Annotated in this window: 50 protein-coding genes (2 of these 50 running past the window's edge); 28 read left to right on the top strand and 22 right to left on the bottom strand. The window is 61.1% G+C overall.

What is annotated here, in order from left to right; translation table 11 throughout:
• The 5 genes in view from YH62_RS29405 to YH62_RS06570 are tightly spaced (at most 7 nt apart) and all read left to right on the top strand, a layout consistent with a single transcriptional unit that may run on beyond the window.
• Positions 1-457 carry the 3' portion of a ferredoxin-type protein NapF gene (locus YH62_RS29405; protein WP_082118265.1) on the top strand. Its footprint begins 44 nt before the window's first position, so 457 of the gene's 501 nt are visible here — the last part of the coding sequence; its start codon lies beyond the left edge, outside the window; its stop codon occupies positions 455-457.
• The gene (locus tag YH62_RS06585; protein WP_046793373.1) at positions 450-734 is read left to right on the top strand and encodes a chaperone NapD; all 285 of its coding nucleotides are present in this window, start codon (positions 450-452) and stop codon (positions 732-734) included. The genes YH62_RS29405 and YH62_RS06585 overlap by 8 nt, the downstream gene beginning before the upstream one ends.
• Positions 709-3,213 carry a periplasmic nitrate reductase subunit alpha gene (gene napA / locus YH62_RS06580; RefSeq protein ID WP_046793372.1) on the top strand — a complete coding sequence of 835 codons (2,505 nt, stop codon included), beginning with the start codon at positions 709-711 and terminating at the stop codon, positions 3,211-3,213. Before YH62_RS06585 ends, napA begins: the two co-directional genes overlap by 26 nt.
• Positions 3,183-3,686 (top strand): nitrate reductase cytochrome c-type subunit, encoded by a 504-nt coding sequence (locus YH62_RS06575; RefSeq protein WP_046793371.1) that lies wholly within the window; start codon positions 3,183-3,185, stop codon positions 3,684-3,686. The genes napA and YH62_RS06575 overlap by 31 nt, the downstream gene beginning before the upstream one ends.
• A 7-nt stretch (positions 3,687-3,693) precedes the next feature.
• Positions 3,694-4,386 carry a NapC/NirT family cytochrome c gene (locus YH62_RS06570; protein WP_046793706.1) on the top strand — a complete coding sequence of 231 codons (693 nt, stop codon included), beginning with the start codon at positions 3,694-3,696 and terminating at the stop codon, positions 4,384-4,386.
• On the opposite strand, the gene YH62_RS06565 is transcribed toward YH62_RS06570, so the two are convergent.
• Genes YH62_RS06565 through YH62_RS06555 form a run of 3 tightly spaced genes read right to left on the bottom strand, consistent with a single transcriptional unit; the run spans position 4,358 to position 8,928 of the window.
• Complete coding sequence (locus tag YH62_RS06565) at positions 4,358-5,296, bottom strand: DMT family transporter (RefSeq protein ID WP_046793370.1); 939 nt, start codon at positions 5,294-5,296, stop codon at positions 4,358-4,360. The genes YH62_RS06570 and YH62_RS06565 overlap by 29 nt on opposite strands.
• On the bottom strand, positions 5,293-7,683 hold the full coding sequence (locus tag YH62_RS06560; RefSeq protein WP_046793369.1) for a PIG-L family deacetylase: 2,391 nt from the start codon (positions 7,681-7,683) through the stop codon (positions 5,293-5,295). Before YH62_RS06560 ends, YH62_RS06565 begins: the two co-directional genes overlap by 4 nt.
• Positions 7,684-7,701: 18 nt before the next feature.
• The gene (locus YH62_RS06555) at positions 7,702-8,928 is read right to left on the bottom strand and encodes an ROK family protein (RefSeq protein WP_046793368.1); all 1,227 of its coding nucleotides are present in this window, start codon (positions 8,926-8,928) and stop codon (positions 7,702-7,704) included.
• A 249-nt stretch (positions 8,929-9,177) separates the two neighbouring features.
• On the opposite strand from YH62_RS06555, the gene YH62_RS06550 reads away from it, so the two are divergent.
• Genes YH62_RS06550 through YH62_RS06525 form a run of 6 tightly spaced genes read left to right on the top strand, consistent with a single transcriptional unit; the run spans position 9,178 to position 15,702 of the window.
• Positions 9,178-10,443, top strand: coding sequence for an extracellular solute-binding protein (locus YH62_RS06550; RefSeq protein ID WP_082118264.1), 1,266 nt, complete (start codon positions 9,178-9,180; stop codon positions 10,441-10,443).
• An 11-nt stretch (positions 10,444-10,454) separates the two neighbouring features.
• Complete coding sequence (locus YH62_RS06545) at positions 10,455-11,399, top strand: sugar ABC transporter permease (RefSeq protein ID WP_170986270.1); 945 nt, start codon at positions 10,455-10,457, stop codon at positions 11,397-11,399.
• A complete protein-coding gene (locus tag YH62_RS06540; RefSeq protein WP_046793366.1) occupies positions 11,396-12,238 on the top strand; it encodes a carbohydrate ABC transporter permease in 843 nt (280 codons plus the stop codon). Before YH62_RS06545 ends, YH62_RS06540 begins: the two co-directional genes overlap by 4 nt.
• A 4-nt stretch (positions 12,239-12,242) precedes the next feature.
• Positions 12,243-13,748, top strand: a complete 1,506-nt coding sequence (gene argH / locus YH62_RS06535; protein WP_046793365.1) for an argininosuccinate lyase — start codon at positions 12,243-12,245, stop codon at positions 13,746-13,748.
• Complete coding sequence (ugpC, locus tag YH62_RS06530; RefSeq protein ID WP_046793364.1) at positions 13,748-14,788, top strand: sn-glycerol-3-phosphate ABC transporter ATP-binding protein UgpC; 1,041 nt, start codon at positions 13,748-13,750, stop codon at positions 14,786-14,788. Before argH ends, ugpC (YH62_RS06530) begins: the two co-directional genes overlap by 1 nt.
• Positions 14,785-15,702, top strand: coding sequence for a PfkB family carbohydrate kinase (locus YH62_RS06525; protein WP_046793363.1), 918 nt, complete (start codon positions 14,785-14,787; stop codon positions 15,700-15,702). Before ugpC (YH62_RS06530) ends, YH62_RS06525 begins: the two co-directional genes overlap by 4 nt.
• Here YH62_RS06525 and YH62_RS06520 read toward each other — a convergent pair.
• From YH62_RS06520 to YH62_RS06495, 6 genes are read right to left on the bottom strand one after another with little or no spacing between them, the layout of a single operon-like run.
• A complete protein-coding gene (locus YH62_RS06520; protein WP_046793362.1) occupies positions 15,689-16,849 on the bottom strand; it encodes a glycoside hydrolase family 88 protein in 1,161 nt (386 codons plus the stop codon). The two genes, YH62_RS06525 and YH62_RS06520, sit on opposite strands and share 14 nt — an antisense overlap.
• An 11-nt stretch (positions 16,850-16,860) precedes the next feature.
• Positions 16,861-18,414, bottom strand: a complete 1,554-nt coding sequence (locus tag YH62_RS06515) for a glycoside hydrolase family 28 protein (RefSeq protein WP_046793361.1) — start codon at positions 18,412-18,414, stop codon at positions 16,861-16,863.
• Between the two features lie 59 nt (positions 18,415-18,473).
• A complete protein-coding gene (locus YH62_RS06510) occupies positions 18,474-19,736 on the bottom strand; it encodes an ABC transporter substrate-binding protein (RefSeq protein ID WP_046793360.1) in 1,263 nt (420 codons plus the stop codon).
• Positions 19,737-19,755: 19 nt separating this feature from the next.
• Positions 19,756-20,868 carry an ABC transporter ATP-binding protein gene (locus tag YH62_RS06505; protein WP_046793359.1) on the bottom strand — a complete coding sequence of 371 codons (1,113 nt, stop codon included), beginning with the start codon at positions 20,866-20,868 and terminating at the stop codon, positions 19,756-19,758.
• 1 nt (position 20,869) lies between these two features.
• Positions 20,870-21,772: a carbohydrate ABC transporter permease gene (locus YH62_RS06500; RefSeq protein WP_046793358.1), complete on the bottom strand. Its 903-nt coding sequence runs from the start codon at positions 21,770-21,772 to the stop codon at positions 20,870-20,872.
• Between the two features lie 3 nt (positions 21,773-21,775).
• On the bottom strand, positions 21,776-22,657 hold the full coding sequence (locus YH62_RS06495) for a sugar ABC transporter permease (protein ID WP_046793357.1): 882 nt from the start codon (positions 22,655-22,657) through the stop codon (positions 21,776-21,778).
• A gap of 210 nt (positions 22,658-22,867) precedes the next feature.
• Between YH62_RS06495 and YH62_RS06490 the strand changes: the two genes are divergently transcribed.
• Entirely contained in the window at positions 22,868-23,803 is a 936-nt protein-coding gene (locus YH62_RS06490; protein ID WP_046793356.1) for an AraC family transcriptional regulator, read from the top strand.
• A gap of 62 nt (positions 23,804-23,865) precedes the next feature.
• Here the strand turns inward: YH62_RS06490 and YH62_RS06485 are convergent, their stop codons facing one another.
• The 5 genes from YH62_RS06485 to YH62_RS06465 all read right to left on the bottom strand — a co-directional run bounded on the left by YH62_RS06485 (position 23,866) and on the right by YH62_RS06465 (position 29,162).
• Complete coding sequence (locus YH62_RS06485; protein ID WP_137326517.1) at positions 23,866-25,116, bottom strand: hypothetical protein; 1,251 nt, start codon at positions 25,114-25,116, stop codon at positions 23,866-23,868.
• Positions 25,117-25,283: 167 nt separating this feature from the next.
• On the bottom strand, positions 25,284-26,195 hold the full coding sequence (locus YH62_RS06480; RefSeq protein WP_046793354.1) for a dihydrodipicolinate synthase family protein: 912 nt from the start codon (positions 26,193-26,195) through the stop codon (positions 25,284-25,286).
• A 62-nt stretch (positions 26,196-26,257) separates the two neighbouring features.
• Positions 26,258-27,247 carry a TRAP transporter substrate-binding protein gene (locus YH62_RS06475; RefSeq protein WP_046793353.1) on the bottom strand — a complete coding sequence of 330 codons (990 nt, stop codon included), beginning with the start codon at positions 27,245-27,247 and terminating at the stop codon, positions 26,258-26,260.
• Between the two features lie 26 nt (positions 27,248-27,273).
• Positions 27,274-28,545, bottom strand: a complete 1,272-nt coding sequence (locus tag YH62_RS06470; RefSeq protein ID WP_046793352.1) for a TRAP transporter large permease — start codon at positions 28,543-28,545, stop codon at positions 27,274-27,276.
• Positions 28,545-29,162, bottom strand: a complete 618-nt coding sequence (locus tag YH62_RS06465) for a TRAP transporter small permease (RefSeq protein ID WP_046793351.1) — start codon at positions 29,160-29,162, stop codon at positions 28,545-28,547. Before YH62_RS06465 ends, YH62_RS06470 begins: the two co-directional genes overlap by 1 nt.
• Before the next feature lie 90 nt (positions 29,163-29,252).
• On the opposite strand from YH62_RS06465, the gene YH62_RS06460 reads away from it, so the two are divergent.
• On the top strand, positions 29,253-29,915 hold the full coding sequence (locus tag YH62_RS06460) for a GntR family transcriptional regulator (protein ID WP_046793350.1): 663 nt from the start codon (positions 29,253-29,255) through the stop codon (positions 29,913-29,915).
• A gap of 143 nt (positions 29,916-30,058) precedes the next feature.
• Positions 30,059-31,120: a LacI family DNA-binding transcriptional regulator gene (locus YH62_RS06455; protein WP_046793349.1), complete on the top strand. Its 1,062-nt coding sequence runs from the start codon at positions 30,059-30,061 to the stop codon at positions 31,118-31,120.
• A gap of 2 nt (positions 31,121-31,122) precedes the next feature.
• Here YH62_RS06455 and YH62_RS06450 read toward each other — a convergent pair whose 3' ends face one another.
• The 6 genes from YH62_RS06450 to YH62_RS06425 are packed head-to-tail and all read right to left on the bottom strand — an operon-like array spanning position 31,123 to position 39,265.
• The gene (locus YH62_RS06450; protein ID WP_046793348.1) at positions 31,123-32,181 is read right to left on the bottom strand and encodes a carbohydrate ABC transporter permease; all 1,059 of its coding nucleotides are present in this window, start codon (positions 32,179-32,181) and stop codon (positions 31,123-31,125) included.
• 4 nt (positions 32,182-32,185) lie between these two features.
• Positions 32,186-33,181, bottom strand: a complete 996-nt coding sequence (locus tag YH62_RS06445) for a sugar ABC transporter permease (RefSeq protein WP_046793347.1) — start codon at positions 33,179-33,181, stop codon at positions 32,186-32,188.
• Entirely contained in the window at positions 33,168-34,289 is a 1,122-nt protein-coding gene (gene ugpC / locus YH62_RS06440; protein WP_046793346.1) for a sn-glycerol-3-phosphate ABC transporter ATP-binding protein UgpC, read from the bottom strand. The genes YH62_RS06445 and ugpC (YH62_RS06440) overlap by 14 nt, the downstream gene beginning before the upstream one ends.
• Before the next feature lie 18 nt (positions 34,290-34,307).
• Entirely contained in the window at positions 34,308-35,639 is a 1,332-nt protein-coding gene (locus tag YH62_RS06435; RefSeq protein ID WP_046793345.1) for a glycoside hydrolase family 28 protein, read from the bottom strand.
• Positions 35,636-36,730 carry a glycoside hydrolase family 88 protein gene (locus YH62_RS06430; protein WP_046793344.1) on the bottom strand — a complete coding sequence of 365 codons (1,095 nt, stop codon included), beginning with the start codon at positions 36,728-36,730 and terminating at the stop codon, positions 35,636-35,638. The genes YH62_RS06435 and YH62_RS06430 overlap by 4 nt, the downstream gene beginning before the upstream one ends.
• Positions 36,731-36,745: 15 nt before the next feature.
• Entirely contained in the window at positions 36,746-39,265 is a 2,520-nt protein-coding gene (locus YH62_RS06425; RefSeq protein WP_046793343.1) for a hypothetical protein, read from the bottom strand.
• A 196-nt stretch (positions 39,266-39,461) separates the two neighbouring features.
• Here YH62_RS06425 and YH62_RS06420 point away from each other — a divergent pair, with 196 nt between their 5' ends.
• Both YH62_RS06420 and YH62_RS06415 read left to right on the top strand, forming a co-directional pair.
• Positions 39,462-40,739 (top strand): ABC transporter substrate-binding protein, encoded by a 1,278-nt coding sequence (locus YH62_RS06420; RefSeq protein WP_046793704.1) that lies wholly within the window; start codon positions 39,462-39,464, stop codon positions 40,737-40,739.
• 215 nt (positions 40,740-40,954) lie between these two features.
• Positions 40,955-42,076, top strand: a complete 1,122-nt coding sequence (locus YH62_RS06415) for a Fic family protein (protein ID WP_046793342.1) — start codon at positions 40,955-40,957, stop codon at positions 42,074-42,076.
• Between the two features lie 63 nt (positions 42,077-42,139).
• Here YH62_RS06415 and YH62_RS06410 read toward each other — a convergent pair whose 3' ends face one another.
• Entirely contained in the window at positions 42,140-43,141 is a 1,002-nt protein-coding gene (locus tag YH62_RS06410) for a substrate-binding domain-containing protein (protein ID WP_046793341.1), read from the bottom strand.
• A gap of 193 nt (positions 43,142-43,334) precedes the next feature.
• Here YH62_RS06410 and YH62_RS06405 point away from each other — a divergent pair, with 193 nt between their 5' ends.
• From YH62_RS06405 to YH62_RS06370, 8 genes are all read left to right on the top strand, one after another.
• Positions 43,335-44,363: an ABC transporter substrate-binding protein gene (locus YH62_RS06405; RefSeq protein WP_046793340.1), complete on the top strand. Its 1,029-nt coding sequence runs from the start codon at positions 43,335-43,337 to the stop codon at positions 44,361-44,363.
• Between the two features lie 84 nt (positions 44,364-44,447).
• Entirely contained in the window at positions 44,448-46,679 is a 2,232-nt protein-coding gene (locus tag YH62_RS06400) for an iron ABC transporter permease (RefSeq protein ID WP_046793703.1), read from the top strand.
• A complete protein-coding gene (locus YH62_RS06395) occupies positions 46,676-47,734 on the top strand; it encodes an ABC transporter ATP-binding protein (RefSeq protein WP_046793339.1) in 1,059 nt (352 codons plus the stop codon). Before YH62_RS06400 ends, YH62_RS06395 begins: the two co-directional genes overlap by 4 nt.
• A 4-nt stretch (positions 47,735-47,738) precedes the next feature.
• Positions 47,739-48,560: an inositol monophosphatase family protein gene (locus YH62_RS06390; protein ID WP_082118263.1), complete on the top strand. Its 822-nt coding sequence runs from the start codon at positions 47,739-47,741 to the stop codon at positions 48,558-48,560.
• A gap of 76 nt (positions 48,561-48,636) precedes the next feature.
• Complete coding sequence (gene ugpB / locus YH62_RS06385) at positions 48,637-49,947, top strand: sn-glycerol-3-phosphate ABC transporter substrate-binding protein UgpB (protein ID WP_046793338.1); 1,311 nt, start codon at positions 48,637-48,639, stop codon at positions 49,945-49,947.
• Positions 49,948-50,010: 63 nt separating this feature from the next.
• The gene (ugpA, locus tag YH62_RS06380) at positions 50,011-50,892 is read left to right on the top strand and encodes a sn-glycerol-3-phosphate ABC transporter permease UgpA (RefSeq protein ID WP_046793337.1); all 882 of its coding nucleotides are present in this window, start codon (positions 50,011-50,013) and stop codon (positions 50,890-50,892) included.
• A 6-nt stretch (positions 50,893-50,898) separates the two neighbouring features.
• On the top strand, positions 50,899-51,747 hold the full coding sequence (gene ugpE, locus YH62_RS06375; protein ID WP_046793336.1) for a sn-glycerol-3-phosphate ABC transporter permease UgpE: 849 nt from the start codon (positions 50,899-50,901) through the stop codon (positions 51,745-51,747).
• On the top strand, positions 51,747-52,793 hold the full coding sequence (locus tag YH62_RS06370) for a sn-glycerol-3-phosphate import ATP-binding protein UgpC (RefSeq protein ID WP_046793335.1): 1,047 nt from the start codon (positions 51,747-51,749) through the stop codon (positions 52,791-52,793). Before ugpE ends, YH62_RS06370 begins: the two co-directional genes overlap by 1 nt.
• A 6-nt stretch (positions 52,794-52,799) precedes the next feature.
• On the opposite strand, the gene YH62_RS06365 is transcribed toward YH62_RS06370, so the two are convergent.
• Positions 52,800-53,711 carry a LysR substrate-binding domain-containing protein gene (locus tag YH62_RS06365; protein WP_046793334.1) on the bottom strand — a complete coding sequence of 304 codons (912 nt, stop codon included), beginning with the start codon at positions 53,709-53,711 and terminating at the stop codon, positions 52,800-52,802.
• A gap of 302 nt (positions 53,712-54,013) precedes the next feature.
• Between YH62_RS06365 and YH62_RS06360 the strand changes: the two genes are divergently transcribed.
• The 4 genes from YH62_RS06360 to YH62_RS06345 form a co-directional block, all read left to right on the top strand.
• Complete coding sequence (locus tag YH62_RS06360; RefSeq protein WP_046793333.1) at positions 54,014-55,618, top strand: ABC transporter substrate-binding protein; 1,605 nt, start codon at positions 54,014-54,016, stop codon at positions 55,616-55,618.
• A 74-nt stretch (positions 55,619-55,692) separates the two neighbouring features.
• Entirely contained in the window at positions 55,693-56,799 is a 1,107-nt protein-coding gene (locus YH62_RS06355; RefSeq protein ID WP_046793332.1) for an FAD-binding oxidoreductase, read from the top strand.
• Positions 56,800-56,860: 61 nt separating this feature from the next.
• Positions 56,861-57,211 (top strand): RidA family protein, encoded by a 351-nt coding sequence (locus YH62_RS06350; protein ID WP_046793331.1) that lies wholly within the window; start codon positions 56,861-56,863, stop codon positions 57,209-57,211.
• A gap of 62 nt (positions 57,212-57,273) precedes the next feature.
• On the top strand, positions 57,274-57,671 hold the 5' end (the start) of the coding sequence (locus tag YH62_RS06345) for an alpha-hydroxy acid oxidase (RefSeq protein ID WP_046793330.1). The gene runs 718 nt beyond the window's last position; 398 of the gene's 1,116 nt are visible here — the first part of the coding sequence; it begins with the start codon at positions 57,274-57,276; the stop codon falls past the right edge of the window.

Raw genomic sequence — 57,671 nt, 5'->3', positions numbered from 1 at the left:
TTCCTCGGTCCATCCGCCTCGCCTCTGCCCACCCGGAGCCTCCCTTGAGAGCCTACGCAACTGCACCGGATGCGGCCTCTGCGCGGAGCGATGTCCCACCGGCATAATCCGCCTCGTGGGCGGACTTCCGAGCGTCGACTTTTCGGCTGGCGAATGTACCTTCTGTGCCGCCTGCCAGGAAAGCTGTCCTGAAGCCGTATTCGACGAGAAGCCCGCTTCGCGCTTTCCCCATACCGCCCTCATCGGTGACGGATGCCTTCCGATGAGCAACATCGCCTGCCAGTCCTGCGGTGAGAGCTGTCCCGTTCAAGCCATCCGTTTTCGACCGCGGATGGGCGGTCCTTTCCTGCCCGACCTGGACGACATGCTCTGCACCGGTTGCGGCGCGTGTCTGCAGGTTTGCCCGGTCAACGCGATAAGCATGCGGCCCCTTGCCCAGGAGGCAGCCCATGGCTGATCAAACGGCCTGGCACATCTCCAGCGCAGTGGTCGCGACGAAGCCCGGATCGACCGAAAGCGTTTTGACTCACATCAAAGACATGGCCGGCGTTGAGGTCCATGCAAATAACGGCGCGAAAATCGTCATCGTACTCGAAGGAGCAAGCACCGGCGCCCTTGGCGAGATGCTGAGCCGGATATCGGTGCTCGACGGGGTCGTCGCGGCCAACATGGTGTTTGAACATGTGGAAACACGAGGAGAGCCGAACCATGACGGGAGAACTGACACGGCGTGACATGCTGAAGGCGCATGCGGCCGGGGTCGCGGCAGCTGCCGCCGGGGTGGCTCTGCCGGCGGAAGCGCAGCCTATACCGGGCGGGGTGGAGGCTCTGCAGATCAAGTGGTCCAAGGCGCCGTGCCGTTTTTGCGGTACAGGATGCGGGGTGATGGTCGGCGTCAAGGATGGCCAGGTCGTCGCCACCCACGGCGACATGCAGGCGGAGGTCAATCGCGGTCTCAACTGCATCAAGGGTTATTTCCTCTCCAAGATCATGTACGGCGAAGACCGGCTGCAGACCCCGCTCCTGCGCAAGCGTGGCGGCGTCTATGACAAGGATGGCGAGTTCGAGCCGGTGAGCTGGAACGAAGCCTTCGACGTCATGGCCACGCAGTGCAAAAAGGTCCTGAAGGAAAAAGGCCCCACCGCCGTCGGCATGTTCGGTTCCGGCCAGTGGACGATCTTCGAGGGCTATGCCGCAACCAAGCTGATGCGCGCCGGCTTCCGTTCGAACAACCTCGATCCGAATGCCCGTCATTGCATGGCCTCGGCGGCCTACGCCTTCATGCGGACCTTCGGCATGGACGAGCCGATGGGCTGCTACGACGATTTCGAGAATGCCGACGCCTTCGTGCTCTGGGGCTCGAACATGGCGGAGATGCATCCCATTCTCTGGACGCGCATCGCCGATCGCCGGCTCGGATATCCGCATGTGCGCGTGGCGGTGCTTTCGACCTTCACCCACCGCAGCATGGACCTCGCCGATATTCCGATGGTCTTCAAGCCAGGAACGGACCTGGCGATCCTGAACTATATCGCCAACCACATCATTCAAACCGGACGGGTGAACCAGGATTTTGTCCAGAGTCACACCAAGTTCGCCCGCGGCGTGACCGACATTGGCTACGGCCTGCGGCCCGACAATCCGGTGGAAGTCAACGCAGCCAATTCTGCCGATCCGGCCAAGACCGAGCCCATGGACTTCGAGGCGTTCAAGGAATTCGTCTCCGAATACACGCTGAAGAAGACGGCGGAGCTGACGGGCGTCGATGCGGGCTTCCTCGAGCAGCTTGCCGAACTCTACGCCGATCCGAAGACTAAGGTCATGTCGCTCTGGACCATGGGCTTCAACCAGCATGTGCGCGGCGTGTGGGCCAATCAGATGGTCTACAACCTACACCTCCTGACCGGAAAGATTTCGGAGCCCGGCAACAGCCCGTTTTCGCTGACCGGCCAGCCATCGGCCTGCGGCACCGCCCGCGAGGTCGGCACCTTCGCCCATCGCCTGCCGGCGGACATGACGGTGACCAATCCCGAGCACCGCAAACATGCCGAAGAGATCTGGCGCATTCCCCACGGCGTCATCCCGGAAAAGCCCGGATATCATGCGGTGGAACAGGACCGCATGCTGAAGGATGGAAAGCTCAATTTCTATTGGGTGCAGGTCAACAACAACGTCCAGGCCGGCCCCAACACGAGCAATGAAACCTGGCAGGGCTACCGCAACCCCGACAATTTCATCGTCGTGTCGGACGCCTATCCGACCATTACGGCCATGAGCGCCGACCTGATCCTGCCCGCCGCTATGTGGGTGGAAAAGGAGGGAGCATACGGCAATGCTGAGCGCCGCACCCATGTCTGGCATCAGCTCGTCCAGGCAAAAGGCGATGCCCGTTCGGATCTCTGGCAGATGGTCGAGTTTTCCAAACGCTTCACCACCGACGAAGTCTGGCCTGCCGATATCCTCGATGCCGATCCCGACTACCGCGGCAAGACGCTCTATGACGTGCTCTTCCGCAACGGCGAGGTCGACCGCTTCCCGCTCAGCGAGGTCAATGAAGAATACGCCAACAACGAGGCCAAGGATTTTGGCTTCTACATCCAGAAGGGTTTGTTCGAAGAATATGCCGCTTTCGGCCGCGGACATGGTCACGACCTTGCGCCCTACGACAGCTATCATGAAGTGCGCGGACTTCGCTGGCCTGTGGTCAACGGGCAGGAGACCCGCTGGCGTTACCGCGAAGGCTACGACCCGTATGTGAAACCGGGCGAAGGCGTGAAGTTCTACGGCCAGCCGGACGGCAAGGCGGTCATCCTCGCTGTTCCCTACGAGCCGCCAGCCGAATCGCCGGATGAGGAATTCGATTTCTGGCTGGTGACCGGCCGTGTGCTGGAGCACTGGCACTCCGGCTCGATGACGATGCGGGTTCCCGAACTCTACAAGGCCTTTCCTGGTGCCCGCGTCTTCATGAACGGCGACGATGCCCGCAAGCGCGGTATCAACCAGGGCGCCGAGGTCCGCATCGTCTCCCGACGGGGCGAAATCCGCTCTCGCGTCGAAACCCGCGGCCGCAATCGTATGCCGCCTGGGGTGATCTTTGTTCCCTGGTTCGATGCCAGCCAGTTGATCAACAAGGTCACCCTCGACGCAACCGATCCCATCTCCAAACAGACGGATTTCAAAAAATGCGCGGTCAAGATACTTCCCGTCGCCTGATCCGGCGATCCGAATGGATGATGGTCGCCGCAGGGTTCGTGCTGTTCCTCGCGACCGCGTCCCTCGCCCAGGTGGTGCAGCAGATGGTGCCGCAACTCGAAGGCCCGACACCCTCGATGGCCACGGGCGCTGCCGCGCCATTGCCGAAATGGGTGGTTGACGACAAGCAGGTCATGCGTGCCTATCCCGATCAACCGCCGATCATCCCGCACTCGATCGAAGGCTATCAGCTTTCGGTGAACGCAAACCGGTGTCTGTCCTGCCACAAGCGCGAGTTCATGCAGGCTTCGGGCGCGCCGATGATTAGCGTCACGCACTACATGACCCGCGATGGGCAGATGCTCGCCGATGTTTCGCCAAGGCGATACTTCTGCACCGCCTGCCATGTACCCCAGGCCGACACGCGGCCGCTGGTGCCCAACGCTTTCAAGGACATGAGCGAGATGGGTTTCAAGCAAGCGGGAAGCGAGTGAACTTATGATCGCCTGGATCAAGAAAATCATCCTCTGGGCCTGGAATATCCTCGCCACGCCCGCCGGAACACTCGGCCTCGGCTTCCTCACTCTTGGTGGTTTCATCGGGGGAGTGATGTTTTGGGGGGCGTTCAACACCGCCCTCGAAATAACCAATACCGAGAAATTCTGCACCTCGTGTCACGAGATGCGCGACAACGTCTACGAGGAGCTGACCCGCACCATCCATTTCTCCAACCGCTCTGGTGTCCGCGCCTCCTGCCCCGATTGCCACGTTCCGCACAACTGGACCGACAAGATCGCCCGCAAGATGCAGGCGTCCAAGGAAGTCTGGGGCAAGATCTTCGGCACGATCAATACCCGGCCGAAATTCCTGGAAAAACGGCTGGAACTGGCGCAGCACGAATGGGCGCGATTGAAGGCCAACGATAGCCTGGAATGCCGCAACTGCCATTCGTCGATGGCGATGGACCTTCAAAAGCAGACGCAGCGCGCCGCCGAGATACACACCCGCTATCTGCTGTCGGGCCAGGCAACCTGTATCGATTGCCACAAGGGTATTGCGCATGAACTTCCTAACATGGAAGGCATCGATCCCGGCTGGAAGGTGCCGCGGGAACTGGAAGGCAAGAAGATGGCCGGCTCGACCCCGATCGACGACCTGAGGGCGGTCATCGAGGACGCTCATGCCGGGCTTTAGCTCGCGATGGGATGGCGCGTCGTTTCATCCTTCTCTCCAGCCAGGCTGAAGCTTGGAGCGAAGCGAGAATGACCACGACGCCGAGGATCACGCGAGCCTCCGGCACTTCGCCGAAAAAGACATAGCCGACCGCCGCAGTGAAGACGATGGAAAGATAGCCCACCGGCGCCAGAACACTGGCGTCGGCGATACGATAAGCCCGCAGAAAGCAATATTGGCCGATCTGGGCGAGAAAACCGATGCCGAGCAGAGGCAGCCAATCGGAGGGCCGGACCGGCTGCCAGGTCATGATGGCGGGAATGGCGGTGATCACCGCCAGGCCAAGGGTGTAGAACACCATCATCACAGTCGTGTTCTCGTCCCTCAAGGCTCGCGTCTGGATGATTGCCAGGGAACCGAAAACCACCGAAACCAGCACGACCAGCACCTTCGCATCGAAACCGGCGGTCCCCGGCGCGATCACGATCAGGACGCCTCCGAATGCACCGAGGGCGCCGAGCCATCGGAGCCAGCTCACGGTCTCGCCGAGCATGGCCACCGCCATGGCCATGGTGACCAGCGGCCGTGAGAAGCCCACGGCATTCACGGTCGCCAATGGGAGAATGGTGATCGCCAGAAAGTTGCTCGACAGTGCGGCGGCATTGCAGGAGATGCGAACGATGTTGCGCCACGGGTGCTTGATGCGGGTCATTTCCAGCCGATGACGCCAGATCAGCGGCAGGATGAAGAAAAGCCCCACCATCGCGCGGATGAACACCAGCTGGAAGGCGGGATAGGTGGCCCCCTGAGCCTTGACCAGCGCCGTCATGCCGCCCGCAACGAGCGTCATGTCCAACAATAGCCAGCCCACCCCGATGCGAGCATTGGATGCCCGCTCTCCTTCCATTTCTTGTGCCGCCTGCCCGCTCACGCCGGTTGCACGAGATTGGCCATCAGCCGGAAAGCGCCGGGCACCAGCTTGTCGAGCTGATGATGCAGAACCAGGCTGGTATGGGTATGGCGGCCTTTGCCGATGGAGCCGGAGATCAGCGCCCCTTCGAGCGGCTGCTCGTTGACGTCGTGCATGGCGAGCAGAGGTTCATAGGCCTCGTCCCAGCGGGACGCGAAATAGAGGCCGCGTTCCTTGTCCCAGTCCCGCCAGTCTTCGGCCCCGATGACGTTGGGGGCCTGCATCAGAACATGATCCGGCGACAGCACGATAACCTCCGCCTGAGGGTCCGTGACCCGCCAGCGCAACGACGGCGAGCCGATCTCGATCCGACGCACCGGTGTCCTTTCAGGGCTCCAGCCATCGCTTGGGCGGTGGTACAGCGTCACCAAATGGCCGCCCTCCTCGACGAAGCGATGCAATCGTTCCGTCGCCAAAGCGAGATCCCTGCGGATGCCGAAAGCGAATATCCCGACCACGATCGTGGTGAATCGAGAGAGATCGCCAGAAAGAGCATCCGCATCGAGTTCCGTCACGTCGAGGCCCATGCGCCCAAGCCAGCTACCGACGTGGTCGGCGCCTCCGCCGACATAGCCGATCCGCGCACCTTCCGGCAGCTTCAGATCGAGCGGCAAAATCCTGAGCACGGCCGGTGCCTGGAAGCTCGCTCGGCCGATATGCGGATAGGCAATCGGCGTCGTCTGGTAGGCGGGGCGGCTACCGATCTCAGCCGGGATCTCGACGAGGCCGGGTTTCACGGCCTCTGCTGAAGATAGCAGCCAATCCTCCTCGTTCTTCTTCATCGTCCAGCCGACGGGAACGTTGAAGGATACCGCCGCTTCGGCGCCTGAAATCTTGGCTTGAACCGGCCATTCCCTTGGCGATGTGTCGAGCGGGATGATCAACGCATCCGGAACAAGTGTGAGCGACTGGGCTGGCACGACTGCGAAAAGTTCCTCCAGATCGAACGCCCCCTTCACGGTGCGGCCGCCGATTTCGGCCGAGAGGGCGACGCAGGCATGGCCGTTGCCCTCAAGAGAGGTCCAGCTCGGCAGATAGAGGCCCGACAATGGAACATCGGCATCCGCCGTCAGCGAAAAGACCTGGTCCTTGTCCGTTGAGAGCCGCGAGAACGAGACGCCTTCCGGCAGGTGCGGCACCACTTTGACCATGCGCTCCGCTCCCTCGCCCACTTCCACCGTTAGCCTCGCCACGCCGCCTGGAGAAATGGCGGGGGGTTCGACATAGGCCCGTTCGAAGACGGCAGCGGCTTCAAGGATCGCTGCGTCCACCTCCGCCCGTTTGCGGGCGACACGGTGGCCGTGCCAAGCGAGGAATTCTTCAGATGCCGACAGGACGGCACGCTCCAGATGGCCCGCTGCCTCGACAAGTGCGGTTATGATCCTCTCACGATCCGGAAAAGCCGAAATCGCGGCCGCAATCGCATGATCTGCCGCACGCAGCGCCTCGCCGCCGGCGCCCGGAATACGGGCAAGCTCGGCAAGCGATGACGGCAGGTTTTCGAGGATGGAGCGCTCTTCCCTTACCTCGGTCGCGGACAGTTTCAGATGCAGTGGCCAGGCCCGATCCGGTTCTTTCGGCCAGTGACCCATTCCCTGGGAGGCATGATAGTAGCGCGACCACTCGCCGATCCGGTCGTATTCCGCACCGCTTACCGGCTCCCGGCCATCGACCGTTACGGTCAGCGTCGCATCGGGCGGTGGTACCTCGTCATCATAGGTGCCGCCGCCCCCGGACCAGGCCGGAAGATAGTATTTTGAAACCGTCCAGGGCTTCAGCCCCTCGGCCAGTTGCTCGGGATAGGCTTGTCGGTCGGCTGCCAGCGCGATCGCGGCCTCGGCAGCACGTGTCATTGCCCGATGATGCCCATGCTGGCCCGGCACATCCAAGAAGGTTGGAATGACGATGTCCGGACGCTCCTGACGGTAGGCGCGCACCAGCCGTTCGACGATGCGCGCCTCGCCCCATCGGCCGAACGTCGCATCCCCATCCTTGGAAAAACCGAAATCGTGAACCGGATCCTGCGGACCGTGGCCCAGCCAGCAGACATCGGCATCCAAAACGCGTGCAGCTTCTTCAAGCTCGCGCGAGCGGATCACCCCAAGCGCGCCGAGGCGCTCCGGACCGAGCGCATTCTGGCCGCCCTCGCCGCGTGTCGAGCAGGCGATGATGACCCGAACGCCGAGCCCAAGCCGGAACCAGGCGAGCATGCCGTTCTGCTCGTCGTCGGGATGCGCTCCGGTGTTCATCACCGTGACTGTGGATTTCAACCGCGACAGCTTGCGGTGAAGCCGCACGAGGGCGGGATCGGCCATCTGCCGTTCGATGCGTTCGCGGGCGGTCAGCATGAAAACTCCTCCAGTATATCACGCAGGAATATCGGCGATCGCCGTAAGCGAGGTCTCCAGCTTCGGCGTCACGACATGGAACAGCGGCAGCGATGCGGCTCCGAGCGCCGCGGTCAATTGCCCCGTCTGGCCGCGCAGCACGCGCGGCAAGGCGCGCTGACGCCGGCTTGCCACGGACGTGGGCAGGTTGCCCATGCGGCGAATGATGTCATCGATGACGGCGTCCGGCAGAGCACCGCCGAGGATCACCGTCTGCGGGTCGAGGATGTTTTCAAGCATCGCGACCATGGGGCCGAGATAGGCGGCGGCCTCCTCGACCCATCCCTCCACCACCGGATGGGCGGCAGCATGCAGCCTTTCGAGATCGGCAACCTCGCAATTCTCTATTCCCACGCCGGCGAGCTTCTCCTTCAGCACATAGGCCGAGGCATAGCCCTCGAGACAGCCTCGCTGCCCACAGGAGGGGCACGGTCGTCCCTTCGGCGCGACGGTGACATGGCCGATTTCCCCGGCATTGCCGAAAGCCCCCCGATAGGGCGAACCATCCTGGATGATGCCGAGGCCGATACCCACGCCGAAATAGATCATGCAGAAATTGGAGATCGCCAGACCGGCACCGAACAGCCGCTCGCCGACGGCCGCGGCCGTCGCGTCGTTTTCGACGACGACCGCATGTCCGCAAGCCTTGCTGAGCGCCGCAGCCGCATCGACCCCTGCCCAACCGGCAAGTGTTGTCGGTCCGACCGAAGTCATTCCTTCGATCTCGAAAGGACCCGGCATCACGACGCCAACGCCGAGAAGCTTCGAAGCGACGGATCGGTTGAGGGCGGAAAGCTCTTCTGCGAACGTTGAAAGGATGTGGTCCGGCGTCGTGTCCTTGAGCGGCGTAATGCGCTTGTCTCGAAGCCGACCCGAAAGATCGAGCGCGACCGCCACCATGTGGTCTGCGGCGATCTCCACGCCGATCGTCGCGCCGCCTTCCGGATTGACCGCGAACTGGATTGGCGGCTGGCCGCGTCCAGAGCGCAGGCGCCCCATTTCCATCAGCAGCCGCTCTCCCACAAGTTCGTCGACGATGTTGGCGACCGCCTGGGGGGTGAGTTGGGTCAGTTTCGCGATATGCGCGCGTCCGAGCGAGCCGTGCCGGCGCACCACATCCAGCACCACACGCCGGTTGTGCTCGCGGCTTCGTTCAGGATTTTTCCCCAGAGCCACCGGATGCGCGCCGATCGTTTGTATTGTCATGTCGCCGACTTTCAGTTGCCGGTATGTGCCATCGCAGGAACCTGCCTCGGGGAATAAAATAATTCAAGTAAATTATCTTATTGACAAACGGACCGATGCGGGGAACCGTAAGGGGGCAGCTGCGGGGGTTGAGCGCAGCGGCGGAGGAGCGAACGTGAACCCTCCGCATATCCATAAGCAGGTCGGTCGATAGGCAGCCGGCCGCAGGGAACAAACGTGACCTCAGACCGGCAAACCCGGCGGGGCAAAATGGAGGCTCACATGCGCAAGGCAACTTTGTTCGCCGGTCTCGTTGCCGGCTTCAGCACGTTCGCATTCAATGCCGCACAGGCGGTGGAAATCGAATATTGGCAATATGTCTTCGACACGCGCGTGAAGGCGATGGATCAGCTTATCGCCGAGTTCCAGAAGGCCAATCCGGATATCACCGTCAAACATGTGACCTTTCCCTATGCGGATTACCAGACGCGCGTCATCGCGGCCAATATGGCTGGCCAGGGGCCTGATGTCATGCAGCTCTTCTATGGCTGGCTCGACAAGTTCGTCGCCGGCGAATTGCTGCAGCCGCTGCCGGCCGACACCTTCCCGCACGACAAGATCGAAAGCGAGTTCTTCCCCATCGTCAGCGCCATGAAGCGCGGCGAAGATTATTACGGGCTGCCGACCGCTGTCCGCTCGCTCGCCCTCTTCTACAACAAGAAGCTCTTCACCGAGGCTGGTCTCGACCCCAACAACCCGCCGAAGACGCTCGACGAATTCGTGGCCGCAGCCGAAAAGATCGCCAAGCACGATGCCTCGGGGAACCTGACGGTCGCCGGTTCCACGCTCGACATGGGCGGCCAGGATCACCAGTGGTGGCGTGAAGTGCTGATCCGCCAATACGGCGGCACGCCCTATACCGACAACGACGAGAAGGTAAATTACGACAACGAAGCCGGCATTCAGGCCTTGAAATTCTATACCAGCCTGCAGCTCGAAAAGAAGATCGGCCAGGCGGGCTTCATGGACGAGGGCCAGGCCGCCTTCCGCGCCGGCATGGCCGGCATGACGATCGACGGCACCTTCCGGCTGGGATCGTTCAAGACGATCAAGGATTTCGAATGGGGCGTGACCGAACTGCCGGCCAATGCCGAAGGCGTGCGGTCGAACTATGCGAGCTATTTCGCAAACGCCATCAGCGCCAAGACGGAAGGCGAAGAGCTGGAAGCCTCCAAGAAGTTCCTGGCCTATCTCACCTCGCCTGAAGCGATGGATCTCTGGCTAAAAGAAGTGGGAGAGCTCCCGGCCCGCCGTTCGGCGGCCCTGACGGAAAAGAACGTTCAAGACCCGATCTACGGTCCTTTCCTGAGAGGTCTGGAATACGCGCATACGACGCTGTTCAAGGATGAAGCCGCCCAGCGCCAGAACGCCATAGACATGGCAAACCGTGTGTTGCTCGAGGGCCAGTCGGTCGAGGATTCGATCAAGCAGGCGGCCGAGGCCGAACAGGAAATCATCGACGCGGCCAAGCCGTAACGGAGGTTTCGATGACTGTGTCGGTTGAACGAAAGGGGGCGGCGCTTGCCCGCCCCGGCGGCATGCGCGCAAGCGGCTTTTCGATGCGCACGAAAAGGTTGCTCTGGGTCTGGGGGTTCCTTGCCCTGCCAATCCTCTTCTATTCCGTGATCCGCTTCTACCCGACGCTGCAGGCATTCTGGCTTTCGCTGACCAACTGGGACCTGTTGCGGCCGGCGAAGTTCATCGGATTCACCAATTACACCAAGCTCTTCAGCGATCCGCAATTCTGGAAGGTGTTTAAAAACACTTTCACATACCTGATCCTCGGCACACCGATCAGCCTGGTGCTTGCCTTCGCGATCGCCTTCTTCCTCGATCGCGTGCGGTTCCTGCATGGCTTCATCCGTGCGCTCTATTTCCTGCCTTATCTGACGACCGCCGCCGCCATGGCCTGGGTCTGGCGCTGGTTCTACCAGCCGCCGCCGATCGGCATCATCAATGACGTCTTCGGCATGCTCGGGCTCCCTCAACAGCCTTTCATCCGCTCGACGGATCAGGCACTTTATTCCATCATGGTCACGGCCATCTGGGCCGGACTCGGCTTCCAGATCATCATCTTCATGGCCGGATTGCGCGCCATATCGACGACATTCTACGAAGCGGCCCGCATCGATGGACTCGGCGAATGGGCGATCCTTCGCAAGATCACTTTGCCGCTTCTCAAACCCACGACGGTCTTCCTAGTGGTCTTCTCGTCCATCGGCTTCCTGCGCATCTTCGACCAGGTCTACAACATGACCACCAACGACCCGGGCGGGCCGCTCGGGTCGACCAAGCCATTGGTTCTGATGATCTACCAGACTGCCTTCAATTCATATGCGATGGGGTATGCGGCGGCGCAGACGGTGGTGCTCTTCACCATCCTGCTGATCGTCTCGCTCCTGCAACTCTGGATCCTGAGGGAAAAGAAATGAGCGAAGCACCAGCCCTCCATCGCCCGAACATCCGCCCCGGCACGATCGTCACCTGGACTCTTCTGTTCATCGGCGGGCTCATCATGATCTCGCCCTTGCTCTTCATGTTCTCCACGTCGCTGAAGACTGCCGACCAGGTTTACGACCTGCGCCTCATTCCAGCCGCGCCGACGCTTGCAAATTATGTCGCGGTTCTTGCGGATGGACGCTTCCTGCGCTGGTTCTTCAACTCGACGCTGATCGCCATCATCGTGACGCTGTCGAACTGCTTCTTCGATAGCCTGGTCGGCTACACGCTTGCGAAGTTCGAGTTCCGCGGCCGCTACTTCATCTTTCTCGCCATCCTCTCGACGCTTATGATCCCGACGGAAATGCTGGTCATCCCGTGGTATCTGATGTCCAGCCAGCTCGGCTGGCTCGACAGCTATTGGGGCATCATGTTCCCGGGCATGATGACCGCTTTCGGCACCTTTCTGATGAAGCAGTTCTTCGAAACCGTCCCGAACGATTTCATCGAAGCGGCTCGCGTCGACGGCCTCAACGAATTCCAGATCTGGTGGAAGGTGGCCCTGCCGCTGGTCACACCCGCACTATCGGCGCTCGCGATCTTCACCTTCCTCGGCAACTGGACGGCCTTCTTCTGGCCGCTGATCGTCACGACCAGCAAGGAACTCTACACGCTGCCGGTCGGGCTTTCGAGCTTCGCCGTCGAGCAGTCCATCCAGTGGGAAATGATCATGACCGGCGCGGCGATCGCCACCATTCCCACGCTTCTCGTCTTCATCGTCCTGCAGCGTTACATCGTCCGCGGTGTCATGCTGGCGGGCCTGAAAGGATAGTGCCATGGCGGACCCGCGCCTTTCCGATACCAGTAAATTTCCCGATCCGATCTACAAGGAAACCGTGCTCAAGCCGCTCTTCGACGGCGCCAAGAGCCATCATGTGGATGGATTCCGCAGGATCGACCGCGCACATCTGGTAATGCTGGTCGAGACCGGCATCCTCGACAAGGAGCTTGCGGCCAAGATCGCCAATGCGCTGGAAGCCATCGACCGGGAAATCGATCCTTCAACGCTCGTTTATACCGGCGAGGTCGAAGACTTCTTCTTCCTGATCGAGAAGGAGCTGAGGGCGCGGATCGGAGTCGATATCGCCGGCCGTCTGCACACCGCCCGCTCGCGCAACGATATCGATCACACGCTCTTCAAGCTCGGCCTGAAGGAGAAGATCGATGCGCTGATGGAAAAGGCAAGGCTGCTGCTCGCCACCATGATCGACGCTGCCGAACGGGAGAAGTCCACCCTCATCGTCGCCTATACGCATGGACAGCCGGCCCAGCCGACGACCTTCGGCCACTATCTCTCTGCTGCGATCGAGGTGCTGATCCGGGACATCGAGCGCTTCGCGGATGCGCGACGGATCGTCGATCTTTCGCCCATGGGCGCTGCTGCGATCACCACGTCCGGCTTTCCGATCGATCGCGCACGCGTCGCGGAACTGCTCGGCTTTTCCGCACCGCTTCGCAACTCCTATTCCTGCATCGCGGCCGTCGATTACACGACCGCGACCTATTCAGCGATCGAACTGATGTTCCTGCATCTGGGGCGCCTCATCCAGGATTTCCAGTTCTGGACAAGCTTCGAGGTGGGCCAGATCTACGTGCCGAACGCGCTGGTGCAGATCTCATCGATCATGCCGCAGAAGCGCAACCCGGTACCGATCGAGCACTTGCGCCATCTCGCAAGCCAGACATTCGGCCGGGCGCGCACCATGCTGGACGTGATGCACAACACGCCCTTCACGGACATGAACGACAGCGAGGGCGAGACGCAAGGCATGGGCTATGAAGCCTTCGCTTCCGCCTCGCGGGTGCTCGACCTGCTTACGGCCCTCATCGCCCAGATCCGGATCGATCCGGAGCGCGTCGAGAGTAACATCCGCCGCTCCTGCATCACGATTACGGAATTAGCCGACTCGCTGGTGCGGATCGAGGGCCTGTCCTTCCGCGAAGCGCACGAGATCGCCGCGGCGACGGCAAAGAGCGTCGTCGCTGCCAAGGGCAGCCTGACCGATGACGGTTACGAGCCCTTCCTCAAGGCTTTCGAGCATCTGGCCGGTCGCAAGCCTTCTGTCGATTTCCAGAAGTTCAAGGAGATCGTTTCACCCGAGCATTTCGTCGCCGTGCGCGGGCGCTTCGGCGGGCCGGCGCCGGAGCCGATGACCGAGGCCATCACCGCCTATCGCGAAAAGCTTGGAGCTTTCGAGGCCGACGCAAGGCAGGCTGCCGATCACGAAGCCGCCGCCGCCGCGGAGCTGAAAGAAAAGTTCACCGCCCTGGGAGCCCGCTGATGGCGACGATAGAACTCGACAAGATCGTGAAGCGCTACGGCAAGATCGAAGCGGTCAAGGGTATAGACCTCTCGATCGCAGACGGGGAATTCGTCGTCTTCGTCGGCCCTTCCGGCTGCGGCAAATCCACGACGCTGCGCATGATCGCAGGGCTGGAGGAAATCTCCGACGGCACGCTCAAAATCGGCGAGGACGTCGTCAACGAGCGCGAACCGAAACAGCGCAACATCGCCATGGTCTTTCAGAACTATGCGATCTACCCGCATATGAGCGTGCGCCAGAACATCGGCTTCGGGCTCTATACCTCAAAGCTCAGCAAGGCGGAAAAGGACAAGAGGATCGAAGACGCCGGCAAGATTCTCGGCCTCGAAGCGCTGCTCGACCGCCGCCCGGCGGCACTTTCCGGCGGCCAGCGCCAGCGCGTCGCGATCGGCCGCGCCATGGTTCGTGATCCGGCAGCCTTCCTCTTCGACGAACCGCTTTCCAACCTCGATGCCCAGCTCCGCTCGCAGATGCGCATCGAGATCAAGCGCTTGCACCAGCGGCTCAAAACCACGACTGTCTATGTCACCCACGACCAGATCGAGGCGATGACCATGGCCGACCGGATCGTCGTTATGAAGGACGGCAATATCCTGCAGGTCGGCACGCCGTCGGAACTCTACGAAAACCCTGTCGATGTCTTCACCGCCCGCTTCATCGGAAGCCCGTCGATGAACCTCGTGGCCGGGCAGCGGACCGGTGCTGGCGTCAGTCTGGTCGCGTCCGGCGATCTTCTGATCGGCGTCCGTCCGCATGATCTGCTCGCCCGGCCCACGCCGGCAGGCGGAAACGGTTTCAGCCTGACCGGCAGGGTGACGGCCGTCGAACCTCTCGGCCCGGAAACACTGGTGCACCTGGATACCGCGGGCACTTCCGTGATCGCGACGGCGCGGGACAAGTTCGTCCCGGAAGTGGGACGTCAACTTAGCTGCGAAGCGGCGACGGGTAGCCTTTATCTCTTCGATGCCGGAACCGAGAAATTCCTGGGCCGTTCATGATGACCCCGACAAACGATGCTTCCGCAGTGCTCTGCATAGGGCGGATTTACTGCGACCTGATCTTCACTGGCCTTGGCGGGTTTCCTCAGCTTGGCAGGGAAGTGTTCGCCGAGGGCATGGAAATCGCGGCCGGCGGCGGGGCCTTCATCGCAGCCGCGCATTTCGTTCATGCCGGTCGCCGGACCGCGTTGGTAGCTAGGCTCGGTACTGATCCACTCTCGGCCGAGGTGGAGACCCAGATACGGGCGAGCGGCGCCGATCTACGTTTCATCGAGCATTCCGCGGAAGCCGGCCCTCAGGTGACGGTCGCATCCGTTGTGGGTGAGGAGCGTGCTTTTCTGACGCGCCGGGCTGGCGGCGCCAAGCCCTCCACGCTGGACGAAAGCCTGTCCTGGGATGAGGCCTGCCATCTCCATATCGCCGAATACGCCACGCTGCACGAGATCCCGGAACTCGTTTCGCTTGCCAAAGCGAAGGGATTGACAGTTTCCCTTGACCCGAGCTGGGATGAGAAACTGATCCGTGATCCCGGCCTGTTTGACGCCTGCAAAGGCGTCGATATCTTCCTGCCCAATCTGGAGGAAGCGGAAGCCATGACCGGCCGGCGTGATCCCGAGGCGGCTCTGGAAAATCTCAGCCGGGCCTTTCCGCTGGTCGCGCTGAAGGGCGGCGCCGACGGTGCATGGCTGAAATTCGGCGAGCGCGTCCTACACGTCCCCGCCCAAAAAGTGCCGGTGGTGGACACGACCGGCGCGGGCGATGCATTCAACGCGGGCTTTATCGATGCCTGGCTGCGGCGCGCGCCGGAAGAACAGTGGCTGGAGGCAGGAATCCGTGCCGCCAGCCTTGCCATCCAGGCGCCGGGCGGCGCAACGGTGTTCTCGCGTGCCGTGTCCCAGGTTAGGGGTGCTTGACGCCCTGTGGCCTGCCAGCCATCGCATCAATAACGAGTTCAAGCGATTGCCTCGTGTCCAGCATGAAGGCTTCCGCGAACGCCATCATCAACGGGCCGACACCCTTGGAATCGTCGGCGACGACCGGCTCGGTCAGATAGTAGGCGGGCGTTCCGTCGCGATAGGGCCCCGATACGGTCCCCAAACCTGCGACCTGGCAGATGCCAGTAAAGCGAACACCGCCACCCTGCCGGACAAGGCGCGTGCCGATCAGGGCATTGAGGCCTCGTTCACCCGCAAGTCGAAGGGCATCGGTCTCGTTTCCTTCCGCCAGTCCGGTACGCACGGCGCGCAGGAAGGCGTAGACGAGCATGGCCGAGGCGGAGCTTTCCTCGTAGTTTCCAACAAGATCCGGAGGAGCATCCATCACCTGCGGCCAAAGACCGGAAGAAGCCTGACGCTCCGCAAGCGCCAGCAGGATGGCACGGGCGCGGATCCGAAGAGGCCTTGTCGCGCCGTCTTCCGGCAACAGGGCCAGCGCATCGACCAGAGCCATGGCGAGCCAGCCCATGGCTCGTCCCCATACGGCCGGGGATTTGCCAGTGGCGGGATCCGACCAGCGCTGTCTGCGGCTTTCGTCATAGCCATGCACATGCAATCCGCCTGCCGTCGAAGTCAGTGCAAGGGCAGTGGAAAACTGCGACAGCGCATCGGCGATGCGTGACATCTCGCCGGTAGCCCGCGCATACTCAATCTGAAAGGGCAAAGCCATATAGAGGCCATCCAGCCACACCTGATGCGGATAGCGCTTCTTGTGCCAATAATTGCCCGAGAGGATGCGGGGGTGCCTGTCGAGCTGCCCGACAAGGTGACGCGCCGCCGCCATATAGCGCGGATCGCCCGTTTCCTTCGTAAGGGGAAAGAGGATGCGCCCGGAAAGGATATTGTCGATATTGAACTCCTCCGGATCATAGCCGGCAAGCTTTCCATCCCGGCCGATCTGTGCCGAACTCAGCCGCAGGAGATGTTCGCGCCAGCGCGCATCGCCGGTCGCTTCGTGCAGGAGATCGAGGCCGCGATAGATGCAGCCATCCTCGTAACACCAGACGCCGCCCTTGTAGGGCTCGTAGTTGCGGCAAAACTGGTCGAAATAATCGATAGGGTTCATGGGGCGCGCACTCATGCGAGAGGAAGGCTGACGGAGCCTGGGGCGAGAAGAGCCGGATCATCGCAGTCGACGTCCGCCTGCTCCGCGACAATGGTCTCGTGGCGCATCGGGCGGACGCGATCTGCCATGATCGGCGGCGTCGGTTCGGCATCCGGGTTCAGGGAAAGGATGCGCAGGCCACGAATGCGGATATTCCGGATAGGGGATTCCGGCAGTCCGAGGAAAGCGCCCGCCGCGTGCGAAAGGCCGTGTATATCCACATCCTCCACGGTGACGCCGTCGATCAACGGCGTGCCGGGCCCGATCGAAGCGGGTAGCCGCGACTGGACCCATTCGTCGTGCCCGTCTGCATCGCAATGGTAGTGGGCGTTCGCGGAAAGCGCGGTATGAACGCCATCCATCCGCACCCGGCGCATGGAGATGCCGGTAATCGCCCCGCCTCTTCCCCTGCGGGTTTTGAGCCTCAAACCGCGATCGGTGCCGATCATTTCGCAATCCTCGATGGTGACATCGTGAACGCCGCCTGACATTTCCGAACCGATGACCAGCCCACCATGACCGCGCTCCATCAGGCAATGGCGCACATGCACCCCTCGCGTTTCGGCAAGATGATCCACCTCGCCGTTCGCATCGCGCTTGCCCGCCTTGATCGCGATGCAATCGTCTCCGACCGAAAAACGTACGCCTTCGATGCGGACATCCCGGCAGCTTTCCGGGTTGAAGCCGTCCGTGTTTGGGCTGTCATGCGGGGCCGCAATGGTAAGGCCAGCGGCGACAACGTTCCGGCAGCCTTGCGGATGGATCGTCCAGGACGGCGCGTTGCGGATCGTGAAACCGAGGAGCGTCACATCCGAGCAGCCGATGAGATGGAGGCCACGCGGCCGGCGCGCGCCCTCGCGCGTTTCCTTCGGCCAACTCCACCAATCGCCGCGGTCACCCGATCCGTCGATCGCCCCCCTCCCCTCGATGACGAGCCGCTCGGCGCGGACGGCATGTACGGGTGCTGCAAAGCAGGCCGCAGGCAATCCCTCCCAACTACCGAGCATCGAGCCGGACGCGTCGCGCGCCGGCAGGATCGGCCAGCCAGTGCGCAGTGAGGGCGCGCGCAGCACCGCTCCTGCGGCAAGGTGAAGCGTGATGTCGCTGCCAAGTGCTATCGGAAAGGCGGTCCAGAGGCCCGGGCCAAGACGGAGGGTCCCGCCCTGGGGTACGGCCGCAAGAACCGAGGCAAACGCCACAGCGTTATTCCTCGCCGCCTCCATATCGTCCAGCGAGATATCCGCAACCAGGCCATGATCCGCTGCCTCGACCAGGCCTGCGCAGGGCCGCGTGGCAAGTTCGAGCGGGGCGAAACCTTCCGTCTCGAAGCGGTAGCGCCTTGCCGGCGCCAGCCCTTCGAGCAGGATCACCGCCAGATCGGTGCGCCCCTCGCGCGCAGCCTCGTCATGCCCGATCGGCGAAAGCCGCCAAGCCACGGCAGCGGGCAAGCGGTAGCATGCGCCGGGCATGCCGAGGCGCAGGGCCGCGATCCGCGCCGAGATCGCAACGAGGGTCGGTCGGTTCATTGGTCTGTCTCATGTCAAGGCCTGCCACCCCGTCGTGGAGCGGCAGGCGGATGGGCTCGTCAGTCGAACTTGGCGAGTACGTCGTTCACGGTATCGATGATCTGCTCGGCGGCACCGTCCGCATCGATCTGTCCATAGGCATATTCCTCAAGCGTATCGATGAAGGCGCCACGGATTTCCGGATGCTCGTTGAACGGCGAGACGACCGGCCCGCTCGAAGCCATGACGATCTTGTTTGCCCGCACTTCCGGCTTGTCGCTGTCACCCAGACGCTCGAGCGCGGCCTTGGATGTGGGAATTCCGCGCGACGTGCCGAGCGCGTCGATCCCTTCGGGCTCGTTGAGCAGGCAGTTCAGGATCTCGGCAGCAGCCTCGGGGTCCTTCGAATGCTTGGAGATGGAGAAGACCATCGAGGGCTTGCGATAGACGCCGTCCGTCACAGCACCGGCCAGCTTCAGCATCGGCACGGGTTCCAGCACCTGCCCCTCCTTCAGAGGGTCGGCATATTTCGAATAGGTCGAATCCCATTCATAGGAACCTGCGATCCTGCCTTCCGCCCAAGCGGGCTTTTCGAACAGGTTCACATTGCCGTCGGCAGCTTCTTCCTTCTGCGACCGGATCGCGCCGGATTCCACGAGCTTGCCGAGAAAATTGATGCCCTGGGCGAGTTCTTCCGGTGTCCAGGCCACGCGGTTGGTCGCCGGGTCCACCATGTCCTTGCCGGTTGCCTGGGTGACCGCGAGGATGGTGACCAGATGCGCGGTCTCCTTCACCGCGTTGAAGGTGTAATGGTCGGAGCCGAGCTTTTCCTTGATCGCTTTGGTGGCGGTGAAAAACTCATCCCAATTGGTGGGGATCGCAACGCCGGCCTTATCGAAGGTCGTCTTGTTGAAGAAGAAGACGCGGCCGGTGGTGGAGACAGGTAGGCCCTGCAGCACGCCGTTCATCGAGCCCGCGGCAAGATCGGCATCCGTCCAGTTGGCGAGATCGAGCCCTTTCAGCGTCCGCAGGTCGGCAAAACCGTTTCCATTTTTGGAAAAGAGCGGCAGCCAGGGCCAGTTGACCTGCATGATATCGGCTTCGGTCATGCCGGCCATCTGGGTCGTCAGCTTCTCCAGATAGCCGTCGAAACCGGTAAACTCCCCTTTCACCGTATGGCCATGCTTGACGCCGCAGGCCTCGGCCGCCTTTTGGGTGGCAACATGGCGGCTTTCCCCACCCCACCAGGCCATGCGAAGTTCGGCTGCCTGGACTGCCGTCGAGAGCGCGAGGGTCGTCACGGCGGCGCTTGCGAGAGCCGCCAGCATATATCGGGTTTTCATTGTCTTCCTCCTCTTCAGCCTATGCCGCAAGCCTGCCTCCCAGCAGAGAAACATTGCGGCCGTTGGATTTGTCGAAAATGTGCAGCATCGCCGGATCAGGACGCAGGCGGATCAGTTCGGAGCCGCCGAGCGCCTCGAACTCCCCGGCGCTGACCACACTCACCAGTTTGCGCCCCTCGAGATCGGCGTGGAGATAGACCTCGTGGCCCATGAATTCGGCATTGGAGAGCCGCGCGGTGAGCGCCGGCGCCTCGCGGACAAGCGAAAGATGCTGCGGGCGGACGCCAAGCACGGCCTGACCGGGCAGCGTGGAAAGACGGCTCGTCACATGGGCGCCAAGCGCCAGGCGCTGACTGCCGATCACAAATTCCTCTCCTTCCAGCGCTCCATCCAGCAGGTTCATCTCGGGCGTGCCGATGAAACCGGCCACGAAAAGATTGGCCGGATGGTTGTAGAGCTCCTTCGGGGTGGCCACCTGCATGATCTCGCCCGCCTGCATGACGCAGATACGGTCGCCCATGGTCATCGCCTCGATCTGGTCGTGGGTGACGTAGATCACGGTGGAGGAAAGACCCTCGGCTTTCAGCCTCCGGTGGAGTTCGGTGATCCTGACACGCATGGAAGCGCGCAGCTTCGCATCGAGGTTCGAGAGCGGCTCGTCGAAGAGAAACACTTCCGGCTTCTTGATGAGGGCACGACCGAGCGCCACGCGTTGCGCCTGTCCGCCCGAAAGCTGCTTCGGCAGCCGGTCGAGCAGCGTTTCGATCTCCAAGATCTTCGCGACCTGCTCAATCGCCGCATCGATCTCGGCGCGTGGGCGGCCCGCTATCTTCAGCCCGAAAGCGAGGTTTCCACGCACCTTCATATGCGGATAGAGCGCATAATTCTGGAAGACCATGGCGATTGAGCGCTTGCCGGGCGGCAGGTCGTTGACCCGCCTCTCGCCGATCTGGATTTCGCCGCCGGTGATCTCTTCCAGGCCCGCGACCATGCGCAAGGTGGTGGATTTCGCGCAGCCGGAGGGTCCGACCAGGACCATGAACTCGCCGTCCTCGATATCGAGGTCGATGCCATGGACAGCCTTGAAGCTGCCGTAGACCTTTTCCAGTTTTTTCAGTTGAACGCGTGCCATGTCAGCCTTTGACTCCCCCCGCAGAGATGCCTTCGATAAAATACCGTTGCGCCGCGAAGAACACGATCAGCGCAGGGGTGATCGTCAGGACCGACATCGCCAGGATGCGGTTCCACTCGAAGGCTTCGGTGGTGTCGATTGAGAGCTTGAGCGCCAGGCTCACCGGATATTTGTCGACCGATGAGAGATAGATCAGCGGTCCGAGGAAGTCGTTCATCGTCCACATGAATTGGAAGAGACAGACCGAGATCAGCGCGGGCGCCAGCATTGGCACGACGATATAGACGAGCGTCTGCAGACTGTTGGCGCCGTCGACGCGCGCCGCCTCCTCCATGTCCCTCGGCAGCGAGCGCAGAAATTGCACCAGCATGAAGACGAAGAAGGCATCGCCTGCCATTGCCGAGGGCACCCAGAGCGGCAGGAAGCTGTCGAGCCAACCGAGGTCGCGGAAGAGGATGTATTGCGGAATGCGCGTCACCACGTTCGGCAGCAGCAGGATGGCGATGACCGAGACGAAGAAGATCTTCTTCAACGGGAATTCGAACCGGGCAAAGGCATAGGCCGCCATGGTGCAGGAAATCGCCGTGCCGATCACCTTGGGCAGGATGATGAGAAACGAATTCCAGAAGAAGCGCCCGAAAGTATAGGGTGTCGAGGTCTGCCAGCCCTTGATGTAACCATCCAGTGTCGGGCTTTCAGGGAGAAACCCCGCGCCGGCGAATATCTCCGAATTCGTCTTGAAGCTCGCACCGATCAGCCAGATCAGCGGATAGAGCATCACCAGCCCGACGGAGAACAGCAACACGTAACGGACGGTCGCGGATATAAGGCCGATCTTTACGCGACGGGCGGCCTGCACATCCTCGAGAACCTGCGTGTCTGTGAGTGTTTGAGAGTTTGCCATGGCTCAGCTCCGCTTGTCGCCGGCGTAGTAGACCCACTTCTTCGATGACCAGAAGGCGACCAGGGTCAGGCCCATGATGATGACGAAGAGCACCCAGGCGATCGCCGAGGCATAGCCCATGTTGAACTTCTTGAACGCCTCGTCGTAGATGTAGAGGGGTAGGAGATAGGTGGATTTCAGCGGGCCGCCCTGGGTGATGATGTAGGGACCGTTGAACTCCTGGAATGCCTGGACCATCTGCATGATGAGGTTGAAGAAGATCACCGGCGTCAGCAGCGGCAGGGTGATGAAGATGAAGGTGCGAACCTTGCCCGCCCCATCGATCGCGGCGGCCTCGTAAAGCGACTTGTCGATGGATTGCAGCGCGGCGAGGAAGATCACCATTGCCGAGCCGAACTGCCAGCAGCGCAATAGAGTGATGGTGAAGAGCGCATTGGTCGGATCGCCGAACCAATCGACCGGCGCAAGGCCGACCGTGCCGAGCGCCATGTTCGCTAGCCCCTCGCTGGCGAAGATATAGCGCCACAGAACGGCGATCGCGATGGAACCGCCGAGGATCGACGGCACATAGAAGGCGGTGCGGAAGAAGTTGATAAACTTCAGCTTGTAGTTGAGGATCGCAGCGATGAAGAGGGCAAAAGCAAGCTTCAGCGGAACGGTGATGAAGACGTAGAGCAGCGTGACGTTCAGAGATTTCAGGAACGTCCGGTCGCGCGTAAACAGCCTTTCGTAATTGGCAAGACCCGACCATTTCGGACTGCTCATCAGATCATAGCTCGTGAAGCTGAGATAAAGCGACGTGAGGAACGGCATGGCCGTGAAGACCACGAGGCCGACGATATAGGGGGCCAAATAAGCAAGCCCAAGGATGCGCTGGCCCCTCATCCGGCATCTCCCGAAAGGACCCGGAGCATAAAAATTAGAGGTTCGGTTTCGTACAAATCAGGCTCCCGTATCGGAGAAGCACAATGCGCCGGTACGCTTAGTGCCTTCACACTCCGATCTCCTCCCTTGAATTCGGCCCGCTTTTGCGGTGTCGGTGATGACATAACCGCATTTTTGGCGCAGACTGAATTAACAAAGAGGAGGAAAAAGATGGATGAAATCGAAGGCGGCATTCTATCGAGCATCCCACCCTCGGCGCTGAATTTGACCCTCACGCGCGCGACAATTCGCATGGAGCATTCGCAAACCTGGCGGATCGACAAGACGAACCCGGTGGAGGATCTGGTGATTTGTCTCGAAGGGCGCGGGCATTACCTGATCGATGGAGAGCCGAGGGTGATGGAGCCCGGCGATGCCATGCTGATCACGCGGGGACAGCGCTTCCAGGGTTGGAACGAAGGAGCCGAGACTTATATCGGGATCGCGCAGCACTTCACGCTCGACATATACGGCCGCTACGACCTGCTCGCGCAGATGGAATTACAACCGAAGATCAGGCTTAGCCGATGGAGCCTGCTCGAACCGCTTGCCCGCCACTACCGCCAGGGTGCCCCACCCTCCTCCATCACGCTCGGGCAGCACCACCTTTTCATGTATTTCCTGATCGCCTTCATCGAGGACGCCTTCATCGGCTGGCGCGGGAGCGCTGCCTATCAACCGGAGGGCGGAGATGCGCTCGACCTTGCGGTCATGAAGGCCGCCACGATGATCGCGGCCAATCCGCTCGATGTGGACATCGCCATACGCGCTGTGGAGGCCTCTCCCTACAACCATGATTACTTCTTGCGCGCGTTCCAGAAGCGCGTGGGAAGGACACCGCGGAAATACCAGGAATTCAAGCGCATGGAGCGGGCAATGCACTTTCTGGAGGGCGGGATGCCGGTTGCAGCCGCTGCCGCGGAGGTGGGTTATACCGACCCCTATTATTTCTCACGCATGTTCAAACGGAATCTGGGCCTCAGCCCGCGCGCCCACGTGAACAAGGTACGGCAAAGCCGCCATGGCGGCCTTCTGGGATTCGACGAACCGGATCAGGAACTGCGTCTGACGGGCATGGAAGATGAGCAAGGAAGAGATGCGGCCTGAGCGGCGCTCCTCCAATGAGCCGGCACATCGCCGGCCGATCCAGACGATCATGCCGGTGAGAATTAGTTGAAGTAGAAGGCGTAGCTCATGAAATTGCCTCCGAAGATCGACGTCAGCTGGTTCCAATCTCCCGAGGCCATCGTCGCGCCATTCTCCAGATAGGGCACGGCAGCAGGACCCGTGATCCATAGAACAAGATCAAAGGGCTTTGGATCGTCGAAGACCTTTGCCATGTTCACACCTTTATCGAAGCGCCAGTGCGGAACCAGAAGCCTGCCGTCGAGAACGGCTTCGAACTGCGACAGAACCTGCAGCCAAGCCTGGATCCTTTCCTCGGTGACGTCCAATGCGGGCAGAACGCCATTTTTCTGCTTCGGACCGGGCAACCATTCGTGGTCGTCGTCATCTTCGTTCGCGATCAGTGCCCATGTTTCGCGATTGAGCTCGATGACTTCCTTCAAGTGGCCGCGCACTTCGTTCCACATGACCTCGTCCACGACCGGCCACCGAATGGTATGGATAAGCGAAATGAAATCCGCGATGTCGCTGGCCTGTCCCTTCTGCAAGCCGAATATCGTCTCGTCAGAGCCGGTTGCGGCCTCGGCGTTCATTGTCGAAACCGCGCGCGGGAAGGCCAGCGCGAAGCCGCTATTCCAGCTTTCGGAAAAATCATGCGAAAGCCATGCTTTTGCAGCGGCCCTTAACAGATTGCTATAGCCCCGAAGCCATTTGGCGTCGGCCGTATCGAACCCGACGACAAACGGCAGCGGATTGCCGTTCTCGTCACGGTCGGAAACGGCACGACCGAACTGATCCTCGGGACCGAGAACGCCATCGCCGTTCCAATCAAAACGGATGACCGACAGATCAAGTTTCAACTTTGCGGGCTCGTCTCCAACGGCGGCCAAAACCTCGTCGGCCTTGTCCAGATTCCCGATGAAGGTCGACAATATCCCTCGAAACTGGTCGTAGGTAATCGGCTCCGGATCGGGATTCCAGGCAATGGCGTCGATCCTGGAACCGAAAATCAGTTCATAACCCTCGGATCGGGGCGAGAAGCCGTAGCGATAGAGCGACCGCACCAGCGTTTCGAAGGCCCGCGCGGTACGAATGAAACCAAGGCCCAAGCGGGCATCGGCACTGTCGGACGTCCTGGCGACCATCGAACTCAGCCGCTGGTCAGCTTCGCCAAGCCGTCCGCTGGCGAGATCCTCCTGCACCATTGCGGCAACATCGTTTTCATCCTGCGCAAGGACTGGCCCGCAAAAGAACGGCCAGCATGCAAGCAGGGCGGCGGCAAGAAGTTTCTTCATCTGGATACTTCCCCCCATAGGAGAAACAGACCGTCGGCAGGAAAAACCGCCACCGGCCAAATCAAGCTCCTGAAGCTCTAGCATCTGCGCAACACTGGCGCGACAAAATCTCCAGACGAGAACCTATCCTGCGGATGGCGGCCGGTAGTCCCGGCCGCTTGGTATCGTCAGGCTGCTTTCTTGCCGAGGCTCGGGCGGGTTGCGGCCGCCTTTTCCACCATGGCGGTGACTTCGGCGCGACGGGCGCCGGAGAGCGGCAGGCGCGGCATGCGGACGCGCTCGGAACCGCGGCCCATGATCTGCTCGGCAAGCTTGATCGACTGCACGAGATCATGCTCAGCATCGAGATGCAGAAGCGGCATGAACCAGCGATAGATACGGCGCGCCTCTTCCCAATCGCCTTTCTCGGCGGCGGCGACGAGCTGCACGGATTCCTGCGGGAAGGCACTGGTGAGGCCGGAGACCCAGCCCTTGGCGCCGAGCATCAGCCCTTCGAGCGCCACGTCGTCGAGGCCAGCGAATATATCGAAGCGATCGCCGAAAGCGTTGATGAGATCGGTGAAGCGGCGCGGATCGGGCGCGCTTTCCTTTACCGCCTTGATGTTCGGGACGTCTTCGAGGGCCTTCAGCACATCGACGCCGATATTGACGCGATAGGCGGGCGGGTTGTTGTAGAGCATGATCGGCAGCGAGGTCGCTTCCGCCACTGCCTTGAAATGCGCGACGAGCTCTTCCGGCTTCGGCACGTAGACCATGGCAGGCAGCACCATGAGGCCGTCGGCACCGAGTTTTTCGGCATCCCGGGCATAGGCGACGGCGCGGCGCGTATCGAGTTCCGATACACCGGTGACAACCGGCACGCGGCCGTTGACCACCTCGACGGCCGCCTTGAGGATCGTGCGCTTCTCCTCCGGATCGAGCGAATTGTTCTCGCCGCAGGTGCCCATGACGATCAGGCCGGTCACCCCGTCGTTGACGAGCGCATCCTGGACACGCTGAGTGGATTTGAGATCAACGGACATGTCTTCGTTGAACTGCGTCGTGACGGCGGGAAATACGCCGCGCCAGCCGGTGGTCATTTCGAAACTCCTTTTCGTTCAGATGATGGCGCCGCCCGGTCGGCCGGACAGCGCCCGGTTTATCAAAGCGTTGCCCCGACCTTGCGCAGTTCGGCAAGCACCGGTGCCTTGGGCAGCCAGATCTTGTCGTATTCGGCGATGATCTTGCCGGCATCGGTCACCTGGACCTCCTTGATGTCGATCGCCTTGCCGAATTCCTCGAGGAGCTTGCCTTCGTTTGCGACTGTCGCATCAATTTGCTCGTCGAGCGCGGCCTTCGTGAGGCGGGTGATCAATTCGCGATCGGCGGCGGGCATCCCCTGCCAGACCCGGCCGGAAGCAAGCGCCACGCAGGGCATGAAGATGGCGTTCATCTTCAGCATGGTCTTTGAGACCTTGTCGAAGCGCTGGTTCCAGGAGAAGTCGAGATCGGCTTCGAGGCCGTCCACCTGGCCGTTCGACATGGCATCGAATACGGCAGGGGTCGGGATCGGCGTCGGGGCGGCTCCAAGGAGCTGATAAAAGTCGCGGTAAGCGGGCGTGGTATTGATGCGGAGCTTCATACCGTTGAGGTCTTCCAGGCCACCGATCTCTTTTGCCGTGAAGACGACACGCATCGTGGTGATGCCCCAGGCAAGGCCGATCGTACCGGTTTCCGCGGGGAGCACGTCAAGCAGGCCCATGGCGACCGGCTCGCGCACGAGCTTCGCCACCTTGGCCGTGGAATCCACCACCCAAGGCGCGTTGATCGCGGCGACGGCGGGAATGCGCGAGCCGAGCTCGGCGGTCATGATCCAGCCGAGATCGAGCGAGCCTGCCTGCATCTGCTGCAGCATCGCCGCTTCCGTGCCGAGCTGGTTGGCGGGGAAGACCGCGATGTCGAGGCGACCCTTGGTCTCGGCCTTCAGCATCTCGCCGACCTTCAGCGCGGCATTGTTCCAGGGATGCCCCGGCGGCGTGGTGATGCCGAGCCGAAGTGTCTTTGCTTCCTGGGCACGAAGGACGGTGGGGACGGAAAGCGCGGCTGCGCCGAGGGCTGCTGTATGGATGAACTGTCTGCGGGTAATCGTCATGGCGTTGTTCCTCTGGAGTTTTATTTTTACGACTGATTCAAGAAGAAGGTAGACAGGATCGGGAAGATCGAGAGCAGGACGAGAAGCACGCAGGCCGCGAAGAAGAACGGCAGCGTGACGATGAACATCTTGCCCGGCTTTGCTCCTGTCACCGCAGACGCCACGAAGAAGCAGAGACCGACCGGTGGCGAGAGAAAGCCGAGCACGAGATTGACCACGGCCACGACGCCGAAATGAACCGGGTCGATGCCGTAGACTTCGGTGGCGATGGGCAGAAGGATTGGCACTGTCATGATGAGCCCCGGTGCGCCGTCGATAACCGTGCCGATGACCAGCAGGATGACGTTGACGAGAAGCATGAAGGTAATCGGATCAGACGCGATTGTCTGGACCCAGGCGGCGACCTTCTGGGGCACCATGCCGTAGACCAGCACCCATGAGAACACGGCAGCGGCGGCAACCAGGAATAGGACGACGGCCGAGTAGATACCGGCACGCAGCAGCATTTTGGGAAGCTGCGCGAAGCTGAGTTCGCCGATCCAGTAGCGCCCGACCAGTACCGCCGCGATCACCCCCACGGCGGCTGCCTCGGTCGGATTGGCGATGCCGGCCATGATTGAGCCGACGATGATGAGCGGGATAAGGAGCGTCGGCAGCGCATCCGCAATGACGCGGAGGCGTTGCCCGAGCGTCATGCGTTCGCCGCGCGGGTAATTGTAGACGAAGCCCATCAGCGCGATGACGATGCAGAAGATGATCGTCAGAAGGATGCCGGGCAGCATGCCGGCCGCCAGCATGTCGCCCACCGGCACCTGCGCCAGCACGCTGTAGACGACGAACATGATGGAGGGCGGAATGATCGGGCCAAGCATGCCGGCATAGGCCGTCAATCCGGCCGAGAATGTCTTGTCGTAACCCTTCTTCTCCATTTCCGGCACCATCATCTGCGCCATAATGGCGACCTGCGCGGTGGCCGACCCAAGAATGGAGGCGACGAACATATTGGCGAACAGGTTCACATAGGCAAGCCCGCCACGCATGGCCCCGATGAAGGCCATGGTCATGTCGATGATCCGTTTCGTGATGCCGCCGCCGTTCATCACCTCGCCGATCAGGACAAAGAGCGGGATGGCGATCAGCCCGTAATTATCGACGCCGCCGAAGAGCTGAACCGGCAGGCTCTGGAAGAGTAGCGTGTTTCCGCTGGCAAAGATGTAGACCATGCTGGCAATGCAAAGGCAGAGCCCGATCGGCACGCCGACCAGCATCAGGACGAGAAAGGCGGCAGAGGTCACCATCAGTTCACGCTCTCCGCGTTCGAGAAGTCCGGACGACGGCGACGCGGGGAAAGCCCTGCGTCCTCGGCGAGATTGGCAAGCGTGTGGATCGTCATGCTGACAGCAAAGAGCGGAAGCACCAGGCTGACCATCCAGGTCGGCCAGCCGAGGGTCTGTGTATGCTCGGTATAGAGGAAGTTGAAGCTCTGCCCCGCATAGGCCTTGGCATCGAAACCGGCTGCGGCGATGCCGAGCGGGTCCATCCAGTTCCAGCACATTACCGCAAGCGCAATGGCGAAGGCTGTGCCGAACAGGCTGGCAACCGCCTGTAGACGCCGCGCATTCACCACCGAGAGTTTGTCGCTGAGAAGTGTTACGGAAAAGTCGAGCCTGAGCCGCGTCAAGGCGGAGGCGCCGATGAAGGAAAGCCACACCATTGCGTAAACGGCTGCTTCATCCACCCAGTAGAGCGGCGTACCGGAGTAACGGGTCACCACATTGAGCAGGATAAGAGTGAGAAGCAGCGCCATCAGGCCGCCGACAAGCACCTTCTCACAGGTAAGAACCGCTTCCGAAACGGCGATGATCGCACGGATGGGCCAAGCCGCCGTCCCCGGCGGTGATAGCTGATCTGACATTCCTGTTCCCTTTATTTTGGTATAATGTAGATTTTATACATTTGATGAGTCAACTGGCTTTTTAATCAATTTCGTGTAGCGGGAAACGTCATGACCTCACCTCTCAAGCACCGCACCCTTTCGGGCGCACTCATCAACGAGATCCGCCAGGCAATCCTTTCTGGACGCTATGCGGCAGGAAGCCAGTTGCGGCAGGATGCTCTTGCCGAGGCCTATGGGGTTAGCCGCATTCCGATCAGGGAAGTACTGTTCCAGCTCGAGGCCGAAGGGCTGGTGAAGATCCTGCCGCAGAAGGGCGCGATCGTTTCTCAACTGTCGCGAGAAGAGATCGACGACGTCTTCGATCTACGCATATTGCTGGAACCGCGCCTGTTCCTGGCCTCGGCTCCGAAGCTCATCCAGGAAGATTTCGATCGCCTCGACGAGAAGCAGGCGACCTATGTGAGGGCAATCGCCGGCGGCCAGATAGACGAATATGGCAGGCTCAACGCGGAGCTTCACATGGCGATGTATCATCGAGCGAACATGCCGCGTACGCAGCAGATCGTCGCGTCGCTGTTGCAGACCAGCGATCGCTATACCCGCGTGCAGCTATCGAGCGAGGCGGCCATGGCACGCGCGATGACGGAGCATGGCGAGCTGATAGGGCTATGCCGGTCCCGTGATTTCGAGCAAGCCGCCGGGCTTCTGGCCGACCACATCGCGGCGGTGCGCAAGGATCTGATTGCCGTGCTGGAGGGCTCCGGGACGTAATCCTAGGATTGGCGGGCAGAAGTCGGTCATGTCTGTCGTTGTCGGCCAACATTCTCTATTGTCAGCCAACGAACCACTTCAATCCGATCTCGCCGCGCATTAGAACAGTTACGCGCTGCCATCCATGCAGCCGGCAATCGTCGATGTGTCCTGAGGGGGTGCGTGTGAAGGCAAAGATCGGATTAAGGGAGGTTGCCCAAAATGCCGGCGTCTCTCTCAGCACCGCTTCCCATGTCCTGAACGGGACCGCACCAATTTCCCTCGAGGTCCGTGATCGCGTCCTGAATTCCGCGCAAAGGCTGGGCTATCTGGAGCGCAGGAAAAGCCGCGCGACCATTGCAACCCTTCGCACCATACTGCTTGCGATCACTAGTGAGGCGGCCCCGCATAGCGATCTCAACCTGGTCAGTTGGACGATGCTGAACGGCCTCAGGCAGGAATGCGAGCGCCGCAGCATCAGGATCATTCCCTTTGTCAGTGCCGGCAACCGGATCGATCCCGCGGAGGTCCGGCGGATCGCTCAGGCTGAAAATGTCGATGGCATCGTTGTCCTCAACGATGACCGGCCCGAGCTTATTCGCGCGCTTGCGCAGGCAAGGACGCCGTTGGTGATCCTCAACGGCGAGGATCCCTCGATGCTTGTCGACACGGTCACCGGTGAAAACCGCTTCGGTGCCCGCCAGGGCATAGAACATCTTATGGCGCTCGGGCACCGCCGCATCCTGCATCTTACCTGGAAAGGCCGAACCACCATCCGCCGGCGATATGACGGTTATGCGGATGCCTATCTGGCTGCAGGCCTTTCCCTGCCGGTGGACATGGTCGTGGAAGCAGACGGTTTCGAGCCTGTGCAGGGGGAGCGAGCGATCCGGGAGCTGTTGGCTACGGATCCAATATTGAAGGGTGCAACGGCAATCTTTTGCGCTGCGGACAATCTGGCGCTCGGCTGCCTCAAGGCACTTGCCGTCGCTGGACTGCGGGTGCCCGAGGACATCTCGGTGCTCGGCTTCGACGATATCGTACGGGGTGAATTCAGTTCACCGCCGCTGTCGACGATACACCTGCCGGTCGAGCATCTCGGAGCGGCCGCTCTCGGTCTGCTCGAACAGCGGCTGATCGCCAATGATCCGCTGCGGCCGGCGCATCGGCTGGAGCTCGGCTGCAGGCTTGTCCTGCGGGGCAGCGTGGCACCGCCCCGCGACTGAACTTACTTCATGCCCGTCCCGGCAATGCCGGTGGTTATGTACTTCTGGAGGAAGAAGAAAACGATGGTGACCGGCAGAAGGCTCAGGAAGGTCATCGCCAGGATATAATGCCACTGGACCGAAAACTCGCCTTGGAAGGCATTGAGCCCGACCTGCAGCGTGAAGTTTTCGCGGCTGCTCAGCACGATCAGCGGCCAGAGGAAGTCGTTCCAGCGCCACAGGATCGAGAAGATCGCGAGAACCGCGAGCGCCGGCGCGGTCAATGGCAGAATGATGCGCCAGAAGATGCGGAATTCACTCGCCGCATCGACGCGCGCTGCTTCTATCAACTCGTCCGGGATGGTCAGCATGTATTGGCGCAGCAGGAAAACGCCGGTGGGAGAGGCGATCGTCGGAATGATGATACCCCACAGATTGTCCACCAGCCCCACGCCGACGACCACGAGATAGGCCGGCACCATGACCACCGTCAGCGGGATCATCAGCGTCGAAATGATAAGCACGAAAATCGCCTTGTCGCCGCGGAAGCGATATTTCGACAGAGCAAAGGCAGCCAGTGCATTGACGATGAGCGTCAGGATGGTTGCGACGAAAGTGACGAAAACCGAGTTCTTGAGAAAGGTCAGGAAGTCGAACTTCGTCAAAGGATCGGTGTAGTTCTCCGTCGCGGCGGTAAGCTGCTGGACCGGCGAAATATCCTTCACGTCGATGCTGACCGGTTTGCCGGGCTCATTCGGATCGACCATCTGGGCCTTGAGGCCGATGCGACGGACCATCGCCATCTCGCGGGTCTCTCCGTCGACTGTGACCTTCCAGAGGCTGAGCGGGTTTTCAAAGCCGGTGACGGTTTTCTGGACGGCTGCTCTCGGCAGCAGCGTCGGTGGAAAACGCGTGATCTCCGCTTCCGGCTTCAGCGAGGAAAGCCCCGCCCAGGCAACCGGGATAAGGACCGCAAGCGTCCCACCAATCAGCCACAACCAAGAGAGGATGTCGGTCACGCCGACACGTCCGGGCCGGCGCGTGCGGGTCAGGAAAGCGACGGGATCGAGGCTGGTCGACATGGAATCACGACTCCATCCTGCGGCCAAGCCGCAACTGTATGAGCGTCAGTATGAGCAGGACGACACCCATCAGCACCGAGGCGGCCGAAGCCAGTCCGAACAGACGCAGATCGCTGCCGAAGGCCATCTGATAGATATACTGGACGATGAAACTATTGGCCGTGCCGGGACCGCCGCCATTCGTCAACACCCAGGCCTCGTCGAAAATCTGCACCGATCGGATCATCAGCAGGATGAGCACGACCAGAAGGTTCGGGCCGAGAAGCGGCAGCGTAATGCGCAGCAGCGTCCGTCTCGGAGAGGCCGCGTCGATCGCGGCAGCCTCGTAGAGATCCTTCGGGATGGCCTGAAGGCCGGCGAGAAGGATCAATGTATAGAACCCCATATGGAACCAGACCGAAACCACGACCACGAAGAACCGCGACCAGCCTACATCCAGCAAGAAGATTTCCGGTGGAACGCCAAGCATTTGCAGGAAAGCGTTGAGAAGGCCGTTGCGATCCAGGAACCATTTCCAGATGAGGCCGATGACTACGGGCGACAAGAGAACGGGATAGAAGAAGACGGCGCGGAAGAAGCCGCACGCCGCAATCGCCCGATTGAGGATCAGCGCGGTGACGAGTGCCACGAGAAGCGTCGCCGCCACGTTGAAGCCGACGAACCACAGGGTGTTCCATATCGCTGTCCAGAACAGGGATTCGCGGCAGCTACCGGGGCTCGAGTAGTCCTCGCAGGCTAAGAGTTGGCGGAAATTGTCGAAACCGACGAACGGCCGGTCGGCAACGAAGAGTTCCGTTCCCCCCGTGAAGGCATAACCGACCGCAATCGCAATCGGCAGGAATGTGAATATGCCGAAAAGCACGAGATTGGGCGCCAGGAACAGATAAGGCATCCGCTTCCTGCCAAAGAGCCACTCAAACCCGTTGATCGGCGCCTCGACCAACCGCATGACGAAATCGAGCGTCCGGTCGGCCAGGGTCGCTATCCTAGGCGTGCTCATGAACCCTCCTTGGCTCCTCGACGGCCCGCGGCAGGGCAAGACCCGTGTCGGGGTCGAAAACGTGCAAGCGCTCCGGCATGGGCATGAGGAACAAGCGCCCCCCTGCCTTCGGAGCAAAATGACCGGCCTGATGGATGATGATCTGCTCGCTCTGGCCGTCGAGGGTTCCATAGACATAGGTCTCGGTGCCGAGGCTCTCGTGATATTGAACGATGAACGGCAGCCCTTCCTCCTGAGACAACGTGAAGTGAGCCGGACGTATGCCGGCCAGCACGGGCTGACCTATCCTGGCGCCGGCGGGATCGAGTTTTGCAGGCAAGGCGATCCTGTAGCCCACGTCGATCGCCACAGAACCGTCTTCGATGGCGGTCACCGTTCCCTTCAGCATGTTCATTCGGGGCGAGCCCAAAAAGCCGGCCACGAACAGGTTGCGGGGATTGTCGAAGAGTTCGAGCGGTGTTCCCACCTGCTCGATCCGGCCACTGTTCAGCACCACGATCTGGTCGGCCATCGTCATGGCCTCGACCTGGTCGTGGGTCACATAGATCATCGTGGTCTTGAGCTCGCGGTGCAGTCTGGTGATTTCCGCACGTGTCTGGACGCGCAGGGCCGCATCGAGATTGGAGAGCGGCTCGTCGAAGAGGAAAATATCTGGATTGCGCACGATCGCGCGGCCGATGGCAACGCGCTGCCGCTGGCCGCCCGAAAGCTGCCTCGGCTTCCGGTCCAGATAAGGCTCGATGGCCAGCATGCGCGCCGCTTCCTGAATCCGCGCTTCGATCTCGCTGCGCTTGAATTTGAGGTTTTCCAGGCCGAAGGCCAGGTTCTTGCGCACGCTCATATGCGGATAGAGCGCATAGGACTGGAAGACCATGGCAATCCTGCGCTCGGCGGGCGAAAACCGGCCGACATCGCGGCCGCCGATCTCAATGCCGCCGGCGGAAATGTCCTCCAGCCCGGCGATGATCCTCAAAAGCGTAGACTTGCCGCAACCCGACGGCCCGACGAAGACGACGAACTTTCCGTCCTCTATGGTCAGGTTGATGTCGTGCAGCACGGTCAGCGCGCCGAACGCCTTGTTCACACCGGTAAGTTTCAGTTCTCCCATACCCTGCTCCCGCCAGGTTCAATTCGCTTGATGAAGGACGTTTGCATTCCACCTCTCAGGCAGCGGCTCAGGCCTTTCAATATGCACCTCGTCCATCCAAAGGTCCTTCATGCCCTTGGTGAAAATGGCGGGTAGGCCATCCGGATAATCGACAATCCCGATCACCTTTCCATCGGCTCCCCTCGTCCAGGCGTTCGCGCGGCCGACCGCATCCAGGCTCGGCGCGATGTCCGCATGGGTCGGTCTCAGATCATAGCACGAGGCTGTACCCAATTGGCCGGCCGCTTGCCGGAGCCTCAGGCGCGACAGCCGGACATTTTGGAGACCGGCGGCAGAGGTCGCGACGAGCACGATCGCCCCTTCCATGCGCCCGCTCAAATCCTCGACGATCAGGTTCTCCACCGCACCGGCCCGACGTTCCGGCACGCGGTCGACCACGGTCACGGTCAATGCTTCGCCCGATCCCCAGAAGCCGTCGAGCGTTTCGTGGCAGTCCACGTCGATCCGCGAAAAGCGGATGTTCGAAATGCGCCCACCGTCGCGTGAGAACAATCCAAGTCCGCGGTTGGAATTGCGGATGCGGCAATCCTCGAAAACGACATTGGTGAAATCGCCGTGTGATTCCGTGCCGATCTTCAGTCCGCAGCTTTGGCTTTCTATCGTGCATCGGCGAACGACAATGTTCTCGCAACTGCCTATGGCGCCGCCGTTCGGCGCCATGCTCGTTTTGAGGCATATGCCGTCGTCCGCGGTCGAGACTACGCAATCCTCGATGACTGCGCCCCGGCAGGCATCGAGCACGATGCCATCGGTATTGGGGAGGCGGCGATTGTTGGAGACCGTCACGCGGGAGACATGCACATCCTCGCAATTGACGAAATGCAAGGTCCACATTGGGGAGTCGATGACTTCGATATCCTCCAGGCGAACGTCCTTACAAGCCTCCAACACGAGGACCCGCGGACGAAATTCGGCAGGGATGTAGGTGCCCATTGCCTGGTCGTCGCCGGCGATGAACCCCTCCCCGCCCGCCTCGATCCGTCCATGCCCGGTCAGGGCAATATCCACCTCATTCCTTGCAGTGATGATCCCGCGGTCCGATTTTTCGGCAATTACCGAAACCGTCGTTGCGGAATAAGCCTCGTAATCAGGAACGGGCCGCAGGACCGCCCCCTCGGGCAAGTGAAGTTCAACGCCAGATTTCAACCGAAGCCCCCGGATGACGTGAATGCCGGGGCATAACTCGACCCGTCCACCCCCGAGCGCTGAGACCTCGTCTATGGCTGCCTGTATATGCAAGGTCGCCTCTTCCTGCCGGGCCGGAATGGAATGGGAAATCCTCCGCGTCATACCTTTCCCTCCTTTTCCAGCAATACCTCGGTGAGCAGCAGCATGGTCAGCGCTTGCCCGTAGGGTGTCGGCAGGTTCGGGATGCGGCGATAGAATTCAAGATCATGCCCCATGGGGGTACCGTCCGAGACGCCCTCCACGACCCCTTCTTCATCGATATGGGCAAGCACTGCGGAGAGCGCCCGCTCGGCATTCTCACGATCTGCGGCATCGAGAATGCCCGCCTGGACGCCACGCAGGATACCGTATGCGATACCGGCTGTGGCCGAGGTCTCCACGGGCGAGGTCAAATCATCGACAAGCGTGTGGAACATGCCGTCAAGCCGCTGGAAGTCCTTCAGCGAGCGGACCTGACTTGCCAGGACATTGGAGAGGAAACGCTTGTCCTTCTCGTCGAGATCCGGAACGAGCTCAAAGAGTTCGGGAATGGCAACGGTGATCCAGGCGTTGCCACGTGCCCAGAAGGCCTTGGCGAAATTGTGCCGGCCGATGAAGGTCCAGCCATGATACCACAGGCCGGTCACCGGATCGGAAAGATAGCGCGTATGCACCATGAACTGGTAGACCGCCTCGTCGATCCAGTCGCGCCTTCCGCATACGACGCCGGCGCGGGCCAGGAAAAGGGTGGCCATGAACAGCGTGTCATCCCAAAGCTCGCCCTCGTTCAGCCGTTCCTTGACGACGTGCTGGAAGCCGCCATCCTCGGTCTTGGGAAGTTTGCGGACAAGCCAATCCGCCCAATCCTCCACGAGCGCGCGGAAATCCGGCCGGTCGACATGCTCGATCAGGATGGCGAGCGGCAGCATGGGAGCCGTGCTGTTGATCTGTCGCGGCGGCAGGCCTCTTTTTATCTGCCAACTATACCAATCGACGAGATCGTCGAGCGCGCGACGATCACCGGCGGCAAGCGCCCGCCGCAGGAAGCCGTAAAGCCCAACCCCGACCTCCCAGTCCCATTCATCGAACTGGATACCCCTGCCTGCATCCGTGCCGGCAAGACCTTCCTTGATGCCCTTGAGGCGACTGAATGCCGCCGCTACCCGGTCGATCGTGTCCTGCAAGGCCGGCTTGGTGAGGGTCATCGCATCCATCGGTTTGATTGTCCTTTACGCATAGAAGGGATGGTCGGTTGAGCCATCTGCCTCCAGGCTGTCATAGGTCAGGCTCGGCACCGGCCGGTCATGAAGGAAAGGCTTGGGTTCATCGCCCACGGTGAAGACCCCGGAATAGGCAAGTTTCAGCGTTGCCCGTCCGGGCGGAGTGAGGGAAAGCATTCGGCTTTCGGGTTCGAAAGTGACGCGCGTTGCCCGGATCCGCTCGATGAAGCGCTGGAAGGCAGCGTCGTCTCCGGCGCCGACGATAGCCGCCCAGCCGGTCAGCGTTCCGTGCGAGCGTATCTCCCGCCCGGCCGTTGCGCCTTGAGCGACGAGCTCGAGCCCGTTCGTCGCGTGGAGGGCTGCAAAGCCACGCCCGGACCAGGTCACGAGCCAGCCGCCTTCAAGGATGACTTCATCGAGACCGTCACGGCCGATATAGGCATGGGTCCAGGCGTTGCGGGCATCTTTCGTATCGGCAATGAGCAAGGCCACGTCGCGATATTGCATGACGCGCGGCAGAATGCCGTTACCGGCCCAATAGGAGGGGCGCTGCGTGCCCCAAGGGTCATCCTCGCCGGGATGGTTGATCCAGAGTCTTGCCATCGGATGGCCAGCCAGGCGAATGTCGAGCACGTGTTGCTGGTGCCCCTTCCCGCCCGTCTTGTGATCGACCACCGTGGCAAGTTGCGAGGCCTCGGTCTTGAACAGCACGAGCCGGGCCTCTTCGAGGCCTTGCGTATAGCGCGCCTCGATTGCCCGTCCCGGCGTCAATTGGGCCAATTCAATAAGGTCGGAGGGCGGCTCATAGGTGCCGGCGCAGAACATCGGCAGCGAAGCCACCCCACCGTTCAGCCACCCGTCGCCGAAGGCCACCCTTGCGAAAGGAGCAAGCTCCGTCAGAGGGCCTGCTCGCAATTCCTTGTCATAGGCGCGCCCTTGCGACCCCGCCGGCACTCCCGCCAGCGTATGCAGCGCGACCATCCGGAAAATGCAGTCGAGTTGGTGCCTGGCTCTTGCCGCGATCGCCGGTTCAGCCCACCGCTCCAGAGCAAAGAGACCTATGAAATCAATCGGATAGTAGGCAGCGGAATTCCATTCTGCCAGACCATGCGCTTCGACGCTGTCGAACCAGCGATGCAGCCGCTGCGTCGCGAGTTCAGCCTGTTCGCGCCCTTTCCTGCCGGAAGCCGAAAACGATTCCTCGGGCAGGAGCCTGCCTGCGATCAGTTGGCTTGTGTGGAAGCACAGGGCATGGTTTTCGCTCCAGAACCACATGACATCGTTGCCGGGTTCGTCCACCCAATAGCGGTAGCCGAGAATGGAGGCACGGATCCGCTCCACGATGACGGGCGGCAGCAAATGCCCATAGTCTCCAAGGAGCCAAAGAAGCGGCACCATGACGAAATCGGAACAATCCTCGCGCTTGTCGATGGACCGCAAGGTCGCGTCGACGATGCGCTCCATGACCTCATGATCGATTTCACCGCGCGCAGCCATGGCCAGGACGCGCCCGATGCGCTCGGCGCCGAAGCGGGCGCTGAAAGCCAGAGCTTCCCGTTTCCGCTCGAAAAGCAATGCCGGGGCGGAAGGCGTGAGTTCGCTCAGAAAAGCCGCGTCTATGTTGCGCGTAACGGTTCCGGCACCGGAACCGAGCTTGAGCCTGATGCCGTGATATCCGTCAGGAATCCCCGCGATATCGTCTGCCCTCAGTCGTGTTTCGGTCGCATGGAGTTTCAGATCGGCACTGGCGAGGATAGCCCGGTCATGGCCGTGACTATAGACCTCGACGTGGACGGGCAGGTCGGAGCCAGGCGGACTGTCGAAGACGATTTCCAGCGGCTGGTTCACGAAAACATCGAGGGCCGGACGGATGCCCCGCACCAACAGTTCCAGCTGCCTCACCTCTTCCCGGTCCAGGGCAACCGGCAGGACAACCGTCAGAGGCTCCGGGTCCGCCAGTTCCAACTCGAAGAACCAGATCGTATCGCGTTCCGCGAGATCCTCAGTCAATACGAGGATCTCGTTGTCGCCAGCCTTCAGCCTCAAACGAATATCCGTTTCGCTTTCGACATTCCGCAGGAAAGGTTCGAATCGCGCTTGTTCCAAGCCATTTACCCAGATGCGCATCCCGCCGCAGGTTTTCAGCCGCAGAAGAAGCTCGCGTTCCCGCTCGCTGCGGAACGTTCCCCGTAGCCAGCGGCTGACATGCGTGGGCACATGCCAGAAGCTCGTGAACTCGACGCGCCGATTTGAGCCGGGAAGATTAAGGAAGGAAGACTGCCAATCCGTTCGGGGGGAGATGTCACGCCCCACCATCTTTGCCCAGAATGCCTTGCGGCACGGCAGATCGCCGACATCCACGAAACCGTTGATGAAGCGATAATTCACGCGATCCTCCGCCAACGCGGGCACGCCCGGGAAATATTCCTCGGTGAGATCGGAAACCACCCAGGCCGTGATCGTCTCGCCAGGGCGGACGGTAGAGGTCGGATCTGCCGGATCGCTGTCGGCGCAAGCCGCTTGCTGCATTGGATCGCCTCCCGTCGATCTATGAAAATATTTTCACTACAATTCAGGAACAATTTTCACATGAAGACTGCTCCTCGTTTTTAGAGACGAAACAGCTTGACGTTTACGTTGTCAAGTATCAAAAAGAGATAAATCGAGAATGGCGCCGATGGAGGCGATCTCGATTTATGAAAATATTTTCATTGGGAGGATGAAAATGCAGAAACTTCTTACGGGGATCAGTGCGTTCGTTTTCGCAGCGATTTCCCTTTCAAACGCCGCATTGGCGCAAACCAAGACCATCACCTTTCTCTTCACGGATGACGACCAGAGCTATGTCGAGCACATGGCCGCCCTGAGTAAGGAATTCGAGGCCTCGCATCCGGACATCAAGGTCAACTTCGTGTCCTCGGGCTATGACGCCGTGGCAAAGCAGTTGCCGGTTCAGTTGGCCGCAGGCAAGGGCCCCGATCTCGCCAAGATCACCGATTGGCAGCTCGCGCCATACTACCTCGATATGCGCCGCTACATGAAGGATCCGGAGGCCTATACCGAGCTGCACGGCGCCAGCCTCGATCAGCTTCGCCTGCCGGGCGTGAACGATCCACAGTCGATCAACGGCTACGTCGCCTCACAGACGCTCAACCTGCCTTTCATCAACAAGACGTTGTTCGAGCAGGCGGGCGAACCGTTGCCGAGACCGAACGCTACGCTGAAGGAGATCGTCGAAGCTTCCGCGCGCGTCGCCAAGGCAACCGGCGTGCAGATACCCTTCACGATGGACCGCTCAGGTCATCGCTTTTCGGGCGGCGCCTATTCCTACGGCTCCACTTACGTCAAGGACGGAAAGTTCAATTTTCCCGATGAAGCGGCCCGCAAGTACATCGCAGACCTCTACGCCTGGACGCAGGACGGCAGTTTCCCCAAGGAGATGTGGGGAGCGGCCGGCGGCTCGCAATACAAGAATATGGGCGACGAATTCGTCAACGGCAATGTCGTGACCTATCTTGCCGGCAACTGGATGGTGAACCCGTTCCAGAAGAAAATCGGAGATGCCTTCGAATGGACGGCCATCAATGCTCCCTGCGCCGACGCGGGCTGCTATGCGATGCCCGGCGCCACTGCGATCGTCGGCTTCAAGCGCACGGAACACCCCGAAGCGGTCGCCCAGTTTATCGAGTTCCTCGGCTCGGAAAAAGTCCAGCGTGAGATCGCCGAGACCTATGTCATCCTCACGGGCGCGGATATCAGCGACCCGCAATACAAAATCTCCAACGAGGACGCCAAGGCTTCCATGGCCGTATTTCTCGACAACAGAAAGAACGTGCCTCAGGCCGCGCGGGAATTCGAACGCATGAAGGGCGGCACTGCCGTTTACCAGCAGATCGTGCAGCGCATGAGCCAGCTGATCGTCGGCGAGCTCAGCCTCGAGGAGACCTACAAGAACCTCGAAGCGGATGTCGCCAAGATCAACGAAGCGCTTGCCACCAAGTAACCTCCCGAGAAGGATACCGCGGGGAGTACCCAGTTCCCCCGCGGTATCTGGATTGAGTGAGGCTTGGGGCGGAATGGGCGCCCTAAGCGCTTGCTTATGTTGGACATGAGGAGGCGGAGCTTGCCGAGAAGCTCCAGTCTCTCTGAGCGATAGGATATGTTGCTATAACTCACGATTGCCCGTATATTGAGTTATAGAAACGCGACCTATAGCTCATGACATGGAATTGGACACAGGAAGCCTGGCCGCGATTCAGCTATGACGCGGCCGCTTTGGAACACTTTGAGAACCGGTTCCTCCTAGTCTCAGGGGAAGTGATCGGTGCTGTTCGGCATGTCAGCGATGATGAACGCGATCTGCTACGCATCGAACTTTTGAGCGAAGAGGCGGTAAAAACGTCGCAAATCGAAGGCGAGATGCTCGATCGATTGAGCGTCCAATCTTCCTTGCGAAGGCAGTTTGGCCTTGACGCCGATAGTCGACCGGTGCGACCGCAGGAACGCGGGATCGCTGAAATGATGGTTGGCGTCTATGACACCTGGGCCATTCCGCTCAATCACCAAACCCTGTTTCACTGGCACAACATGCTGATGGCAGGAAACCGCCATATCGGAACTATCGGCGGATACCGGGCTCATGATGATGCCATGCAGATTGTCTCCGGCCGCCACGACAAGCCTATCATCCATTTTGAAGCTCCACCATCAAGACAAGTGCCTGAAGAAATGACGGCCTATGTCGAGTGGTTCAATAAATCATCACCGGGTGGGGCGCTCCCCCTGCCGCCACTGACACGCGCCGGCATAGGCCATCTATATTTCGAAAGCATCCACCCATTTGAGGACGGGAATGGCAGAATTGGCCGCGCCCTTGCCGAAAAATCCCTTGCGCAGAATATCGGACAACCCAGCTTGATCGCGCTTGCCTATACGATAGAGCGGGATCGAAAAGCCTACTACGATCAACTCGAACGGCACCAGCGGACGCTCGATATCACCGATTGGCTGGTCTACTTTGCCGAGACCATCCTGAAGGCGCAGCAAACGACCATCAAGCGAATTGCCTTTTATATCGAGAAGGCAAAGTTCCATGACCGATTCCGCGGCCAATTCAACGAGCGACAGGAAAAGGTTGTCGCCCGCATCTTCCGTGAAGGCCCCACAGGGTTCAAGGGCGGCTTGAGCGCTGAGAATTACATTTCCATCACGCGTACCTCCCGGGCGACAGCGACCCGCGATCTTCATGACTTGGTTCAAAAGGGTGCGTTAACGCGGACCGGCGAACGCAGGCACACGCGCTATGCCCTGAACCTGCCGGCTATCAAGAAGACTGAGTAGCCCATGGCGGACAAGTATCCGCTGTATGATCCATATGTGAATGTCCCTTCGCAGGCGAAGTTGCTAACCGCCTCGCACCGATCCGCGCCAGATCAGTTCCGCTTCGAGCTTGTGCGAATTCGCCTCCGTCTGGGAGGGCTGCGCGAGCCAGGCCACCGCCTCGGCGGCGATGCGCTCCACCGGCTGCGCGAACGTCGTGAGATTGTAGGATGACCACGAGGCCTGCTCTATGTCGTCGAAACCGATCACGCAAAGTTCCGAAGGAACAGCGAGATTGAATTGATGCCTGGCGGCATCCATCAGCCCGCAGGCCAGAAGATCGCTGGCGCAAAAGATCGCATCCGGCCGCTTCTCGCGCGTCAGCAGGCGCTGCGCCACGATTGCGCCGCTCCGGTAAGAGGTCGGGCCGTAGCGTTCCACCACCACCTCGATGCCATGCGCCCGCCCGGCCTCGCGAAAACCTTCCTCCCGCGCCATCAGACTGGGCGTCATCGCGGCGGAGTTGGCGAATGCGAAAGTCTGGCAACCCGCCCGCTGCAAGGCAATGAAGGCGCGGCGGGCCGCTTCCCGGTCGTTCAGGTTGATGAGCAGCGGCCCCTCGCGGTCTTCGTCGCGATTGATCAGCACCAGCCGCTGTCCGTTCTTCAGGCACAGATCGGTGATCGACTTGTCCGGCATGCCCGAAAGAATGATGGAAGCATCCGCGCGGTATCGGATCGCCTGCCTGAGTGCCAGATCGACGCTGTCATCGGACCGGTCGGTATTGATTACCATGGCAATCTTAGCGACACTCTGCAATTGCTGCGTCAGGGCTTTGAGAAGGCGCGCCCGATAGGGGGTGTCGAGTTCGGAGACGATGAGGCAGACAATGCCGCTCTCGTTTCGCATGAGCCCGCGGGCGAGATGATTGACATGGTAGCCGAGCGCCTCGGCCGCTTCGACCACGCGTCGCCGAGTCTCCTCCGAGACACTGGCGCCAGGCGTGAAAGTACGCGAAACTGCTGACCGGGAAACACCCGCCCGATCGGCGACCTCCTTGGCGCTGACGAAGACCTTGCGGCTCATGGTGGGCTCCCTCCCGATCCGGTTCATGCATCTTTTTGCAAGCGAGTGCAATAAATTGATGACAGTCCGCCGCTTCATTTCCGAAATTCTTCAGAAATTTATTATTGACAACCTCCTCACTCGCATGGAACCATTGCACACGCTTGCAAAAAGCGGGTGATGTGGAGGCGTCGCCAAATCTGGGAGGATCATCATGCGCCTGGCTATGTTGGCAGGAGCCGCGTTGGCGGCTGGCCTGACGTCGAATGCAGCGGCAACTCGAGCCGCCGAAGAGCTTAACCTTATCTGCTCCGCCGACGTGGTAATCTGCGAGCTGATGCAGGGCATGTTCCAGAAGGAAACCGGAATCCAGGTCAACATGGTGCGCCTGTCCTCTGGTGAGACCTATGCGAAAGTCCGCGCCGAGGCACGTAATCCCAAAACCGATATCTGGTGGGCCGGAACGGGTGATCCGCATCTGCAGGCCGCTTCCGAGGGCCTGACGCAGGAATACAGGTCACCCCTCCTCGACGAGCTTCAGGACTGGGCGAAGAAGCAGGCCGAAAGCTCGGGCTATCGGACGGTCGGCGTTTATGCCGGCGCGCTCGGCTGGGGCTACAATACCGAGCTCTTCAAGTCCAAGAACCTCAATGAACCGAAATGCTGGGCCGATCTGCTCGACCCCTCCTACAAGGGCGAGATCCAGATGGCCAATCCGAATTCCTCGGGAACGGCCTACACCGCGCTCGCCACCCTCGTGCAGATCATGGGCGAGGACCAGGCTTTCGACTACCTGAAGAAGCTGAACGCCAATATTTCCCAGTATACGAAATCGGGTTCCGCGCCGGTGAAGGCCGCAGCGCGTGGCGAAACGGCTATCGGCATCGTCTTCATGCATGACGCCGTCGCCCAGACGGTCGAAGGCTTCCCGGTCAAATCCGTGGCACCTTGCGAAGGCACCGGTTACGAGATCGGTTCGATGTCGATCGTCAAGGGCGCCCGCAATCTTGAAAATGCAAAGAAGTGGTACGACTGGGCGCTGCGAGCCGACGTGCAGTCGCACATGAAGGAGGCGAAATCCTTCCAGCTCCCCTCCAACAAGAGCGCCGATGTACCCAAGGAAGCCCCCAAATTCGAAGAGATCAAGCTGATCGACTATGATTTTACGACCTACGGCAATCCCGATACCCGCAAGAGGCTGCTGGAGCGTTGGGATAGCGAAATCGGGGCCAATGCCAATTAATGAGGGGAGCGTAAGTGCCGGGCCCCTCCACGGAGGGGCCCGGCAAACCTGATGCAATTCAGCTCCGTCGAGGTCGCAGCCGCCATGTCCAACCGCAATCGCAGACTCGATTTCGCTTTGGCTCTCGGTGCCGCAGCGATGATCCTGCTGCCGTGGTATAGGATAGAGCGGGGCTTTTTCTCCTTTTCCTGGATTGCGGAATTCCTGACCGATGCCGCCGCGGTCCCGGCGGTGGCGCAAATCTTCGGGCAAGGCCGCTGGTGGCTGCTTGCGGCCCTCTTTGCAGTAGTGCTGGCGGCGGTGGCGCGTTTCGTGACCGATCCCGAACGGCGCAGCAGGCTGCTCGTCTCAGCCGGCGCGGTCGGCATCGGCTTTCTTGCCCTTCAAGGCCTTGCGATCGGCCTGACGGGATGGAACTGGAGCATCAGCGAAACGATCTTCGGACCTTTGAGGGATGGACAGCCATCGATGGGAGCAGGCGCTGTCCTTCTGGCGGTGACATTCGTGCTGATCCTGTCCTTCGGCCTTGCCGAGCGCGGCGTCATGAAGGGGGATGCTTTCGTCACCGCGACCATCTCGCTTCTGATCTTCCTCGTCACCGTGTTCGTTTTCTATCCGATCGCCAGCATGTTTATCGCCGCCTTTCAGGATTTCGACGGCTCGGTGAACTTCTCGGGCTTCACGCGCAATTTCCTCGACCCGTCGATCTGGAGCCTCGATTGTCTTGCCGGGGGGACGCGTTGCGGTATTGCATGGCGCACGCTTTGGCTTGCGATCATGACGGCGTCGGCCTCCACCCTGCTCGGCCTTGCATTCGCGCTCGTCGCCACCCGCACGCACTTTCCCTTCAAGAAGGGTCTGCGCCTGCTGACCATTCTGCCGATCATCACGCCGCCCTTCGTCATCGGCCTTGCGCTGACACTGCTGTTCGGGCGCGCGGGTATCGTCACCCAGGGGCTTTCCGGCTTCTTCGGCATCGAACCGAGCCGCTGGCTCTACGGCCTCACCGGCATCTGGATCGCCCAGGTGCTTTCCTTCACGCCGATTTCCTTTCTGGTTCTGATCGGGGTGGTGGAAGGTGTCAGCCCATCCATGGAGGAAGCCTCGCAGACGCTGAGGGCGAACCGCTGGCGCACCTTCTGGCGCGTTTCCCTGCCCTTGATGAAGCCGGGCCTGGCCAATGCCTTCCTGATCGGCTTCATCGAGAGCATGGCCGATTTCGGCAATCCGCTGGTGCTCGGCGGCAGCCATGGCGTCCTTTCGACCGAGATATTCTTCGCCGTCGTCGGATCGCAGAACGACCCCGCGCGGGCAGCCGTACTTGCCATGATCCTGCTCGGGTTCACGCTTTCGGCCTTCCTGGCGCAGAGGCTCTGGCTGGCAGGCAAGAACTTTGCAACGGTTACCGGAAAGGGCGACAGCGGCGCTAATATTGCGCTGCCTCGCCCGCTCTCCGTCGCAGTCCATGCGGTGGTAATCCCCTGGATGATCTTCACGCTGGTGGTCTACGGCATGATCCTGGTCGGCGGGTTCGTGAAGACCTGGGGCCTCGACAACACGCTCACCATCGACCACTACGCCCGCGCCTTTTCGGTGACAGTGCGCGACGGTGCTCTCGTATGGACCGGCGTCGCCTGGAACTCCTTCTGGACCACGATGAAGATCGCGCTGATCGCAGCACCGCTGACGGCGGCGGTCGGGCTTGCGACAGCCTACATCATCGTAAGGCAACGCTTTGCCGGCCGCGAACTTTTCGAGTTCGCGCTGATGATGAGCTTCGCTATTCCAGGAACGGTCATCGGCATCAGTTATATCATGGCCTTCAATCTGCCGCCGCTCGAAATGACGGGCACGGCGCTCATTCTTGTCGCCTGCTTCGTCTTCCGCAACATGCCGGTCGGGGTACGCGGCGGGATCGCGGCGATGAGCCAGCTCGACCGGTCTCTCGACGAGGCCTCCATGACCCTCAAGGCGACGAGCTTCCGGACGATCCGAAAGATCATCATGCCCTTGCTCAGGCCAGCCATCACGGCAGCGCTCGTCTATTCCTTCGTGCGTGCCATCACCTCGGTCAGCGCGGTCGTCTTCCTCGTCAGCGCCCAGTACAACATGGCCACCTCCTATATTGTCGGGCTGGTCGAAAACGGCGAATACGGGGTGGCGATCGCCTATTCCTCCATGCTGATCGTCGTGATGATCGCGGTCATAGCCGGCTTCCAGCTTCTGGTCGGCGAACGTCGATTGAGGCGCGAGAACCGCGTCGCCGGCCTTGCCCGCCCCAACGCGCCCGCACTCACGCAGGAGAAAGCCGCATGATCGAGAAGCCCGGCTCCGTCGTTTTTCAGAACGTCCGCAAGATGTTCGGCGCGTTCACTGCCATTCACGATCTTTCATTGACGGTGGAACCCGGCACGCTGGTAACGCTGCTCGGGCCCTCCGGCTGCGGAAAGACGACGACCCTGCGCATGCTCGCGGGCCTGGAGCATCCGACATCCGGCCGTATCTTCATCGGCGGCAAGGACGTGACCATGCTGCCGGCTAACGAGCGGGATGTCTCGATGGTCTTCCAATCCTATGCCCTTTTCCCACACATGAACTCGCTGGAAAACGTCGCCTATGGGCTGGAATCCTCCGGCCTCGGCCGCAGGCAAGCAAGGCAGAAGGCCGAGCATGGCCTGGAACTGGTGGGGCTCGCGGGCATGGGCGGGCGGCTGCCCTCCGAACTTTCCGGCGGTCAGCAGCAGCGCGTCGCCGTCGCCCGCGCGCTCGTGCTCGAGCCGCAGGTCCTTCTACTGGACGAGCCGCTCTCCAATCTCGATGCCCGATTGCGCCGCCGTGTGCGCACGGAAATCCGTGAATTGCAGCAGCGCCTGCAGTTCACGGCCGTCTACGTCACGCATGACCAGGACGAAGCTCTTGCCGTCTCCGACCACATCGTCGTGATGAAGGACGGCAATATCGCACAGCAAGGCGGGCCGAGGGATCTCTATGAGGCGCCGGCCTCGGCCTTCATCGCCGACTTCATCGGCGAGGCCAATGTGGTGCCCTGCGAGATCCTGGACGTGGATGGCGCAGAGGCGACGATCCGCATCGCCGGCTTGAACCACAAGGTGCCTTCGCGCGGGGCAAGGCCCGGCCGCGGCAAGCTCGCGGTGCGCCCCAATTCGATCACTGTCGAACCCGCCGAAAGCGCCGCATTCGCCGGCCGCATCAGCCATGCGGCCTATCTCGGCGATCATATCGAATACGAAGCGGAAACGGACGACGGCAGGCTTTTCATCGTCGACCACTCCGTGGAGCGGCCGCTCGCGCCGGGCACGCAGGTGGCGATCGGACTCAGGAACCGCGGCATCGCGATCATAACGGAATAAGCACATGCTTGAGATCACCGAACGGTCCGTCAAGGATACAAACGAAAACACCGTCAAGCGCCACCGCCTGGCGCAGGAGATCGCGATTGAGGCGGGACGGGTCGCGCTTGAATATTTTCGCAACCGCGAGAGCCTCGTGGTTGAGACGAAGAACAATCCGCAAGATCTTGTTTCCATTGCAGATCGCGAGGTCGAAAACCTCATCCGCGCCCGGATCGCGGCCATATTGGCAGAGGATGGTTTTCTTGGCGAAGAGTCCGGCTTGGTGCATGGCAGCTCCGGCTATACTTGGGTCGTCGATCCGATCGACGGAACGAGCCCCTTCATCAACGGCATGCCGAACTGGTGCGTGTCGATCGCCGTCCTTCATGAAAACAGGCCGGTGGTCGGGGTGATCTACGTGCCCTGCTATGACGAGCTCTACTCCGGCGCATCCGGCTTCGGCGCGACGCTGAACGGCAAGCCGCTGAAACTCGACGCTTCGAAAAACATTCGCAATGCCGTGACCGGGATCGGCGCCAACCATCATGTCCGGCCCGACATCGTCGGCAAGATGGTCAAGGATCTTTTGGAAGGCGGGGGCAATTTCGTCCGGATCGGATCGGGAGCGCTGACGCTTGCCTATGTCGCCGCCGGCCGGCTGGTCGGCTATTACGAGCCCCATATGCATGCCTGGGATTGCCTGGCCGGCTATTGCCTGGTGCAGGAAGCCGGCGGCTGGCATCTGCCCTTCCCCGTGGAGGGAGACGGGCTGACCACCGGTTCCATGGTGCTTGCGGCCGGCCCCGGCGCGGTCGCCGATCTTCAGCGGCTCGCCGGAATCTGAGAGCGGCCGCGGGGAGAAACTGAAGGAATGCCGTCGTCTCGAAGGCTGCGGTCATGTTCATGAAAAGGGAGGAACAATGTCCATGAAAGTCATTCTCGCATCGGCAATCGCCGCAACAACCTCGCTCCTGATGGCGTCCAGTGCCATGGCGGTGACGGAAATCCAATGGTGGCACGCCATGACGGGTGCCAACAACGAGGTGGTCGACACGCTCTCCAAGGAGTTCAACGAGAGCCAGTCCGAATACAAGATCGTGCCCGTCTTCAAGGGCACCTATCCCGAAACGCTGAATGCCGGCATCGCCGCCTTTCGCGCCAAACAGCCGCCGCATATTATCCAGGTTTTCGACGTGGGCACCGGCGTCATGATGGGAGCACAGGGCGCGATCGTGCCCGTGGCGGAAGTGCTCGAAAAGGGCGGCTACACCTTCGACAAATCGCAATACTTGGCCGGCATCGTCGCCTACTACTCGAAGCCGGACGGCACCATGCTGTCCTTCCCCTATAATTCCTCGTCGCCGATCCTCTATTACAACAAGGATATCTTCCAGAAGGCCGGCCTCGATGCCGCCAACCCGCCGAAGACCTGGCCGGAGGTCTTTGAAGCGGCGCGCAAGATCAAGACGAGCGGCGCGGCACCCTGCGGCTTCACCTCCACCTGGCTGACCTGGATCCAGACGGAGAACTTCGCAGCGTGGAACAACGTCGCCTATGCCAATCACGAAAACGGATTGGGCGATACCGACGTCGAGCTCGCCTTCAATTCCGAACCCTTCGTGAATCACTTCCAAACGATCGCAGATCTCGCCAAGGATGGTGTCTTCCGCTACGGCGGGCGCACGTCCGAGGCCAAGCAGCTCTTTTTGTCGAGCGAATGCGGCATTCTGACCGAGTCTTCCGGCGGGCTTGGCGATGTCGTCAAGAGCGGCATCAATTACGGCATCGGCCAGCTCCCCTATTATGAAGGCGAAGGCCGGCCGCAGAATACGATCCCCGGCGGGGCGAGCCTTTGGGTCTTCGGCGGAAAGAGCGACGCGGAATACAAGGGCGTCGCGGAGTTCTTCAACTTCCTCTCGCAGACCGATATCCAGGCGCGGCTTCACCAGGTTTCCGGCTATCTGCCGGTCACCATGGCTGCCTATGAGGAGACCAAGAAATCCGGCTTCTACGAGAAGAACCCCGGTCGGGAAACGCCGATCCAGCAGATGATGGGCAAGGCACCGACCGAGAATTCCAAGGGCGTGCGCCTCATCAACCTGCCGCAGGTCCGCGACATCATGAACGAGGAGTACGAAGCCATGCTCGCCGGCCAGCAGGACGCCAAGGCCGCCCTCGACAAGGCGGTCGAGCGCGGCAATGCGGCCATCCAGCAGGCGCTCGGCAACTGACATGATCCGTGGCCGCCCGCACTTTCCTGCGGGCGGCTTTCCCTTACCTTCGAAAGAGACCGGATGCAGAGCGTCGTCTTCCCCAACAAGATCCTGCCCTATCTGCTGGTCGCGCCGCAGATCATCCTCACTGTGATCTTCTTCTTCTGGCCCGCCAGCCAGGCGCTTTATCAGTCCGCCATGCGGGAGGATCCGTTCGGCCTGCAGAGCACCTTCGTCGGGTTCGCCAATTTCAGCGCTATCCTCTCGGACGCCAATTACCTGCACTCCTTGCGGGTCACCGTCATCTTCAGCCTGTTGACGGCGCTCATCTCGATGGCTCTTGCCCTGCTTCTGGCCACCGCCGCCGATCTCGTCGTTCGGGGGCGTGGATTTTACCGCACCATGATGATCATCCCTTACGCGGTCGCGCCCGCCGTCGCAGGCATGCTGTGGCTCTTCATGTTCAATCCGGCAATGGGCACGCTTGCTTATATCCTGAGGCGCAACGGCATCGGCTGGGATCCTCTGCTTGACGGCAACCAGGCCATGGCGCTCGTCGTGCTCGCCGCCGCCTGGAAACAGATCAGTTACAATTTCCTGTTCTTTGTCGCTGGCTTGCAGGCGATTCCTAAGTCATTGCTTGAAGCTGCGGCGATCGATGGCGCGCGCGGCAGCCGGCGCTTCTGGACGATCGTCTTTCCGCTGCTTGCGCCGACCACCTTCTTCCTGCTGGTGGTCAACACCGTCTATGCATTCTTCGATACGTTCGGCATCATCCATGCCGTGACCGGCGGCGGCCCGGCCAAGGCGACGGAAACGCTTGTCTACAAGGTCTATAACGATGGCTTCGTGAACCTCAATCTCGGCTCGTCGGCTGCCCAGTCCGTCATCCTGATGATCATCGTCATCATGCTGACAGCTTTCCAGTTCCGCTTCGTCGAGCGGCGCGTGCATTACGGGTGAGGTAACATGATTGAAAACCGACCTCTCGCCACGCTTTTCGGGCATCTGATGCTGGTCATCGGCATCATCATCGTGGCCTTCCCGATCTATTACACCTTCATCGCCTCGACGACGACCTCGATCGGGATCATACGCCCACCGATGTCGCTGCTTCCCGGCGGCCATCTTATCGAAAACTATCGCGAGGCGATGTCGGGCGGCGTCGAGCGGGTGGTCGGCGTCAGTCTGGAGCGGCTTTTGTTCAACAGCTTCGTGGTGGCGCTGGCGATCGCGATCGGCAAGATCGTCATCTCGTTTCTTTCCGCCTTCGCCATCGTCTTCTTCCGCTTTCCCTTCCGCATGGGCTTCTTCTGGATGATCTTCATCACGCTCATGCTGCCGGTCGAAGTGCGTATCCTGCCCACCTACAAGGTGATCGTCGATCTGGGGCTCCTCAACACCTATGCAGGGCTTACTCTACCGCTCATGGCATCGGCGACCGCAACATTCCTGTTCCGCCAGTTCTTCCTGACGATCCCCGGCGAGATGGTGGAGGCCGCGCGCATCGACAATGCCGGCCCGTTCCGCTTCATGCGGGATATCCTGCTGCCGCTCTCGACGACCAATATCGCGGCGCTCTTCGTGATCCTGTTCATCTACGGCTGGACACAATATCTCTGGCCGCTGCTCGTCACCGACCAGGCCCAGATGAACACGATCATCATCGGCTTGCGGCGCATGGTGGATTTCACCGACGCCTCGACGCCCTGGAACTACGTCATGGTCACAGCGATCCTGGCGATCATTCCCCCCGTCATCGTCGTGGTGCTCATGCAGCGCTGGTTCGTCAAAGGTTTGGTGGAGACCGAAAAGTAATGGCAGAAATTGAACTGAAGGATGTCCGGAAGGTCTATGGGGGCGGCGTGGAGGCGATCAAGGGCGTCTCGCTCGACATAGAGGACGGCGAGATGATCGTTCTCGTCGGTCCCTCAGGCTGCGGAAAATCCACGCTGCTTCGCATGGTGGCGGGGCTCGAGAGCATCACTTCCGGCGACATCCTGATTTCCGGCAAGGTCATCAACGGGCTGGAGCCGGCGGAGCGCGATATCGCCATGGTCTTTCAGAACTATGCGCTCTATCCGCACATGACGGTTCGTCAGAACCTCGCCTACGGCCTGAAGAACCGCAACACGCCGAAGGACGAGATCGATCGGCGCATCACCGAGGCCGCGCGAGCCCTGGAGATCGAGCCCTTCCTGGAGCGCAGGCCGCGACAGCTTTCCGGCGGACAGCGCCAGCGCGTCGCCATGGGCCGGGCGATCGTGCGCAAGCCGGCGGCCTTCCTGTTCGACGAACCGCTTTCCAACCTCGACGCCAAGCTGAGAGTTCAGATGCGCGTCGAAATCCGCCGGCTGCAACGCTCGCTCGCAACCACCTCGATCTACGTCACGCACGACCAGATGGAGGCCATGACGCTTGCCGATCGGTTGGTGGTGCTGAACGGTGGCCGCATCGAGCAGGTTGGCACTCCGATCGAGCTTTATGAGAAGCCCGCGACCACCTTCGTCGCCACTTTCATCGGCTCGCCTTCGATGAACCTGATGGAGCTTCGCGAGGGCAGTGGCTGGTCGACCGAAGCCGGGCTTCCGTCCGGGACCGCGACCATCGGCATCCGTCCGGAAGATATCACCATCGCCGGCGCGGCCGTTCCCAGCGCGTTTCGGGCCGAAGTACAGGTCGCTGCGGTGGAACTGGTGGGTGCCGAAAGCTACGTCCACGGCAGCATGCACGATGGGCATGCCATCATCTTCCGCGTACCCGGACGTTCGAGCATCCGGATCGGCGAGACGGTCACGCTGACGGCCGAGCCACGCAATTTCCACCTTTTCGACAGGGCCGGAACTCGCGTACGCGACCCGTAAGTTCCGTCAGCCGGCTTTACGACCGACTCGCTGATCGAAGGGCGAGACCGCCGCGCGGATGAAATCCACGAGCTTCTGGGAAGCCAGCGACAGCGGTCTTCCGCTCGGCGTCAACAGCCAGACATCCATGAAGGTTTCGGGCAGAAGCGTCCTACGCACGAGACGGTCCTCGGCATAATCGAGGCCGACGAAAGGCGGCACGATGGAAATGCCGACACCATTTGCGACGAGACTGCAGGCCGTCTCCGACAGCGGCACCTCGATGCGGTTGCGCTTCTGCACGCCCTTGAGCTGGAAGGCGCGATCGATCGTCATGAGAGAGCAGTCGTCGCGGGCGAGCGAGATGAAGGGTACGTTGCGTAGATCGTCGATCTCGATCACTTGCCGCTTGGCCAGCGGATGGCTCACCGGCAGGACGCAGACCATGCTGAAACGCATGATGACCTGTGAACTGACATTCGGATGATCGAAGGGCAGCACGCTCAACCCGATATCGATCTGGCCGGCGGCCACGAGTTCACCGATCCGCGGAGATGTGCGGCTTTGCAGCGTGAAATGGATATCCGGCTGCTCCTTTAGGAAGGGTGAGAGCGCCTGTGAAAGATAACGCGTGGCAAGCGCCGGCGGCGCGGCAATCGTCACCTCTCCCCATTCCCGATTGCGAACGGCTTCGGCTAGCCGCGCTATCCGCTTGGTGCCGGAGAACATGCGCTCCACCTCGACCGCCAGCATGCGTGCCTCAAGCGTCGGCACCAGCCGTCCGCCGCTGCGCGTAAAAAGCTGAAAGCCACAGGCTTCGGAGAAGCTGCGCAGCAGCTTGCTGACAGCGGGCTGCGATATCCCGAGCTTCTCGCCCGCCAGGGTTACCGATCCCGCCTCGATCGTCGCGTGGAATGCCTCGAGCTGCCTGATGTTCATTGTCGCGTGAGGCCTTTCGGTGTGCCGGAACCAACATGAGTTCTGGTTATAATGATTGGATAACAAGCTATTTGACAATCATATTGCCGAGGCGCTTTATCATGCAAGCTATGCCGGTTTCTGGAAATGGAGCCGGCGACATGCGGATGCGGAACAAGCCACCGAAGAAGGGCCCGTCTCCAGTTCACATCATAATCTGCGGGGCACATCTGTCCGGCGGGCGGTCTTAAGCGAGGCCGGCTGAAGCACAATCATGTCAAGGCCGCACCAAGCGGCCGGTGGAACAAAGGGAACGAAGACATATGAAGAAGACACTCGGCTTATGCATGCTGGCTCTCATGGCGGCGGCGCCCGCCAAGGCAGCAATTCTCTCCGTCTGCATCGAAGGATCGCCGGAGGTCTTCAACCCCCAGCTTACCAGCAACGGCACCACCTCTTACGTGCTTGGCCAGATCTATGACGGCCTCGTCTCGGTGAAGGCCGGCTCGTCGGACATCCAGCCGGCTCTTGCCGAGAGCTGGACCGTATCCGATGACGGCCGCACCTATACGTTCAAGCTGCGCCCGGGCGTAAAGTGGCAGTCGAGCGAAGGGTTCACGCCGACACGGGATTTCAACGCCGACGACGTGATGTTCACCTTCGAGCGGATGATGAAGCCGGATCACCCGTATGCCAAGGTAAACGGCGGCAATTTCATTACCTTCAGCACCAAGCTCGCCGACACGCTGGAATCTGTCGAGAAGATCGACGACCATACGGTCGCCTTCACACTGAAGAAGCCGCTAGCGCCGTTCATCGGTATCATGGCTCACCAGTCGCTGGCGATCACATCAGCCGAATATGCCGATGCACTCTCCAAGGCAGGTACGCCGGAACTCCTCGATCGTGAGCCGGTCGGTACGGGACCGTTCCGGCTCGAAGCCTACCAGCAGGATGCCGCCGTCCGCCTTGCGCCGTTCAAGGAAACCTGGGGCGCCGCGATCAATGACCCGGCCCGCACGCCGATGCTCGATGCGGTGATCCTCGCCATCAGTGCCGACGCTTCGGTGCGCCTGCAACGCGCCATGGCCGGCGAATGCCAGATTGCACTTTATCCCAATCTCGCCGATAGGCAGATGATCGAGGAAAGCCCAAACCTCGATCTCGTCCAGACACCGGTCGCCTCGACCGGCTTCATCACCTTCAATTTCCGGGAGGAGAAGTTCAAGGACAAGCGCGTCCGCGAGGCGCTGGCGCATGCCATCAACATGAAGCCGCTTGTCGATCTCGTCTATGACGGCATGGGAACCGTGACGGGCGCGGTCATTCCGCCCTCGCTCTGGGGTCACGACAAGGGTCTCGGCGCCCATGGATATGATCCGGAACTGGCCAAGAAGCTGCTTGCCGAAGCCGGTTTCCCCGATGGCTTCTCCACCCAACTATGGGCCGTTCCGGTTTCCCGCCCCTATATGCCGAACGGCCGCCGGGCCGCCGAAATGATCCAGGCCGATTGGGCAAAGATCGGTGTGACGGCCGAGGTCGTCTCCTATGAATGGGGCGAATACATCACCCGTGCCCGTGCCGGCGAGGCGCAAGTCGGCATGTTCGGCGGCATCTACGACTTTCCGGACCCGAGCCAAATCCCGAACAACTATTTCACCTGCGACTCCTCCGGCAAACCGAGCCCATCCAATATCGGCGCATGGTGCGATCCGGAATTCATCGGCTTGATGAACGAGGCGGGTGCCGTGACCGATCAAGCCAAGCGCATCGAGCTCTACAAAAAAGCCCAGAAGGAACTCCACGCCGAGGTGCCCGCCGTGATCCTGGGCGGTGCCGATACGATCACGGCCGTCGCCAAGTCCGTCAAAGGTTATGTGCCGGCGATCTTCGGCACCAGCCGTCTTTCGGGTGTCACCGTCGAATGACCCGGATGCCGGCGGTTGAGACCGCCGGCATCTCTGGGCCTTGCCTATCTCATGTTGAAATGCAGGAAGTTGAAATGCGTGTCTTGATTATCGGTGCCGGCATCCTCGGGGCCAGCGCCGCCTACCATCTGGCCCGCCAGGGGCTTGATGTGGAAATCGTCGACGAAGCCCATCAGGGCAAGGCCACCATGGCCGGTGCGGGGATCGTCTGCCCGTGGGCCACCAAGGCTGACGATCCGGACTGGTATTACATGTATGCCTCGGGCGCCCGCTTCTACGACAGCCTCATCGAAGGACTGAGGGCAAAGGGCGAGACAGACCTCGGCTATGGCAAGGTCGGAGCGCTTGTCGTCGCCGAAGACCGGTCGGAATTCCATGCCGCCGCCGAGAGGATCGCGCAGCGCGTGAAGGACGCCCCCGAGGCGGGCGAAATTCGCCATCTGACGCCTGCCGAGGCCCGCGCGCATTTCCCGCCGCTGCGTGAAGATCTGGATGCGATCCATATTCCGGGAGCCGCCCGCGTCGATGCCCGGCTGCTTTCAGCCGCCATGGTGCGTGCCGCAGTTACCATGGGCGCGAAATTGCGCAGCGACTATGTGACGCTGAAGCTCGACGGCGACCGCGCCCGCTGCCTCGATAGCAATGGTCTTACGATCGAAGCCGAGGAGATCATCGTCACTGCCGGCGCCTGGGCTTCGCAGATCCTGCGACCGCTCGGCCTTTCCCATCCCGTGGTGCCGCAGAAGGGGCAGATCATCCACTTGCGTCTGCCGGGTGTCGCGACAGCCAAATGGCCCGTCGTGCTGCCCATGAGCAGCCACTACATGCTGGCTTTCGACGACTCCCGCGTGGTGATCGGTGCGACCCGCGAGACCAATTCCGGCTTCGACTACCGCGTGACGGCCGCCGGCGAGCATGAGGTTCTCAGCGCCGGTCTCAACATCGCGCCGGGCCTCGCCAATGCGACTTTGATCGAGACCCGCATCGGCTTCCGCCCCGCCGGCGAAACCATGAACCCGATCCTCGGCCGTGTGCCCGGCATCGAAAACCTGATGATCGGCAACGGCCTCGGCGCCGGCGGACTGACGATCGGACCATTCGCGGGCAGCCAGCTCGCCAAGCTCGCAACCGGCCAGGCGACGGATATCCCGATCGAGAAATATGCCCCGCAAGGGCGCTGATTCTCACCCCGAGCTGCCGCCTACGGGGCCGCATCCTCCCTCATTGTCAAAGGAACCCATGATGATCAAACGTCACCGCAAGCACCGCATCATGCACGGCGTCGTCGAGCATAACGGCGTGCTCTATCTCGGCGGCCATGCTGCCAACGACATTTCGCTCGGCATGAGGGAACAGACCCTTCAGACCTGCGCCAAGCTCGACGAGGTGCTCGCCGAATGCGGCTCCGATAAGCACCACATTCTTTCGGCTCGCATCTATCTGACGGACATGTCGCGCAAGGAGGAGATGAACGAGGCCTGGCTCGAATGGATCGACGGCGACGACCTGCCGTCGCGCGCAACGATCGGCGTTGCCGATCTTGGCGATCCGCGACGCCTTATCGAGATCGTCCTGATCGCTGCGAAGAAGTAACCACCCCGCGACGGGCGGGTTTCGTTCCGCCCGTCCGACTTTCAGCCGACGAGGGAACGGACATGGCCGACCAACCGAACCGGATCGACGATCGTTACGCAGCCACCGAGAGATATACGACGCTGCGCGGCATCTACAAGGATGCCCAGCGCCGCCTTTCCGAGATTGACTGGAATTATCTTTCCTGCGGCACGGGCGACGAGGTGACGCTCAAGGAGAATACCTCGGTCTTCGATAGTATTCGTTTCGAGGTGCCGCTCTTTGCCGGCATCGACAATCCCGACACCCGCACGAAGGTGCTCGGTTTCGACTTGAGCTTCCCCGCCTTCATCGCCCCATTCGGCGGCGGCGAGACTGTCTTCCATCCCGACGGCCATCTGGCGATCGGCCGGGCTGCCGCATCCGTTGGTATCCAGCAGATGGTGCCGGTCGCGGCCGCTCACTCACTGGAAGAAGTGGC

This window comes from Rhizobium sp. LC145 (assembly GCF_001005825.1).
Classification (GTDB): domain Bacteria; phylum Pseudomonadota; class Alphaproteobacteria; order Rhizobiales; family Rhizobiaceae; genus Neorhizobium.
The sequence above is the reverse complement of the archived record's forward strand: the minus strand, read 5'-3'. Positions and strand labels throughout refer to the sequence as shown.

Excerpts from the sequence above, each read along its gene's own strand:
- YH62_RS06475 (WP_046793353.1), bottom strand. The coding sequence starts at position 27,247 with ATGACGATTACCCGCAGACAGTTCATCCATACAGCAGCCCTCGGCGCA.
- YH62_RS06350 (WP_046793331.1), top strand. The coding sequence starts at position 56,861 with ATGATCAAACGTCACCGCAAGCACCGCATCATGCACGGCGTCGTCGAG.
- YH62_RS06560 (WP_046793369.1), bottom strand. The coding sequence starts at position 7,683 with ATGCTGACCGCCCGCGAACGCATCGAACGGCAGATGGCCGATCCCGCC.
- ugpE (WP_046793336.1), top strand. The coding sequence starts at position 50,899 with ATGATTGAAAACCGACCTCTCGCCACGCTTTTCGGGCATCTGATGCTG.
- YH62_RS06410 (WP_046793341.1), bottom strand. The coding sequence starts at position 43,141 with ATGAGCCGCAAGGTCTTCGTCAGCGCCAAGGAGGTCGCCGATCGGGCG.
- napA (WP_046793372.1), top strand. The coding sequence starts at position 709 with ATGACGGGAGAACTGACACGGCGTGACATGCTGAAGGCGCATGCGGCC.
- YH62_RS06405 (WP_046793340.1), top strand. The coding sequence starts at position 43,335 with ATGCGCCTGGCTATGTTGGCAGGAGCCGCGTTGGCGGCTGGCCTGACG.
- YH62_RS06515 (WP_046793361.1), bottom strand. The coding sequence starts at position 18,414 with ATGAACCGACCGACCCTCGTTGCGATCTCGGCGCGGATCGCGGCCCTG.
- YH62_RS06395 (WP_046793339.1), top strand. The coding sequence starts at position 46,676 with ATGATCGAGAAGCCCGGCTCCGTCGTTTTTCAGAACGTCCGCAAGATG.
- ugpA (WP_046793337.1), top strand. The coding sequence starts at position 50,011 with ATGCAGAGCGTCGTCTTCCCCAACAAGATCCTGCCCTATCTGCTGGTC.
- YH62_RS06555 (WP_046793368.1), bottom strand. The coding sequence starts at position 8,928 with ATGACAATACAAACGATCGGCGCGCATCCGGTGGCTCTGGGGAAAAAT.
- ugpC (WP_046793346.1), bottom strand. The coding sequence starts at position 34,289 with ATGGGAGAACTGAAACTTACCGGTGTGAACAAGGCGTTCGGCGCGCTG.
- YH62_RS06480 (WP_046793354.1), bottom strand. The coding sequence starts at position 26,195 with ATGACCACCGGCTGGCGCGGCGTATTTCCCGCCGTCACGACGCAGTTC.
- YH62_RS06495 (WP_046793357.1), bottom strand. The coding sequence starts at position 22,657 with ATGAGGGGCCAGCGCATCCTTGGGCTTGCTTATTTGGCCCCCTATATC.
- YH62_RS06445 (WP_046793347.1), bottom strand. The coding sequence starts at position 33,181 with ATGAGCACGCCTAGGATAGCGACCCTGGCCGACCGGACGCTCGATTTC.
- YH62_RS06450 (WP_046793348.1), bottom strand. The coding sequence starts at position 32,181 with ATGTCGACCAGCCTCGATCCCGTCGCTTTCCTGACCCGCACGCGCCGG.
- YH62_RS06425 (WP_046793343.1), bottom strand. The coding sequence starts at position 39,265 with ATGCAGCAAGCGGCTTGCGCCGACAGCGATCCGGCAGATCCGACCTCT.
- YH62_RS06455 (WP_046793349.1), top strand. The coding sequence starts at position 30,059 with ATGTGTCCTGAGGGGGTGCGTGTGAAGGCAAAGATCGGATTAAGGGAG.
- YH62_RS06400 (WP_046793703.1), top strand. The coding sequence starts at position 44,448 with ATGTCCAACCGCAATCGCAGACTCGATTTCGCTTTGGCTCTCGGTGCC.
- YH62_RS06585 (WP_046793373.1), top strand. The coding sequence starts at position 450 with ATGGCTGATCAAACGGCCTGGCACATCTCCAGCGCAGTGGTCGCGACG.
- YH62_RS06520 (WP_046793362.1), bottom strand. The coding sequence starts at position 16,849 with ATGAACCCTATCGATTATTTCGACCAGTTTTGCCGCAACTACGAGCCC.
- YH62_RS06490 (WP_046793356.1), top strand. The coding sequence starts at position 22,868 with ATGGATGAAATCGAAGGCGGCATTCTATCGAGCATCCCACCCTCGGCG.
- YH62_RS06435 (WP_046793345.1), bottom strand. The coding sequence starts at position 35,639 with ATGACGCGGAGGATTTCCCATTCCATTCCGGCCCGGCAGGAAGAGGCG.
- YH62_RS06370 (WP_046793335.1), top strand. The coding sequence starts at position 51,747 with ATGGCAGAAATTGAACTGAAGGATGTCCGGAAGGTCTATGGGGGCGGC.
- YH62_RS06575 (WP_046793371.1), top strand. The coding sequence starts at position 3,183 with ATGCGCGGTCAAGATACTTCCCGTCGCCTGATCCGGCGATCCGAATGG.
- YH62_RS06500 (WP_046793358.1), bottom strand. The coding sequence starts at position 21,772 with ATGGCAAACTCTCAAACACTCACAGACACGCAGGTTCTCGAGGATGTG.
- YH62_RS06470 (WP_046793352.1), bottom strand. The coding sequence starts at position 28,545 with ATGGTGACCTCTGCCGCCTTTCTCGTCCTGATGCTGGTCGGCGTGCCG.
- YH62_RS06525 (WP_046793363.1), top strand. The coding sequence starts at position 14,785 with ATGATGACCCCGACAAACGATGCTTCCGCAGTGCTCTGCATAGGGCGG.
- YH62_RS06510 (WP_046793360.1), bottom strand. The coding sequence starts at position 19,736 with ATGAAAACCCGATATATGCTGGCGGCTCTCGCAAGCGCCGCCGTGACG.
- argH (WP_046793365.1), top strand. The coding sequence starts at position 12,243 with ATGGCGGACCCGCGCCTTTCCGATACCAGTAAATTTCCCGATCCGATC.
- YH62_RS06460 (WP_046793350.1), top strand. The coding sequence starts at position 29,253 with ATGACCTCACCTCTCAAGCACCGCACCCTTTCGGGCGCACTCATCAAC.
- YH62_RS06415 (WP_046793342.1), top strand. The coding sequence starts at position 40,955 with ATGACATGGAATTGGACACAGGAAGCCTGGCCGCGATTCAGCTATGAC.
- YH62_RS06360 (WP_046793333.1), top strand. The coding sequence starts at position 54,014 with ATGAAGAAGACACTCGGCTTATGCATGCTGGCTCTCATGGCGGCGGCG.
- YH62_RS06485 (WP_137326517.1), bottom strand. The coding sequence starts at position 25,116 with ATGAAGAAACTTCTTGCCGCCGCCCTGCTTGCATGCTGGCCGTTCTTT.
- YH62_RS06365 (WP_046793334.1), bottom strand. The coding sequence starts at position 53,711 with ATGAACATCAGGCAGCTCGAGGCATTCCACGCGACGATCGAGGCGGGA.
- YH62_RS06540 (WP_046793366.1), top strand. The coding sequence starts at position 11,396 with ATGAGCGAAGCACCAGCCCTCCATCGCCCGAACATCCGCCCCGGCACG.
- YH62_RS06550 (WP_082118264.1), top strand. The coding sequence starts at position 9,178 with ATGGAGGCTCACATGCGCAAGGCAACTTTGTTCGCCGGTCTCGTTGCC.
- YH62_RS06465 (WP_046793351.1), bottom strand. The coding sequence starts at position 29,162 with ATGTCAGATCAGCTATCACCGCCGGGGACGGCGGCTTGGCCCATCCGT.
- YH62_RS06545 (WP_170986270.1), top strand. The coding sequence starts at position 10,455 with ATGACTGTGTCGGTTGAACGAAAGGGGGCGGCGCTTGCCCGCCCCGGC.
- YH62_RS06430 (WP_046793344.1), bottom strand. The coding sequence starts at position 36,730 with ATGGATGCGATGACCCTCACCAAGCCGGCCTTGCAGGACACGATCGAC.
- YH62_RS06355 (WP_046793332.1), top strand. The coding sequence starts at position 55,693 with ATGCGTGTCTTGATTATCGGTGCCGGCATCCTCGGGGCCAGCGCCGCC.
- YH62_RS06505 (WP_046793359.1), bottom strand. The coding sequence starts at position 20,868 with ATGGCACGCGTTCAACTGAAAAAACTGGAAAAGGTCTACGGCAGCTTC.
- ugpC (WP_046793364.1), top strand. The coding sequence starts at position 13,748 with ATGGCGACGATAGAACTCGACAAGATCGTGAAGCGCTACGGCAAGATC.
- YH62_RS06420 (WP_046793704.1), top strand. The coding sequence starts at position 39,462 with ATGCAGAAACTTCTTACGGGGATCAGTGCGTTCGTTTTCGCAGCGATT.
- ugpB (WP_046793338.1), top strand. The coding sequence starts at position 48,637 with ATGTCCATGAAAGTCATTCTCGCATCGGCAATCGCCGCAACAACCTCG.
- YH62_RS06390 (WP_082118263.1), top strand. The coding sequence starts at position 47,739 with ATGCTTGAGATCACCGAACGGTCCGTCAAGGATACAAACGAAAACACC.